General features: G+C 69.9%; 52 protein-coding genes and 2 pseudogenes (2 of these 54 running past the window's edge). 31 read left to right on the top strand and 23 right to left on the bottom strand.

From position 1 onward, the window contains the following. Positions 1–1120 carry the end of a M36 family metallopeptidase gene (locus tag BLR04_RS01410; protein ID WP_245739950.1) on the top strand. The gene continues 1784 nt to the left of window position 1, outside the view, so only the last 1120 of its 2904 coding nucleotides appear in the window; its start codon lies beyond the left edge, outside the window; it ends in the stop codon at positions 1118–1120. 64 nt (positions 1121–1184) lie between these two features. On the opposite strand, the gene BLR04_RS01405 is transcribed toward BLR04_RS01410, so the two are convergent. Beyond that, entirely contained in the window at positions 1185–2459 is a 1275-nt protein-coding gene (locus BLR04_RS01405; RefSeq protein WP_143021921.1) for a serine hydrolase domain-containing protein, read from the bottom strand. A gap of 89 nt (positions 2460–2548) precedes the next feature. Here BLR04_RS01405 and BLR04_RS01400 point away from each other — a divergent pair, with 89 nt between their 5' ends. Next, a complete protein-coding gene (locus BLR04_RS01400; protein WP_176902883.1) occupies positions 2549–3295 on the top strand; it encodes a class I SAM-dependent methyltransferase in 747 nt (248 codons plus the stop codon). Between the two features lie 10 nt (positions 3296–3305). On the opposite strand, the gene BLR04_RS01395 is transcribed toward BLR04_RS01400, so the two are convergent. From BLR04_RS01395 to BLR04_RS01385, 3 genes and pseudogenes are all read right to left on the bottom strand, one after another. Next, complete coding sequence (locus BLR04_RS01395) at positions 3306–3596, bottom strand: hypothetical protein (RefSeq protein WP_143021920.1); 291 nt, start codon at positions 3594–3596, stop codon at positions 3306–3308. 41 nt (positions 3597–3637) lie between these two features. Next, positions 3638–4882 (bottom strand): annotated as a pseudogene (locus BLR04_RS01390) (RNA-guided endonuclease InsQ/TnpB family protein). 262 nt (positions 4883–5144) lie between these two features. Further along, a complete protein-coding gene (locus tag BLR04_RS01385) occupies positions 5145–5465 on the bottom strand; it encodes an RNHCP domain-containing protein (protein ID WP_090758691.1) in 321 nt (106 codons plus the stop codon). Between the two features lie 576 nt (positions 5466–6041). Here BLR04_RS01385 and BLR04_RS01380 point away from each other — a divergent pair. Together BLR04_RS01380 and BLR04_RS01375 are read left to right on the top strand one after the other, a co-directional pair. Next, a complete protein-coding gene (locus BLR04_RS01380; protein WP_143021919.1) occupies positions 6042–6230 on the top strand; it encodes a hypothetical protein in 189 nt (62 codons plus the stop codon). Between the two features lie 230 nt (positions 6231–6460). Further along, positions 6461–8773: a glycoside hydrolase family 3 N-terminal domain-containing protein gene (locus tag BLR04_RS01375; RefSeq protein WP_090758687.1), complete on the top strand. Its 2313-nt coding sequence runs from the start codon at positions 6461–6463 to the stop codon at positions 8771–8773. Between the two features lies 1 nt (position 8774). Here BLR04_RS01375 and BLR04_RS01370 read toward each other — a convergent pair whose 3' ends face one another. Beyond that, positions 8775–9389 carry a Uma2 family endonuclease gene (locus BLR04_RS01370; RefSeq protein WP_143021918.1) on the bottom strand — a complete coding sequence of 205 codons (615 nt, stop codon included), beginning with the start codon at positions 9387–9389 and terminating at the stop codon, positions 8775–8777. A 243-nt stretch (positions 9390–9632) separates the two neighbouring features. On the opposite strand from BLR04_RS01370, the gene BLR04_RS01365 reads away from it, so the two are divergent. Then, complete coding sequence (locus BLR04_RS01365; RefSeq protein ID WP_090758684.1) at positions 9633–10715, top strand: C45 family autoproteolytic acyltransferase/hydrolase; 1083 nt, start codon at positions 9633–9635, stop codon at positions 10713–10715. Between the two features lie 38 nt (positions 10716–10753). On the opposite strand, the gene BLR04_RS01360 is transcribed toward BLR04_RS01365, so the two are convergent. Genes BLR04_RS01360 through BLR04_RS01350 form a run of 3 tightly spaced genes read right to left on the bottom strand, consistent with a single transcriptional unit; the run spans position 10754 to position 13376 of the window. Beyond that, positions 10754–11542, bottom strand: coding sequence for an alpha/beta hydrolase (locus BLR04_RS01360; protein ID WP_218128681.1), 789 nt, complete (start codon positions 11540–11542; stop codon positions 10754–10756). A 42-nt stretch (positions 11543–11584) separates the two neighbouring features. Beyond that, complete coding sequence (locus BLR04_RS01355; RefSeq protein WP_090758682.1) at positions 11585–12790, bottom strand: metal-dependent hydrolase family protein; 1206 nt, start codon at positions 12788–12790, stop codon at positions 11585–11587. A gap of 37 nt (positions 12791–12827) precedes the next feature. Continuing rightward, positions 12828–13376: a hypothetical protein gene (locus BLR04_RS01350; protein ID WP_245739948.1), complete on the bottom strand. Its 549-nt coding sequence runs from the start codon at positions 13374–13376 to the stop codon at positions 12828–12830. A 184-nt stretch (positions 13377–13560) separates the two neighbouring features. Here BLR04_RS01350 and BLR04_RS01345 point away from each other — a divergent pair, with 184 nt between their 5' ends. The 5 genes from BLR04_RS01345 (at position 13561) to BLR04_RS01325 (ending at position 20411) form a co-directional block, all read left to right on the top strand. Continuing rightward, a complete protein-coding gene (locus tag BLR04_RS01345) occupies positions 13561–14394 on the top strand; it encodes an amidohydrolase family protein (protein ID WP_176902881.1) in 834 nt (277 codons plus the stop codon). Between the two features lie 417 nt (positions 14395–14811). Then, positions 14812–15795 carry an ABC transporter permease gene (locus BLR04_RS01340; RefSeq protein ID WP_090758678.1) on the top strand — a complete coding sequence of 328 codons (984 nt, stop codon included), beginning with the start codon at positions 14812–14814 and terminating at the stop codon, positions 15793–15795. A gap of 1 nt (position 15796) precedes the next feature. Further along, positions 15797–16636, top strand: coding sequence for an ABC transporter permease (locus tag BLR04_RS01335; RefSeq protein ID WP_090758676.1), 840 nt, complete (start codon positions 15797–15799; stop codon positions 16634–16636). Continuing rightward, positions 16633–18702 (top strand): ABC transporter ATP-binding protein, encoded by a 2070-nt coding sequence (locus tag BLR04_RS01330; protein WP_090758674.1) that lies wholly within the window; start codon positions 16633–16635, stop codon positions 18700–18702. The genes BLR04_RS01335 and BLR04_RS01330 overlap by 4 nt, the downstream gene beginning before the upstream one ends. Next, positions 18699–20411, top strand: coding sequence for an ABC transporter family substrate-binding protein (locus BLR04_RS01325; protein ID WP_090758671.1), 1713 nt, complete (start codon positions 18699–18701; stop codon positions 20409–20411). Before BLR04_RS01330 ends, BLR04_RS01325 begins: the two co-directional genes overlap by 4 nt. A 62-nt stretch (positions 20412–20473) precedes the next feature. Here BLR04_RS01325 and BLR04_RS01320 read toward each other — a convergent pair whose 3' ends face one another. Continuing rightward, complete coding sequence (locus tag BLR04_RS01320) at positions 20474–21244, bottom strand: GNAT family N-acetyltransferase (RefSeq protein WP_090758669.1); 771 nt, start codon at positions 21242–21244, stop codon at positions 20474–20476. 163 nt (positions 21245–21407) lie between these two features. After that, positions 21408–23207, bottom strand: coding sequence for an ABC transporter ATP-binding protein/permease (locus BLR04_RS01315; RefSeq protein WP_090758667.1), 1800 nt, complete (start codon positions 23205–23207; stop codon positions 21408–21410). A 453-nt stretch (positions 23208–23660) separates the two neighbouring features. On the opposite strand from BLR04_RS01315, the gene BLR04_RS01310 reads away from it, so the two are divergent. Further along, a complete protein-coding gene (locus BLR04_RS01310) occupies positions 23661–25523 on the top strand; it encodes an ABC transporter ATP-binding protein (RefSeq protein WP_090758665.1) in 1863 nt (620 codons plus the stop codon). Here the strand turns inward: BLR04_RS01310 and BLR04_RS01305 are convergent. After that, the gene (locus BLR04_RS01305) at positions 25514–26050 is read right to left on the bottom strand and encodes an alpha/beta hydrolase (protein WP_176902880.1); all 537 of its coding nucleotides are present in this window, start codon (positions 26048–26050) and stop codon (positions 25514–25516) included. The two genes, BLR04_RS01310 and BLR04_RS01305, sit on opposite strands and share 10 nt — an antisense overlap. Between BLR04_RS01305 and BLR04_RS01300 the strand changes: the two genes are divergently transcribed. The 9 genes and pseudogenes from BLR04_RS01300 to BLR04_RS01265 all read left to right on the top strand — a co-directional run bounded on the left by BLR04_RS01300 (position 26049) and on the right by BLR04_RS01265 (position 32836). Then, positions 26049–26375 carry a cupin domain-containing protein gene (locus tag BLR04_RS01300; protein WP_143021916.1) on the top strand — a complete coding sequence of 109 codons (327 nt, stop codon included), beginning with the start codon at positions 26049–26051 and terminating at the stop codon, positions 26373–26375. The two genes, BLR04_RS01305 and BLR04_RS01300, sit on opposite strands and share 2 nt — an antisense overlap. Positions 26376–26815: 440 nt before the next feature. Then, positions 26816–27009: pseudogene (locus tag BLR04_RS42690) on the top strand (IS5/IS1182 family transposase); the annotation flags it as partial. Next, the gene (locus BLR04_RS42685; RefSeq protein ID WP_090758663.1) at positions 26961–27194 is read left to right on the top strand and encodes a hypothetical protein; all 234 of its coding nucleotides are present in this window, start codon (positions 26961–26963) and stop codon (positions 27192–27194) included. The pseudogene BLR04_RS42690 and the gene BLR04_RS42685, both read left to right, overlap by 49 nt. A 24-nt stretch (positions 27195–27218) precedes the next feature. After that, positions 27219–27437 (top strand): hypothetical protein, encoded by a 219-nt coding sequence (locus tag BLR04_RS42680; protein ID WP_425413419.1) that lies wholly within the window; start codon positions 27219–27221, stop codon positions 27435–27437. A gap of 221 nt (positions 27438–27658) precedes the next feature. Then, positions 27659–28813 carry an EfeM/EfeO family lipoprotein gene (locus tag BLR04_RS01285; RefSeq protein ID WP_176902879.1) on the top strand — a complete coding sequence of 385 codons (1155 nt, stop codon included), beginning with the start codon at positions 27659–27661 and terminating at the stop codon, positions 28811–28813. Then, positions 28810–30090 (top strand): iron uptake transporter deferrochelatase/peroxidase subunit, encoded by a 1281-nt coding sequence (efeB, locus tag BLR04_RS01280; protein ID WP_218128680.1) that lies wholly within the window; start codon positions 28810–28812, stop codon positions 30088–30090. Before BLR04_RS01285 ends, efeB begins: the two co-directional genes overlap by 4 nt. 49 nt (positions 30091–30139) lie before the next feature. Next, positions 30140–31783, top strand: coding sequence for a phospholipase C (locus BLR04_RS01275; protein WP_090758659.1), 1644 nt, complete (start codon positions 30140–30142; stop codon positions 31781–31783). 326 nt (positions 31784–32109) lie between these two features. Further along, complete coding sequence (locus tag BLR04_RS01270) at positions 32110–32409, top strand: hypothetical protein (RefSeq protein WP_090758657.1); 300 nt, start codon at positions 32110–32112, stop codon at positions 32407–32409. Positions 32410–32524: 115 nt separating this feature from the next. After that, positions 32525–32836, top strand: coding sequence for an EthD family reductase (locus tag BLR04_RS01265; protein ID WP_090758655.1), 312 nt, complete (start codon positions 32525–32527; stop codon positions 32834–32836). Positions 32837–32882: 46 nt separating this feature from the next. Here the strand turns inward: BLR04_RS01265 and BLR04_RS01260 are convergent, their stop codons facing one another. The 3 genes from BLR04_RS01260 to BLR04_RS01250 are packed head-to-tail and all read right to left on the bottom strand — an operon-like array spanning position 32883 to position 38208. Further along, on the bottom strand, positions 32883–34259 hold the full coding sequence (locus BLR04_RS01260) for an SLC13 family permease (protein ID WP_090758653.1): 1377 nt from the start codon (positions 34257–34259) through the stop codon (positions 32883–32885). 26 nt (positions 34260–34285) lie between these two features. Next, the gene (locus BLR04_RS01255; RefSeq protein ID WP_090758651.1) at positions 34286–37072 is read right to left on the bottom strand and encodes an FAD-binding and (Fe-S)-binding domain-containing protein; all 2787 of its coding nucleotides are present in this window, start codon (positions 37070–37072) and stop codon (positions 34286–34288) included. Then, on the bottom strand, positions 37069–38208 hold the full coding sequence (locus tag BLR04_RS01250) for a pyridoxal-phosphate-dependent aminotransferase family protein (RefSeq protein WP_090758649.1): 1140 nt from the start codon (positions 38206–38208) through the stop codon (positions 37069–37071). The genes BLR04_RS01255 and BLR04_RS01250 overlap by 4 nt, the downstream gene beginning before the upstream one ends. A gap of 88 nt (positions 38209–38296) precedes the next feature. Between BLR04_RS01250 and BLR04_RS01245 the strand changes: the two genes are divergently transcribed. Beyond that, on the top strand, positions 38297–39010 hold the full coding sequence (locus BLR04_RS01245) for an IclR family transcriptional regulator (protein ID WP_090758647.1): 714 nt from the start codon (positions 38297–38299) through the stop codon (positions 39008–39010). 7 nt (positions 39011–39017) lie between these two features. Here BLR04_RS01245 and BLR04_RS01240 read toward each other — a convergent pair whose 3' ends face one another. After that, positions 39018–39626, bottom strand: coding sequence for a copper chaperone PCu(A)C (locus tag BLR04_RS01240; RefSeq protein ID WP_090758645.1), 609 nt, complete (start codon positions 39624–39626; stop codon positions 39018–39020). A gap of 171 nt (positions 39627–39797) precedes the next feature. Between BLR04_RS01240 and BLR04_RS01235 the strand changes: the two genes are divergently transcribed. Then, entirely contained in the window at positions 39798–41129 is a 1332-nt protein-coding gene (locus tag BLR04_RS01235; protein WP_090758643.1) for an MFS transporter, read from the top strand. A gap of 49 nt (positions 41130–41178) precedes the next feature. Next, positions 41179–41916, top strand: coding sequence for a class I SAM-dependent methyltransferase (locus tag BLR04_RS01230; RefSeq protein WP_090759478.1), 738 nt, complete (start codon positions 41179–41181; stop codon positions 41914–41916). 48 nt (positions 41917–41964) lie between these two features. Here the strand turns inward: BLR04_RS01230 and BLR04_RS01225 are convergent, their stop codons facing one another. Next, a complete protein-coding gene (locus BLR04_RS01225; RefSeq protein WP_218128679.1) occupies positions 41965–42534 on the bottom strand; it encodes a hypothetical protein in 570 nt (189 codons plus the stop codon). A 224-nt stretch (positions 42535–42758) separates the two neighbouring features. Continuing rightward, positions 42759–43337 carry a CHRD domain-containing protein gene (locus BLR04_RS40395; protein ID WP_090758641.1) on the bottom strand — a complete coding sequence of 193 codons (579 nt, stop codon included), beginning with the start codon at positions 43335–43337 and terminating at the stop codon, positions 42759–42761. Positions 43338–43652: 315 nt separating this feature from the next. Between BLR04_RS40395 and BLR04_RS01215 the strand changes: the two genes are divergently transcribed. Further along, positions 43653–44219: a TetR/AcrR family transcriptional regulator gene (locus BLR04_RS01215; protein ID WP_090758639.1), complete on the top strand. Its 567-nt coding sequence runs from the start codon at positions 43653–43655 to the stop codon at positions 44217–44219. A 55-nt stretch (positions 44220–44274) separates the two neighbouring features. On the opposite strand, the gene BLR04_RS01210 is transcribed toward BLR04_RS01215, so the two are convergent. Next, entirely contained in the window at positions 44275–45048 is a 774-nt protein-coding gene (locus tag BLR04_RS01210; RefSeq protein ID WP_090759474.1) for a fumarylacetoacetate hydrolase family protein, read from the bottom strand. Between the two features lie 323 nt (positions 45049–45371). Between BLR04_RS01210 and BLR04_RS01205 the strand changes: the two genes are divergently transcribed. The 4 genes from BLR04_RS01205 to BLR04_RS01190 all read left to right on the top strand — a co-directional run bounded on the left by BLR04_RS01205 (position 45372) and on the right by BLR04_RS01190 (position 49815). After that, the gene (locus tag BLR04_RS01205; RefSeq protein WP_090758637.1) at positions 45372–46397 is read left to right on the top strand and encodes an ABC transporter permease; all 1026 of its coding nucleotides are present in this window, start codon (positions 45372–45374) and stop codon (positions 46395–46397) included. Then, positions 46394–47269: a carbohydrate ABC transporter permease gene (locus BLR04_RS01200; protein WP_245739946.1), complete on the top strand. Its 876-nt coding sequence runs from the start codon at positions 46394–46396 to the stop codon at positions 47267–47269. Before BLR04_RS01205 ends, BLR04_RS01200 begins: the two co-directional genes overlap by 4 nt. Before the next feature lie 45 nt (positions 47270–47314). Next, the gene (locus BLR04_RS01195; protein WP_090758633.1) at positions 47315–48949 is read left to right on the top strand and encodes an ABC transporter substrate-binding protein; all 1635 of its coding nucleotides are present in this window, start codon (positions 47315–47317) and stop codon (positions 48947–48949) included. A gap of 68 nt (positions 48950–49017) precedes the next feature. Beyond that, complete coding sequence (locus tag BLR04_RS01190) at positions 49018–49815, top strand: YesL family protein (RefSeq protein ID WP_090758631.1); 798 nt, start codon at positions 49018–49020, stop codon at positions 49813–49815. 15 nt (positions 49816–49830) lie between these two features. Here BLR04_RS01190 and BLR04_RS01185 read toward each other — a convergent pair whose 3' ends face one another. Further along, a complete protein-coding gene (locus tag BLR04_RS01185) occupies positions 49831–51849 on the bottom strand; it encodes an alpha-glucuronidase (RefSeq protein WP_090758629.1) in 2019 nt (672 codons plus the stop codon). A gap of 34 nt (positions 51850–51883) precedes the next feature. After that, entirely contained in the window at positions 51884–52558 is a 675-nt protein-coding gene (locus BLR04_RS01180; protein WP_090758628.1) for a hypothetical protein, read from the bottom strand. Positions 52559–52888: 330 nt separating this feature from the next. Between BLR04_RS01180 and BLR04_RS01175 the strand changes: the two genes are divergently transcribed. Then, a complete protein-coding gene (locus BLR04_RS01175) occupies positions 52889–53890 on the top strand; it encodes a LacI family DNA-binding transcriptional regulator (protein ID WP_090758626.1) in 1002 nt (333 codons plus the stop codon). 8 nt (positions 53891–53898) lie between these two features. On the opposite strand, the gene BLR04_RS01170 is transcribed toward BLR04_RS01175, so the two are convergent. Genes BLR04_RS01170 through BLR04_RS01160 form a run of 3 tightly spaced genes read right to left on the bottom strand, consistent with a single transcriptional unit; the run spans position 53899 to position 55975 of the window. Then, positions 53899–55170 carry a cytochrome P450 gene (locus BLR04_RS01170; RefSeq protein WP_090758625.1) on the bottom strand — a complete coding sequence of 424 codons (1272 nt, stop codon included), beginning with the start codon at positions 55168–55170 and terminating at the stop codon, positions 53899–53901. Next, complete coding sequence (locus tag BLR04_RS01165) at positions 55167–55361, bottom strand: ferredoxin (protein ID WP_090758624.1); 195 nt, start codon at positions 55359–55361, stop codon at positions 55167–55169. Before BLR04_RS01165 ends, BLR04_RS01170 begins: the two co-directional genes overlap by 4 nt. Further along, on the bottom strand, positions 55358–55975 hold the full coding sequence (locus BLR04_RS01160; protein WP_090758622.1) for a TetR/AcrR family transcriptional regulator: 618 nt from the start codon (positions 55973–55975) through the stop codon (positions 55358–55360). The genes BLR04_RS01165 and BLR04_RS01160 overlap by 4 nt, the downstream gene beginning before the upstream one ends. Positions 55976–56238: 263 nt before the next feature. Here BLR04_RS01160 and BLR04_RS01155 point away from each other — a divergent pair, with 263 nt between their 5' ends. Together BLR04_RS01155 and BLR04_RS01150 are read left to right on the top strand one after the other, a co-directional pair. Further along, positions 56239–56574, top strand: a complete 336-nt coding sequence (locus tag BLR04_RS01155) for a hypothetical protein (protein ID WP_090758620.1) — start codon at positions 56239–56241, stop codon at positions 56572–56574. Positions 56575–56873: 299 nt separating this feature from the next. Further along, positions 56874–57265, top strand: the 5' portion of a protein-coding gene (locus BLR04_RS01150) for a hypothetical protein (RefSeq protein ID WP_090758619.1). The gene runs 205 nt beyond the window's last position; the window shows 392 of its 597 coding nt (coding positions 1–392); the start codon lies at positions 56874–56876; its stop codon lies off the right edge, out of view.

The raw sequence follows: 57265 nt of genomic DNA, 5'->3' as shown, positions 1-57265 counted from the left end.
CTACGGGAAGGGCACCGCCAAGCAGCAGCTGGCCTGCGCCGAGGGCCGGACCCCGGTCGAGAGGTGCCCGGGCAGCCGGCGCTGGGTGCAGCTGTCGTTCGACGCGCTGCTGCTCATGGCGTCGGGCGCGGTCGACTACGTGGACCACCGCGACGCGCTGCTCGCCGCCGACCGGATCCGCTTCGGCGGCGCCAACCAGGACATCATGTGGCGCGCCTTCGCCGAGCACGGCCTGGGCAGGGACGCCGCCAGCAACGGCCCCGCCGACGCCGACGCAACGCCGAGCTTCGTCAACCCGGCGGGCAAGAACGGCTCACTGCAGCTGAAGCCGCTGGGCGAGGCGAAGGGCGCCGCACTGCGGCTGTACGTCGGCGACTACGAGGCCCGCGCGGTCCCGGTCGCGGACACCGACCCGGCGACCCCGCTCGGCGACACCATCGAGATGACCCCCGGCCGGTACGACTTCGTCGTGACGGGCGACGGCTTCGGCCACAAGCGCCTGACGTTCGTGGTGCTGCCCGGCGTGAAGCTGCCGCTCCCGCTGCCGCTGACCCGCAACCTCGCCTCGGCGGCGAACGGGGCGACGGCCACGGGCGACGGCGTCAACCAGGCCAAGCTGATCGACGACACCGAGGCCACGAACTGGGCCTCGCTCACCGGCGCTCCGGCGGGCAGGTCGGTCGTCGTGGACCTGGCGGGCGACCGGCCGGTCAGGGTCAGCAGGGTCCAGGTGAGCGCGATGCTGCGGCCCGCGATCGGTGACCCGGCCGACCCGGCCACGCAGAACCGCTTCTCCAGCCTGCGCTCTTTCGAGGTGCTCGCCTGCAGCTCCGGCTGCGACGACCCGGCGAACTACCGCAAGGCATACACGAGCAAGGCGAACGCGTTCGAGACGAACCTGCCGCGGCCGAGGGGCGCGGACATGCTCGTCAAGTCGTTCGACATCCGGACCGTCAACGCCACCCACCTGATGCTCCGTGCGCTCACCACGCAGTGCACCGGCAACCCGCTGTACGCCGGGGAGCAGGACAACGACCCCAACTCCGCGACGGACTGCGCGACCGCCAGCCCGCAGCGCGACCACCTCCGAGCGGCCGAGTTCCAGGCGTTCTCGCACTGACGCCCGGGCCGTCGGCCACGAGCCCGCGCTCCGCATCGCCTGCCGGAGCGCGGGCTCCCGCCCGTCACCGACGCTTGACCAGCAGCCGGTCCGTGGCGAACGGCGTGACCGGCTGCGCCGCCTTGGCCCGGACCGCGTCCGGTCCGCACACGCCCCGCACCACGTGCTCGTAGACCGCGAAGTCGATCGGGCTCGGCACGAGGACGCCGTTCTCGTCGATCTGCTGGTACTTGGTGAGGTTCATCCCTACCGACAGCTGCCGCTTCCCGTCAGGGGTCGACAGCGACTGCGTGGCCATGCCGAACACGCTGCCGTCGTGCCCCCAGAGCGGGCCGCACCCGAGGTCGATGGTGTAGATGCCGAGGCCGTAATCGATGGGGGCGCCGCCGATCAGCACCGGCACCGTCTTCTGCATCTCGGCGAGTTCGGCGCGGCCGATCAGCTCGCCGCGCAGCAGCGCCCGGTAGAAGCGGTTGAGGTCGTCCATGGTGGACACCACCGCGCCCGCCGTGGTGACCCACGACATGTCGTACACGCTGAAGTCGCGCGGCGGGTCGAAGGAGCCGTACATCGACTCGTACGCGCGCGAGTGCGGGCCGGGGATGTGCGGCGAGCGGGGGAACGAGGTGTGCCGCAGGCCCGCCTTGCGGATCACGTCGCGGGTGATGAGCTTCTCCGCGTCCTCGCCCGTGACCCGCTCAAGGAGCAGTCCGGCCAGGAGGTAGTTGGTGTTGGAGTACACCCCGGGCAGCGCTCCTGCCTCGCCGGTCGGCGGCAGCTCCAGGGCACCCCTGACGAGCTGCGCCGGGTCGAACGTACGGAAGCGGTTGTCCTCCAGGCTGCTCACCGACCCTTCGAGCAGCGAGGGGAACGCCACGGGGACGTGGTCGAAGATGTGGCTGGTGTGGTTGAGCAGCATCCGTACGGTGATCCGCTGCCCGCGCTCGCCGGGCACCAGGTCGGGCAGGTAGCGGCCGACGGGGGCGTCCAGGTCGATGGTGCCGCGGGCGACCTGCTGCAGGACGGCCACCGCGGTGAAGGTCTTGGTGATGCTGCCGACACGGTGCTCCATGTTCGGTTGCACGCGGCGGCCCGTGTCCACATCGGCGACGCCCGCGGCGTCGCGCCAGCTCTCGTTCCCGTCGCGTACGGCCGAGTAGGCGCCGTACATGCCGGCCTCGTGGACGGCGTCAAGGGTGCGGCTCAGCTCTGCCCGGTCGAGCCGGGTGCCGGCCGCGGCCGGTGTCACCACGGTGCCCGCCGTCAGCAGCGCGCCCAGCGCTGCGGCGACCACGGCTCGACGGCTCGGTGCGACGTTTCGTAACCCGCGATTCGTCATGACAGCCATCATGATCCGGTCGGCTCTGTCGATTCAGTCGCCGCTGTCACCGGCTTGTCATGACATGTGTCATGACACATGATCGTCGGATGGGTTTCGAGGAACTGGTCCGTACGGCGTCGGAGACGGCGTTCGAGGGATGGGACTTCGACGTGCTCGGCGATCGCGTCACCTATGACGGCGACCTGCCGTGGCGCTACGAGGAGCTGGTCGGACGGCGGCTGCCCGGGGCGGCGTCGCTGCTCGACCTCGGCACCGGCGGCGGCGAAGCGCTCGCGTCGTTAGCCCCGCTGCCGCCGCACACCGTGGCCACCGAGGGCTATCCGCCGAACGTGCCGGTCGCCCGTCGCCGCCTGGAGCCGCTCGGCGTCACGGTCGTCGAATCCGCGGCGACCGGCCCGCTGCCGTTCCCCGACGGCTCGTTCGACCTCATCGTCGACCGGCACGAGTCGTACCGGCCGGACGAGATCCGCCGCCTGCTGGCGCCCGGTGGCGTGTTCGTCACCCAGCAGGTGGACGGGCGCGACCTCGACGAGATCAACGCAGCGCTGGGCGCGCCACCGCACGCCGCCGCCGGCTGGCGCCTCACCACGGCGGCCGCCGCGCTCGCCGACGCCGGGCTGGACGTCTCGTGGCAGTGCGAGGCGGGCTTCGCCACGACGTTCCACGACGTCGGCGCGCTCGTGCTGTTCCTGCGGGTCGTCCCCTGGCAGGTGCCCGGCTTCGCGGCGGCCGCGTACGCCGATCGGCTGCGCGCCGTCCACGAGGACATGGAATGCGGCCGCCCGCTCCGCGCCACCGCACGCCGCTTCGCTTTGACCGCCGGGCGACGCTGACAGCACCCGGTTACGCGGTACGGCGGACGGCTGGTTGGTCGGTGCGGGCCGGGTCGTCGTCCTGCCATCGCTCCAGCGCGGCGAGCGCGGCCTCGGTGTCGCGGACGAGCGAGTCCATCAGGGAGCGGTAGAGCGCGCCCACCGCGCGTTCGCCGAGCGGGCCGGAGCGGGGGAAGCCGACGGACCTGCACTCCTGGAAGACCTCGCGCGCCTGGGTGAAGGCCGGCAGCAGGTCGTCCCTGATGCTCCGCCGGACCTCGCCGATAGCGTCGGGATCGCTGTAACGGGTATCCGGGTTCACGCTCCCACCATGCAGCATGCGACCCCTGAGCAGCAGGGGGATCATCCAAACATCACTGATCGTTCTCTTGGCATCCTCCACCTCGTCAACGGGGGGATTCTCACGGTCACCCGTGAGGCTTCCTGCTTCACCGCCGGTTGCCCGCCCGAGAGGACTCTCGTTGAGGTCTTACACCAGCTCCACAGGCGTTTCAGCTCTCCGCCGGCCCGGCGGCAAGCACGTTCCTGGCCGCGTTCACGTCCCGGTCATGGACGGCGCCGCAGGCGCATGTCCATTCGCGGATGTTCAACGGCATCCTGTCTTGCAGAGCACCGCACGCCGAGCACAGCTTCGACGACGGGAACCAGCGGTCAACCGCCACCACGGTCCGCCCGTACCACCGCGCCTTGTACTCCAGCATGGAGCGCATCTCTCGCCAGGAGGCGTCAGAGATGGCGCGCGCCAGGCTGTGGTTCTTCACCATGGTGCGGACGGTCAGGTCTTCCACGGCGATCACTTGGTTCTCGTGAACAAGCCGTGTCGTCACCTTGTGCAGGAAGTCTCTTCTCCGGTCGGTGATCCGGGCATACACCTTGGCGACCTTCAGCTTCGCCTTGGCCCGGTTCGCGCTGCCCTTCTCCTTGCGGGCGAGTGCCCGCTGCGCCTTGGCGAGCTTGCGCCGGTCACGATACTCGTGACGAGGGTTGACGATCTTCTCGCCAGTGGACAGCGTGGCCAGCGCCGTGATCCCGGCATCGATCCCCACGTTCGCCGCGACGGGCGGGAGGGGACTGGTCTTCTCCTCGACCAGCATCGACACGAACCAGCGGCCCGCCGCGTCTTTCGACACGGTGACCGTGGACGGCTCCGCACCCTCCGGCATCGGACGGGACCACACGATCGCCAGCGGAGCATCCATCTTCGCCAGGGTCAACCGGCCCTCACGCCAGCGGAACGCCGACCGCGTGTACTCCGCACTCGCCCGCGACTTCTTCTTGCTCTTGAACGTCGGATATTTGGCGCGCTTGGCGAAGAAGTTCGCGAACCCCGCCTGAAGATGGCGAAGCGCCTGCTGGAGCGGAACCGACGACACCTCCGACAGGAAGTCGAACTCGCCGCTGCGTTTCCACTCCGTCAGGCGGGCGGACGACTCCACGTAGGAGACGCGGCGCCCTTCGAGGGTGTAGGCGCGGGTGCGTTCTGTTGTAGACGAGGCGGACGCAGCCGAACGTACGGGCAAGCTCGCCGGCCTGCTCGGGCGTCGGGTGGAAGCGGTATCTGTAGGCCCGCTTCACGATCTGCGCCATGCCTCACCTTCTCCCGTACGACCAGCCAAGGGTCGCATGCTTGTTCCCATTCCGTGCCCTGTTAAGGACGCTGAGCGTCCTGGGCTGTCCCGGCTACGCCGGGTCACCCCTGGCGGGGCTCCGATTTCTCCCGTTCCTGTAGGACCGGGTTTCCTCGGAGGTGTCCGATGACGGAAGCCATCGCGCTCCTGTTCCGTCGCCACCGCCAGAAACCGCGCCCCGAAACCGGGCCGCATGCCGCTCTCCGGCATGCGGCCCGTCCTCACCCGCGACCGGACATCAACGCGGTGATCGCCTCGATGTCGTCACCCTGCCCGGGGTCGTCCGCCAGCCGGTTGGGGCGGACGAACCCGCACACCACGCACCGATGGACGACCACGAGCCCCTTGCGGCCACGGTGGTCGATCCGCTGCGGGCGCATCAGCCCGCGGCACCCGGCCGCTCGGTCTCCCGGTACGTCGTCGACGTGCTTGGACCACAGGCACGCCGGACAGTGGTTGCGGTAACCGCCGTTGGTCAACGGCGCCACCACGGCGCCGCAGTTCTCACATGTGAAGCCCTGGTTCTGGGCGGCCCTGCTGATGGTCTCTGCCTCCGGATCGAAGAAGTGATCTTCAATCGGAGTGCAGGGTTCCGTTCTCTCTCTCCGTCGTGCCGACGGCTCCCAGGCTCGATGCGGGCGAGGGACCGGTTCACCGCCTGTTCCCCCTCGTCAGAGGTCGGCGATTAGTTCCGCTTCCGGCTTCACCGGGGCGTGTCTCATCCCGCGGATCCGTTACCACGACCGGGTTTGCGTGATTGTCCCGGTCACTGTCGGCCGAGCCTCCTCAGCCGCCAGCGGTAGGTGTCGTCCCGCACTCACTGGCGTAGGCGTCGTCCCCTGACCTCAGAGTTCAGCAGAGCGACCCGGACGTTTCCGACGCACCACCCCTCCTCGCGCTCGGGAGCCTCGATGACAGCACGGCCGCCGTCACCGGGCAAGCGGTTTTCGCCGGGGTGGATAAGACAGTCGCCCTCAGGTTGGTTTCGGCGGTGGGGTCTTGGGAGAGCCGGTGGCCGACTTGGCGGGGAAAGTGGAAGGCTGCCGGCAACCGTCCCGTCTGTCCTCGATGGGGGCCGGGGTGGTGACTCCGAACACCGAACGAGAGGAGTGCCGCAGATGACGCGAGACGTCGGCCGCATCGCGGCGAAGCGCATCAACGACCACGTGGAGCTCGTCCACGAGGACTACCCGGACACGGTGCTGTTCGTGCCGCGCCGCGACTGGGAGGCGTTCACCGCGGCCGTCAAGTCGGGCGCGTTCGACCTCGAGACGCTCAACCGGCAGGCCGAGGAGAGCCTGACCTGACCTGACCTGCCCGCACCGACAGGCGCCCGCTGTGCGCGGCGGGCGCCGCCTGCGGTTCATGGCCTGAAATCTTTCTGCCAGGGTGGACCCTGTTCGCGACCGATGGAGGGACGATCTGCGGTCAGCCAATTGTCGAAAATTTCGGGACAACGTCGAAATATTCTTGACGGCGTCGTGGAGGGCACTTAAAGTCCGGGCGTACTGATCGGGATCGCTCGAAGGTTGCAGCCATGACATCTGTCAACGCGCCGGGCGTGGCGCCCTGGCGGGACACCGCCCGCACGGTCGGCGAGCGCGTGGAGAGCCTGCTGGCCGAGCTGACGCTGGAGGAGAAGGTCGCCCAGCTCGGCTCCGTCTGGGTCCAGGACGACGACCCCGGCGGCGTGGCGCCGCTGCAGGACCGGTTCGCGACCTCGGCCCGCCTGGAGGACCGGCTCGCACGCGGCCAGGGCCACCTCACCCGCGTCTACGGCACCGCCCCGATCAGCCCTGAGGAAGGGGCGGAACGGCTGCGGTCCCTGCAACGGCTGGTGACCGCCGCCAACCGCTTCGGCATCCCGGCGATCGCCCACGAGGAGTGCCTGACCGGGTTCGCCACGTACGGCGCCACCGCCTACCCGACACCGCTCGCCTGGGCGGCCACGTTCGATCCCGGCCTGGTCGAGCGCCTGGCGGCGGCCATCGGCGCCGACCTGCGCGCCGCCGGCGTCCACCAGGGGCTGTCGCCCGTGCTCGACGTCGTCCGCGACTACCGGTGGGGGCGGGTCGAGGAGACGCTCGGCGAGGATCCGTACCTGGTGGGGCAGCTCGGCGCCGCGTACGTGCGCGGGCTGGAGGGCGCGGGCGTCATCGCCACCCTCAAGCACTTCGCCGGGTACGCCTCCTCGCGCGCCGCGCGCAACCACGCGCCGGTCAGCGTCGGCCCCAGGGAGCTGGCCGACGTGGTGCTGCCGCCGTTCGAGACGGCCCTGCGCGAGGGCGGGGCCCGCTCGGTGATGAACTCCTACACCGACCTCGACGGCGTCCCCGCGGGAGCGAGCGCCCAACTGCTGCGCGGGTTGCTGCGCGAGGAGTGGGGCTTCGAGGGAACGGTGGTGGCCGACTACTGGGCGATCCCCTTCTTGGCGTCGATGCACGGCGTGGCTGAGGACGACGCCGAGGCGGGGGCCGTCGCCCTGCGCGCCGGCATCGACGTCGAGCTTCCCGAGACCGTCTCGTACGGCGAGCGTCTGGTGGCGGAGGTCCGCGCGGGACGCGTCGCCGAGGCGCTGGTGGACGAGTCCGTACGCCGGGTCCTGCGGCAGAAGGTCGAACTCGGCCTCCTCGACGGCGGCGTCCCTGAGGCCCGGCCCGTGGAGCTGGACGGCCGGCGCAACCGCGCGCTGGCCCGCGCCGTGGCCGAGCGTTCCGTCGTGCTGCTGCACAACCCCGCCGCGACGCTGCCCCTCGACCCCCGCACGACGGCCCGGATCGCGATCGTCGGACCGTGCGCCGACGACCCCCGTACGCTGCTCGGCTGCTACGCCTTCCCCAACCACGTGCTCGACCGGTACCCCGGCCACGGCATGGGCCTGCCCATCGCCTCGATCGCCGACCGCCTGGCGGACGAGTTCCCCGAGGCGCTGCTGGAGCACGAGGTCGGCGCCGACGTGAGCGGCGACGACACCTCGGGGATCGCCGCGGCGGCGGCGCTCGCCGCGCGGTCCGACCTGGTGCTGCTGTTCGTCGGCGACCGGGCGGGGCTGTTCGGCGGCGGCACATCGGGGGAGGGCTGCGACGCCCCCGACCTGCGGCTGCCAGGACCGCAGCCGGAGCTGGTCGAGGCGGTCCTCGCCACCGGGACGCCGGTCGTGCTCGTGGTGGTGTCGGGGCGGCCGTACGCGCTGGGCCAGTACAAGGACCGGGTGGCGGCGGCCGTGCAGGCGTTCCTGCCGGGGGTGGAGGGCGGCGCGGCGCTCGCCGGTGTGCTGAGCGGCCGGGTGAACCCGTCCGGACGGCTGCCGGTCCAGATCCCCGTCTCGCCCGCGATCAACCCCTCCACCTACCTGCAGCCGCCGCTCGGGCGGCGGACCGACGGCATCACGGTGCTCGACCCGACCCCGGCGTTCGCGTTCGGCCACGGACTGTCGTACACGCCGGTCGAGTACGTCTCCCTCGCCGTCGACCGCGCGGAATGCGCCACCGACGGCTCGGTCGGGGTGACGGTGACGGTCCGCAACGCGGGTGACCGGCCCGCCGAGGAGGTCGTCCAGCTGTACGCCTCCGACCCGGTGGCGGAGGTGGCCCGCCCTGTCGCGCAGCTGGTGGGCTTCGCCCGCGTGCCGCTGGAACCGCGCCAGACCCGTACGGTCACCTTCGACGTGCCGACGGACGCGTTCTCCTACACCGGCATCGACCTGCACCGCATCGTCGACCCCGGCGCCATCGTCCTTTCGGCCGGCCCCTCGGCGGAGGCCCCGCTACGCACCACCATCCACCTGAGGGGCGACACGGTGGTCCTCGACCACACCCGCCGCCTCACCACCCGCACCCGGCTGGGCTGACCTATCGGCGGGCGCGTAGGAGGTCGGCGGGGTCGAAGGTGAGGGGGAAGGGGGCGGTCAGGTCGGCGGGTTCACCGGGCTTGAAGACGGCGGGGTCGTCGTAGCGCTTGCCGTTGAGCTGGTGGACGTGGAGGGTGGGGCCCTCCGCGGGGTCGATGCGCCAGTAGGTGGGGATGCCTGCTTTGGCGTACGCCTCCACTTTGAACAGTTCGTCGCGCATCTTGGTGCTCGGGCTGACGACTTCGGCGGCGAGCAGGATGTCGGTGGGCGAGAACATGAGCTCGACGTTCCTGGCGACGTCCTCGCGGACGACGACGAGGTCGGGAATGTAGAAGTCCTTGTCACTCACCCGCACGTTCACCGTGGTCAGGGCCACCAGCGGTGGCGGCATCACGTGTTGCAACATGAGCAGCGCATTGGTGATGATCAGCTGGTGCAGGGGGGTGGGGGCAGGGCTCACCAGAAGGCTCCCGTTGAAGAGCTCGTAGCGGTTCCCGTCGTCGGGGAGTTCGAGCAGGTCGTCGACGGTGAACGCTTGCGCACTCGATGGAAACCCGCGCCTGGTGCTCGGTTCGATCGTCGCCATCGCGGTCACCCACTCAGTATCGGGAGTCACGCCTTCGCCGACATGCTACTTCCCCGAAATCGGCCACTCCGAGTCACGGAGTGATCACGCGAAGGGGAGGTCGGGCGGGTCGCCTCTCCCCGTCCCACCTCATGTGTCCGAGCGATGCGGTGCACAGCAGGCTGCTGGGGGTAGTGGTTTTCCGCCGTTCTTGTTCACGTCGGGCGGTGTGCGCGCGTTCGCGGCGTGTTCCGCCGCCGGGCGCCATGGCTCGCCGAGTTCGATGGGTAAGCCATGACATTTCCTGTTTTCACGTCCAGTCAGTCCGAACCCCTCGCCCGGGGCAAGGAGCTCGGCACCCACCTGCGCGACCAGATCCTGCGCAACCTGTCCGGCTACACCGACCTGTTCACGGTGGCCGGCGCGAGCGGCGCGCGGGTGCGCGCCTGGGGGGAGCGGGCGCTCGACCGCAGCGCCGCCTGGGCGCCCCGGCTGGCCGAGGAGATCGCCGGGATCGCGTGGGGTGCGGGCCTCGAACCCTGGCAGGTCGCGGTGGTCAACGCCCGCACCGAGATCCTGGCCGCCATCGACGCGGGCGGCGCCGCCGACGTCACGGGCGACGGTGAGTGCTCGACCTCGGTCGTGCTGCCCGCCTCGGGCCCGGCGCGCACGGTGCAGACCTGGGACTGGCACGACCACCTGCGCGACGCGCCCGTGCTGTGGGAGTACGAGCCGTTCCCCGGCCACGTGGTGCGGACGTTCACCGAGGCGGGCGCGCTGGCGAAGATCGGCGTCAACACGGCCGGGCTCGGCGTGCACTTCAACATCCTGCGTCATGGCTCCGACAGCGCCGACATGGCCGTGCCCGTCCATCTCATCGCGCGCCGGATCCTGGACGAGGCGGCCACCGTCGCGCAGGCGGCCGACATCGCCCGCTCGGCCGAGGTGTCGGCCTCGACCGTCATCACGGTCGTCACGGAGGGGGACGCGGGGGCCGTCGAGATCTCCCCGGCCGGGGTGTCGGTCATCCCGCCCGGCCCCGACGGGGTGCTGCTGCACTGCAACCACTTCCTCGACGCGGGCCTCGCCGAGGGGGAGCGGCACGCCACCGACCGGCCCTTCACGTACGACAGGCAGCGGCACCTGCGCGACCACGTCGACGGGCTGAGCGACGCCGACCTGACCGTGCGGGCGCTGGCCATGCTCGGCCACGGCCCTGACGACGCGCCCGTCTGCGCCCATCCCGACCCGGAGATGCCGATCAACCAGCGATGGGAGACGATCGCCACGATCGGGCTGGACGTGGCCGCCGGGCGGATGCGGGTGCACCAGGGCGGACCCTGCCGGGTGACCGAGGCGACCTGGCAGGAGTTCTAGGACGAGGACGGTCAGTACGCACGTCCGGCGAGAACAGGTCAGCTCGCGCGGTCGGCGAGGTCCGCCACCGCGGTGATGAGCTCGCGGCCGTTCAGCATGACGAGGTCGTTGTGGCCGGCTCCGGCGATCCGCACCTCCTTCGCGCCGGCCGCCTCGGCGACCGCCCGGCTGAGACGCGGGGGCACGATCGTGTCGCCGGTCCCGTACGCCACGACGACGGGGGCCCGTACCCGGCCGATGTCGGGGACGACGGGGAAGCGGTCGCGCAGCAGCGCGCGCACCGGGAGGAACGGGTAGTTGGCCTGTCCGGCGTCGGCCAGGTCGGTGAAGGGGGAGCGCAGGACCAGCCCGGCGGGCGGGCGCTCCAGCGCGAGCCGGGTCGCCACCGCCGCGCCGAGGCTCTCGCCGAAGTAGACGACGCGCGGGCCGTCGATGAACTGGCGGGCGGCCAGCGCGTCGAGGTGCAGGCCCTCCTCGGTGGGCGTGCCGGGGTTGCCGCCGTAGCCGCGGTAGTCCATCAGCAGCACCGGCAGCCCGTACGCCGACAGCGCGAGGGCCAGTTCCGCCCGGTGCAGCCGGTTGCCCGCGTTGCCGCCCAGCACGAGGACGGTCACGTCGCGGTGGCCGGGCACGTACCAGGCGGCGAGCCGCAGGCCGTCGCTCGTCGTGAACGACACGTCGCGCGCGCCCGGGATCACCGACGCGGCAGGCGGCACCGGCCCGCGGTCGGGCAGGTAGACGAGCCGCCGCTGGAACACCCACAGCAGCGCGAGCAGCAGGACCAGCACCGCCACGACGACGAGTGCGGCCCGTGTCAGCGTCGTCACCCTGTCCACGCTACGCACCGTTCCGCATCCAGGACAGGCAGGTCAGACGACGGCGCCCGCCTGGACGACGTGGCGCAGGTGCTTCCGGTCGGCCAGCACGCCGGCGTCCATCAGCGGGTCGCCGTCGAGGACCAGCAGGTCGGCGTGCGCGCCGGCGTCCAGCGTGCCGATCTCGCCGCTCATCCCGAGCAGCTCGGCCGCCCCGGACGTCGCGGCGCGCAGCACGTCGATCGGCGCCTGCACCTCCGCGCGCAGCCGGAACTCGTGGCTCTGGTGCCGGTGCATGCCGCCGAGCAGGTCGGTCCCGAACGCCAGCCGCGCGCCGCCGCGGGCGGCGCGCTCCAGCGCGGCGAGCCCGGCGTCCAGCACCTCGTCCACCTTGCGCCAGCTGTCCTCCGGCAGCCCGAACGCCCGCCCCTCCTCCTTCAGCGCCCAGTACGTGACCAGCGTCGGCACCAGGTACGCGTCGTGCCGCAGGAACAGCTCGACGCTCGTGTCGTCGATCAGGTTGCCGTGCTCGATGGAGCGCACGCCCGCTTCGAGCGCCCGGTTGACGGCCCGCGCGGTGTAGGCGTGGGCGGCGACGTACCGGTTGGCGGCCTCGGCCTCCTCGACGGCGGCGCGCAGCTCGTCCATGGAGTACTGGGTGGAGTCGATGCGGTCGGTCGGGGAGGCCACGCCGCCGGAGGCCATCACCTTGATGTGGTGGGCGCCCTTGCGCAGCTCGTCGCGGGCGGCCACGCGGACGGCGTCGACGCCGTCGGCGATCCGTCCGACGCCGGCGCAGCACGGGTGGTCGTCGGTGAGGTTCTCGCCGCGGCCACGGAAGTCGGCGTGGCCGCCGGTCTGGCTCAGGCCCTTGCCGCAGAACAGCAGCCGGGGCCCGCGGATCAGTCCCTCGGCCTGCGCGTCGGCCAGCCCGTGGTCGGCGCCTGAGTTGTCCCGGACCGTGGTGAACCCCCGCCCGAGCATGCCCGCCATGATGCGGGCCGCGTGCGCGGTGACGTACGACGGAGCCATGGCGCGCAGCGCGCCGAGGTCGGCGGTCGAGGCGGTGACGTGCACGTGGGCGTCGATCAGTCCAGGTACGACGTGGGCACCCGCGACGTCGAGGACCCGCGTGCCGTCGGGGGCGCGAAGGCCCGTCCCGGTCTCGGCGATGCGCCCGTCGGCGCAGCGCAGGTCGCCCTCGGTGTACTCGCCCGTGGCCACGTCGAGCAGCAGGGCGTTACGCAGGAGCAGGTTCACGTGGCGTCTCCGAGCGGTCTCACCGTGATCAGTACGTTCAGAGCCAGCTCGCGCGGACGCTGTCGGCGGACTCGGCGCCGGCCGGGGGAGCGGGATCGGTGGCGCGGATGCGCTCCAGCAGGCGGGAGACCGTCTCGACGATCTCGGGAGCGCGTTCGCGCAGGCCGCTGACGTCCTCCTGGGTCACCTCCTCGCGTCCGACGCCCGCCTCGTCGAGGACGCCCTCCAGGTCGGCGAGCCGCTCGCCGAGCCAGGCGAGGGGGTCCTTCGACAGTCGCTCGTCGAACGTCCGCCGTCCCGGTTCCCAGCCGCGCATGCCCGGATGGTGGTGGGTGCGGTCGAAGCTGCCCGGTGTGCCCTCGACCGACTCCAACAGGTCGACCCGCCAGAGCGGACGCTCGACGGTGATCGGGCGGGCGGAGTAGATGGAGCCCTTGAGGTCGCCCTGCTCCAGTTTGCGCAGTTCGAGCCGCACTCCTCGTTCGGCGCCCTCCTGGCCGGGCATGGGGGCGGGGTCGACGAAGTAGATGTCGCTCACTGCCACGCCGATCCGCTCGAAACCGAAGAGGTAGAGCACGGGAACCACGTCCTTCGCGAGTGTGCGGGCACGCTTCCCACCCAACGTAACACCGCATATCGGACGATCAAGGCCATGTCTGGTGGGGTCCGGGCGATCAGCGCTGTGTCGTGGCGAGGGGGCCGCTCCGTCGAGGGCGGGGCGTGGCATGATCCCCCCGAAGCTTGACCGAACCGTATGAAACTGGAATCCGATGATGCGCATCGACGCCCACCACCATGTCTGGGACCCCTCCGCACGCCCGCACACGTGGCTGGACCCGGACGAGATGGCGCCCGTGCGCCGCGCGTTCACGCTCGACCAGCTCGCCGGTCCGGCCGCCGCCGCCGGTGTGACGCGGACCGTGCTCGTCCAGGTGCTGCCCGACCTCGCCGAGACGCGGGAGTTCCTCGCGCTGGCCGCCGCGTCCGACCTGGTCGCCGGGGTGGTCGGCTGGGTGGACCTGACCGCGCCGGACGTCGCCGACACGCTGGCCGCGCTCCCGGCGGGGCTCGTGGGGGTGCGCCACGGCGTGCAGGACGAGCCCGATCCGGCCTGGCTCACGCGTCCTGACGTGCGCCGCGGCCTGGCCGCCGTGGCCTCCGCCGGGCTGGCCTACGACCTGCTCACACTGCCGCACCAGCTGCCCGCCGCCATCGAGGCGGCGGCGGCGCTGCCCGAGCTGACGTTCGTGCTCGACCACCTGTCCAAGCCGCCGATCGCCTCCGGCGAGCTGGAGCCGTGGCGCGGCCTGGTCCGTAGGCTCGCCGCGCTGCCCAACGTCCACTGCAAGCTGTCGGGCCTGGTGACCGAGGCGGACTGGGGCTCGTGGCGGGTGGCCGACCTGCGGCCGTACGCCGAGGTCGTGCTGGAGGCGTTCGGCCCTGAGCGGGTGATGTTCGGCTCCGACTGGCCGGTATGCCTGCTCGCCGCCGAGTACGAGCAGGTTGCAGGCGCGGCTGACGAACTGTGTTCCGGGCTGTCAGACGACGAGCGGGCCATGGTCTTCGCGGGGACGGCGCGGCGGGCGTACCGGCTGGAGGGGTGAGCGTGGCGGGGCGGGGCGGTGGCGGCCGGAGGCGCGACACCTCCGACATCTCCGGCCGGCGCGCTGGTCCGGCGCTCGCGGACGCGAAGTGGATCTCTTTGCCAGCTTGGAAACCTTTGTCCAGATTCTGTGACAATGGGTCCCGGCAAGGCGTCTTGTCGGCTACCCTGCCCGCCTGCATTTTCCCAGCTAGCCCCGGCGGAGCCAGGGTATCGGCCCGGCCGCGAAGATCATTTACGAGTGACCTGACCGTTATATACGTCCGTTTCTGACTGTTATATTTTTGCTTATATTCTTGCGCCCTGATCGCCACCCCGTCGTCAGCTGACACCCCAGTCGTCGGACGACGGGTTTACGTTGCGGGGGCGCCTCTCCCGGCCGGTAGTTCGCGCCCCCGGTCAGCGCGAACGGAGAGTAATGGGCAAGTACCTGCTCCGCAGGTTGGCAATAAACGTCATTCTGGTCGTGATCGCGTCCAGCCTGGCGTACATGCTCGCGGCCACCACCATGAACCCGCGGGCGGCGTACCAGGGACGGCAACCTCCGGTCCCCGAGGCTGTCATCGACAAGACCCTCGACGCCTACAACCTGAACGACAAGACGCCGGTTCTGCAGCGCTACGCGACCTGGGCCACGGGTGTGGTCACCGGAGACTTCGGCAAGACCTGGAACGGCGCGTCGGTCAACGATGAGCTGGGCCGGCGGATGTTCGTCAGCCTGCGGCTGCTGATCCTCGGCACGCTCCTCGGCTTCGCGATCGGCGTGGCACTCGGCGCCTACTCCGCGGTGAAACAGTACAAGTTCGGTGACCGGTTAATCGGAGTCGGCTCCTTCGTGCTCATGGCGATACCGGTGTTCGTCCTCGCCACCCTGCTGGCGATCGCGACGTACAACCTGAACCGGGGGCTCGGCTTCACGCTGATCGAGTACACCGGTGAGTACAACCCCAAGCTGTCCGGCTTCGACCAGTTCCTCAACCGGCTGAACCACCTGATCCTGCCGACGATCTCCCTCAGCATCGGCGGGTCGGGCGCGGCCTTCTACAGCCGCATCCAGCGCAACATGATGCTCGACGTGCTCGGCCAGGACTTCGTCCGCACGGCCATGGCCAAGGGCCTGCGCCGCAGGACCGCGCTGATGAAGCACGCGCTGCGCACCGCGCTGATCCCCTCCGCGACGTACTTCGCCTTCTCCGTCGGCACGGTGTTCACCGGCGCCATCTTCACCGAGAAGATCTACAACTGGCACGGCATGGGCGCCTGGCTGGTCGACTCGATCAACGCCAACGACGTCAACTCCGTCGCCGCGGTCACCGCCTTCACCGCCGTGTGCATCCTGTTCGCCTCGCTGCTGTCCGACCTCCTGGTGGCGGCCCTCGACCCCCGGGTGCGGGTGAGCTGACATGCGTTCGAAAGTCGTCCTCAGGCGCCTGTTCCGCAACAACCAGGCCCGCTATGGCTTCGTCGCCCTGGTCGCACTGGTGCTGGTGGCCTACGTCGGCCCGTACATCGGCAAGTACGACTGGACCGAGAAGGACTTCATGGCCTTCCTGTCGGCGCCCAGCGCCGACCACTGGTGGGGAACCACCTCCATCGGCCAGGACCTGTACGCGGTCACCCTGCGCGGCATGCAGAAGTCGATCCTCATCGGCCTCATGGTCGCCCTCATCTCGACCGGCCTGGCCGCGATCGTGGGCGCGTTCGCCGGATATTTCGGCGGATGGGTCGACCGGGTGCTCATGTGGGGCGTGGAACTGCTCCTCGTCCTGCCGAGCTTCCTCCTGATCGCGATCATCTCGCCCCGCCTGAAGTCCGGTAACTGGCTCTGGTTCGTGGTGCTGCTGGCCGCGTTCTCCTGGATGATCACCTCCAGGGTGGTCCGCAGCATGACGATGTCGCTGCGCGAACGCGAGTACGTGCAGGCCGCCCTCTACATGGGCATCCCGCGCTGGAAGATCATCTTCCGGCACATCGTGCCGAACATGTCCTCCCTGCTGATCATCGACGCGACGCTCAACGTCTCCTCGGCGATCATCGGCGAGGCGGCACTGTCCTTCTTCGGCTTCGGCATCCAGCCGCCGGACGTCTCGCTCGGCACGCTGATCGCGACCGGTTCCGACAACGCCACCGGCTATCCGTGGCTGTTCGTCTTCCCCGCGGGCCTGTTGGTGCTGCTCGTGCTCAGCGTCAACCTCATCGGCGACGGCCTGCGTGACGCACTCGACCCGGGGAGCAACTCGTGAGCATTCTGGAGGTCAAGGACCTCACTGTCACCTTCCCCGGCGGCGTCCAGGCCGTGCGCGGGGTCTCGTACGAGGTCGAGCGCGGCGAGGTGCTCGGCATCGTGGGCGAGTCCGGCTCGGGCAAGTCCGTCACCTCTCTGGCGATCATGGGCCTGCTGCAGCAGAACTCCGTGGTCAGCGGCTCGGTGAAGCTGCACGGCCAGGAACTGATCGGCATGAAGGAAGACGAGCTGGTCAAGGTCCGCGGCAAGTCGATCAGCATGATCTTCCAGGACCCGCTGTCGGCCTTCACGCCCGTCTACACCATCGGCGACCAGATCGCCGAGGCCGTGCGCATCCACCAGAAGGTGAACAAGGACAAGGCCGCCAAGCGGGCCGTGGAGTTGCTCGACCTGGTCGGCATCCCGCACCCGGACGTGCGCGCCAAGGCCTTCCCGCACGAGTTCTCCGGCGGCATGCGCCAGCGCGCGATGATCGCCATGGCCATCGCCAACGACCCCGACCTGCTGATCTGCGACGAGCCCACCACCGCGCTCGACGTCACCATCCAGGCGCAGGTGCTGGAGGTTCTGAAGACCGCCCAGCAGGAGACCGGCGCCGGCATCGTGATGATCACGCACGACCTGGGCGTCATCGCCGGCATGGCCGACCGGGTGCTCGTCATGTACGCGGGCAAGCCGGTCGAGCAGGGCTCGGTGGACGACATCTACTACCGGCCGCGCATGCCGTACACGATGGGCCTGCTCGCCTCGATCCCGAGGATCGACGGCGAGGAGGGGGCGCTCGTGCCGATCGAGGGCAACCCGCCCTCGCCCGCGTCGCTGCCCCCCGGCTGCCCGTTCGCGCCGCGCTGTCCGATGAAGGTGGACATGTGCGACGAGCAGGAGCCGCCGCTCGTGCCCTCCGGTGCCGGACGGCACGTCGCCTGCATCCGCGCGCAGGAGATCGAGCACAAGGGCCTCACCGGCGCCGACGTGTTCCCCGTCCCGGTGATCCCGCCGAGCGACGTGGTGCGCGTGCCGCGGGCCGAGCGTCCCACCGTGCTGGAGCTGGACAGCATGATCCGGCACTACCCGCTGATGAAGGGCGCCGTGTTCAAGCGCCGCGTCGGCACGGTGCACGCGGTCGACGGCATCAGCTTCGACATCGCAGAGGGCGAGACGCTGGCCCTGGTCGGCGAGTCCGGCTGCGGCAAGACCACCACGCTGCAGCAGATCATGCAGCTCGCGCCCCCGCAGGGCGGCCGGGTGGTCGTGCTCGGCAAGGACAGCTCCACCATGGACGCGGCGACCCGCAAGGCGCTGCGCAAGGACCTGCAGATCGTCTTCCAGGACCCGATGGCCGCGCTCGACCCGCGCATGCCGGTCGGCGACATCATCGCCGAGCCGCTGCGCGCCCACGGCAGGAAGGACGTCGAGGCACGGGTCGCCGAGCTGCTGGAACTGGTGGGGCTCGCGCCCGAGTACGCCGAGCGCTACCCGCAGCAGTTCTCCGGCGGCCAGCGCCAGCGCATCGGCATCGCCCGCGCCCTCGCGCTGGAGCCGAAGCTGATCGTCCTGGACGAGCCGGTGTCCGCGCTCGACGTCTCCATCCAGGCCGGTGTGATCAACCTCCTGGAGGAGCTGAAGAACACCCTGGGGCTGTCGTACCTGTTCGTCGCCCATGACCTGGCCGTGGTAAGGCACCTGGCCGACCGGGTGGCCGTGATGTACCTGGGCAAGATCGCCGAGATCGGCACGGTCCAGAGCGTCTACGACCACCCCGCCCACCCCTACACGCAGGCGCTGCTGTCGGCGATCCCGCTGCCGGACCCGGAACTGGAACGCAACCGGAAGCGGATCCTGCTCGAAGGCGACCTGCCCAGCCCGGCCGACCCGCCATCGGGTTGCCGGTTCCGCACCCGCTGCCCCAAGTTCGCCCGGCTCAGCGCCGACGAGCAGCGGCGGTGTGTCGACGAAGAGCCCTCGATTGCTCGGCTCGCGAGCGCCGTCGACCACGGCGCCGCCTGCCACTACGCAGAGGAAGTCGAGGTCATCACGGCCTCGGATGATCAGGAGGAAAAGTGAAGGTTCGTTACCGGGCAGCCGCTGGTGTCGCGGTCCTGGCCCTGGCCGTCGCGGCGTGCGGCGGAGGTGGCGGCGAAGGCGGCAACCAGCCGAGCGCGGAGCAGTCGCAGCAGGCCCAGCAGCAGATGGCGGCCGTACCCGGCTTCGCCATCAACCCCGTCGCGTACGACCAGGTCAAGGACGGCGGTACGCTGACGCTGGCGGTCGGCCAGTGGCCCACCCAGTGGAACAGCAACCACGTCGACGGCAACCAGCGCGACACGAGTGACATGCTCGCGCCGGTCATGCCGCAGCTCATGGTGTTCGACGAGGAGGCCAACTACAAGCCGAACCCCGACTTCGCCACCTCCATCACGAACGAGATGAAGGACGGCAAGCAGGTCGTCACCTACACCCTGAACGACAAGGCCACCTGGTCCGACGGCACCCCCATCACGTGGAAGGACCTCGAGGCCAACTGGAAGGCCAACAACGGCTCGAACAAGGACTTCAAGCCGGCCTCCACGGACGGCTGGGACCGCATCGAGTCGATCACCAAGGGTGACACCGACAAGGTCGCCGTCGTCACGTACTCCAAGCCCTACCCCGAGTGGATGGGCCTGTTCTCCGGGTCGCCGTACCTCACGCCGGCCAAGTACGTGGAGACGCCCGAGGCGTACGACAATGAGTACAACCAGAAGATCCCGGTCACCGCTGGTCCCTTCAAGGTCGAGAAGATCGACGAGGGCACCAAGACGCTCACCCTCGTGCGTGACGACAAGTGGTGGGGCCAGAAGGCCAAGCTCGACAAGATCATCTTCCGTGCCATCGAGACGCCCGACGCGCAGGTGAACGCCTTCGCCAACGGCGAGATCGACTCGGTCGAGATCCCCTCGGGCGCCCCGGCCGAGCTCAAGCGGGCCAAGGAGGTGCCGGGCGTCGACATCCGCAAGGCGCTCAGCCCGAACTGGCGGCACTTCACCGTCAACAACCAGAGCGAGATCCTGAAGGACAAGAACGTCCGGCACGCCGTCGCGTACGCGATCAACCGTGACGTGATCACGCAGTCCGACCTGAAGGACATGGACTGGCCGCTGCAGACGCTCGGCAACCACATCTTCATGAACAACCACAAGGCCTACGTCGACAACTCCGGCGACCTCGGCAAGTACAACCTGGAGAAGGCCAAGCAGCTGCTCGACGCGGCCGGCTGGAAGCAGGAGGGCGAGTACCGCAAGAAGGACGGCAAGGAGTTCGACCTGAACTTCGTCATCCCGACGGCGACGCCGGTCTCCCAGACCGAGGGTGAGCTGACCCAGGCCATGCTCAAGGAGGCCGGGATCAAGGTCAACATCAAGGCCGTCCCGCTCGACAAGTTCTTCACCGACTACGTCAACAAGGGCGACTTCGACATCACGCCGTTCTCGTGGATCGGCACGCCGCTGCCCATCGGCAGCCTCGCGCAGATCTACAAGACGGGCTCGGAGAGCAACTACCCGAAGGGCAGCGACCCGGCCCTCGACGCCGCCATCGACGCCGCGGTGAGCGAGCTGGACCCGGCCAAGGCCCAGGAACTGGCCAACGCCGCCGACAAGCTGATCTGGGACATGGTGCACACCATCCCGCTGTACCAGCGTCCTGAGATCCGGGCGACCAAGAAGACGCTCGCGAACTACGGCGCGAAGGGCTACAAGACCTACGACTGGACGAGCATCGGCTTCACCGGCTGATCCGCTGAGATGACGAACCCCCGGCCGCTCGCGGCCGGGGGTTCTTTCATGCCCGCGTACGGTCAGCGGCCCGGCGCGTCCAGCGCGAGCATGACGAAGTCGTCCACCGGGCGGAAGCCGATGCGGGTGTAGAGCCGGTTGCTGACCGGGTTCGTCACGTCGGTGAACAGCAGGACGTCCGGGGTGCCCGAGCCCAGCGCGGCCGCCGAGACGGCGGACGTGACCGCCGCGCCGTACCCATGACCACGCTCGCCTGGCGGGGTGTAGACGGGCGTGATCCGCGCCATGCCCGAGACGCTGCGGGTGATGCCGGCCATCGACACCGGCCGGCCGTCCACCTCCCACAGCGTCCAGCCGGAGTAGGCGAGCCGATCGTCCACGAACGCCGTCGGGTCGGCGGGCATGTCGCCCGCCTCCTGGGTGAACGCCGTGTACCAGTCCGTCAGCAGCGGCCGGTCGGCCTCCTTGGCGAGCCGGGACCGTCCCCGTGGCTCGGGGTTCGGCGGGGTCAGCGCGTCGAGCCGGAACAGGCGGGACGCCAGGCGGGTGTGCGTGCCAAGGCCGGTGTGCTCCGTCCAGGCCGCGGCGAAGGCCCGTCCGCTCCGCTCGTCGGTCATCAGGTTCGCCGCGGTGCGTGAATCAGCGGCCACCAGGCGGGCCAGCTCCTCCTCGGCGCCGTCCGGCAACGACGACAGGGCGAGCAGGAACGGGGGCGTCCACACGAACGCCGCGGTGACCGCGCCGTCGCCGTCCTGCCCCCACCAGCCGAACAACGGGCCGTCACCCTGCGGCGGAGCCGCGTGACGCACGCCGGCGAGGGCCGAGAGCAGCATCGTGTGGCGGTCTGTCCGGGAATGGACGAAATCCCCCGCTACGGACAGAAATTTCGCAACGTGATCGGTGGTGTTCCAGGGCACTGCCGTCTCTCCTCATGACTGTCGGGGCGTCCAGTATCGAGGAGGGGTTCACCGCGGATCCTGGCAGGTGGGAACGTTCCTATGCCGGTGCCATGCCCCAGCGGCCGGCGCCCAGCAGGTTGAGGTGGTGCGTGTGGAAGGCGTTCAGCGTGCTGCGGTGGCCGACGCTGACGACCATGCACATCGGCAGCTGTTCGCGGACGAGCCGGTACAGCGCGTACTCCAGCCCTTCGTCCATGGCCGACGTGGCCTCGTCGAGGAAGACCAGCTGCGGCCGGCTCAGCAGGATCCTGGCGAACCCGAGGCGCTGCTGCTCGCCGGGCGACAGGATGCGCGACCAGTGCGCCTCGTCGTCGATCCGGAGCTCCAGGTGGCCGAGCTGTACGCGGTGCAGCGTCTCGCGCGCGAGCTCGTCGTCGATGTGGGCCGACGCCTCCGGATAGGCCAGGGCGGCGCGCAGGCTGCCCATGGGCAGGTACATCTGCTGCGACAGGAACAGCGTGTGCCCGCCGGTGGGCCTGCGGATGACGCCGTGCGCGTGCGGCCACAGGCTCGCCATGCTGCGCAGCAGGGTCGTCTTGCCGCTGCCCGAGGCGCCCTTGACGAGGAGCGCCTGCCCAGGGCTCATCGTCAGTGACAGCCCCTCGATCAGCGGAACGCGGTCAGGACGCCAGACCCGCAGGCCCTCGATGACGAGCGCGTCCGGACGGTGGGACACGGTCGGCGACGGCAGCCGGCGCGACTCGTGGTTCACGTCCATCAGGGCCGTGAGCCGGTTGAGGGCGGCACGGTAGCCGGCGAAGGTGTCGTAGGAGTTCCTGAAGAAGGACAGCGAGTCGTGCACCTGGCCGAACGCGTCGGCGGTCTGGGTGACGTCGCCGAGCGTGAGCGTCTTCGCGAAGAAGCGCGGCGCCTGGATGATGTACGGGAAGACCTGCGCCACCTGGGTGATCGAGTCGTTGAAGCCCAGCAGTTTCAACCTGCGCAGCGCGATGGCCCACGTGTTGGCGATGACCGCGGCGAACTTGCCGCACAGGGCCGCCCGCTCCACCCGCTCGCCGCCGTAGAAGGCGATGCACTCGGAGTGGTCGCGCAGGCGGATCAGCGCGTAGCGGAACGACGCGGACAGCCCCTCCCGCAGGAACTCCAGGCTGATCAGCGGGCGGCCGACCCTGAAGGCGATCACCGACGCCACCAGCACGTAGACGTACGAGATCACCACCATGGCCCGTGGCACCTCGAAGCCGAACACCGGGATCGGCCCCGACAGCCCCCACAGGATGGCGGTGAACGACACCAGCCGCAGGGCGGCGTCCACCGCGCCGATGGCGAGGTCGCAGGACTCGTCGACGAACTGCTGGACGTCCTCCTGGATGCGCTGGTCGGGGTTGTCGACGGGCTCCTGGACGAACTGGCCCCGGTGGTAGGCGTGCCCCTTCAACCAGTCGGCGATCATGTGGTCGGTCATCCACGTCCGCCAGTCGATGGTGAAGCGCTGGGCGACGAGGTAGCTGGCGAGGGACCCTGCCACGTACAGACCGGCGAGGACCGCGAAGACCACGATGGAGGTCCAGAAGTCGTGCGCGTCCAGCCGTCCGAGTGCCGTGAACATGCCGTTCAGCGCGTAGGAGATCAGCACCGACAGGCGTACGAGCAGGACCGTGAGCGCGAGGATGAGCAGGACCGTGACCAGCGGCACCAGGCTGCGCCGCGGTTCGAAGTAGGGGAACGTGAGCCGCCGGAACTGGCGTCCCCACCCGGTGTAGCGCACGAGCAGCCAGACCACCACGGCGCACGCGACGAGGGTGACGAGCGAGGCCGCGGCCGTCCACGTGAGCGTGGGAAGCCACAGGTGACGCCAGTCAAGGCTTACTGTCATGGTTAATAACTGTAAGTCCGATTAATGCCTCTTTGTAGGGGTAAAAGGTAATTTGTCGTGATCAGCCTGTGATCTGCGTCCATCCCACGCGCCCCTGGCCCAGCGGCCGCCGCAGCCCGACCCCACCACCACACAGCCGACGAACAACACCAGAAGCGCCCACCCCACCGAGCCCCCACCGAAACCGACCGCCCCTCCGAGCCTCTCAGGGCTGCCACCGAAACCGACCGCCCCTCCAAGCCTCTCAGGGCCGCCACCGGAAGCGACCGCCCCTCCGAACCTTTCGGGCCGCCACCGAAAGCGCTCGACCCTCTCAACCCCTTTCAGGACCGCCACCCGAAATGGCCGCTGCGTCCGTTGCGGGCCGCACGGGAGGACGGCCGGGCGGTAGGAGTCCGGCAGGGTGTGCTCGCGGGAACAGAAACTGTCGGTGCCCGCGTACACACTCTCAGCATGCAGAATGAGTCCCTCGAACTCGGCGAGATCTCCTTCCCCAGCTGGAGCGTCCACACCGATCAGATGGCGCAGGTCGGCTTCCTGACCATCGCCAGAAGGCTCCCCTCGCTCGTCTCCCAGGCGCTGCGCATGGCCTGCCAGGCGAGCAGGCGCGACACGCTGGCCGTCGTCGCGCTCAACCTGCTCGGCGGCGCGTTCACCGCGTTCGGCCTGCTGGCCACCACCGGCGTCCTCGGCGCGCTGTTCGCCGATGGCCCTACCCCCGACCGCGTCGTCGCCGCGCTGCCCAGCCTCGCGCTGGTCGCCGTCGCGGCCGCGCTGCGCGCCACCGTGCAGGCGGGCGCGGGCTGGGCGGAGTCCCGCCTCGCCCCGCAGATCGTCCGCCTCACCGAGGAGCGTCTGTACGGCCTGACCAGCCAGGTGGAGCTGGTCGCCTACGACGACCCCGACTTCCACGACTCCTTGGAACGCGCCAACGCCCGCGGCGTCTACACCGCCGAATACGTGGTGTCGGCGGCCGCCGACGTGGTCACCGCGCTGGTCGGCATCACGGCCGTGGGCGGCGTGCTGGGCATTCTCCACCCGGTGCTGCTCCCGCTGCTCCTGCTCGCGGTGCTGCCCGACGCCTGGGCGGCGGTGCGCAGCGCCCGCATGCGCTACGCGACGATGTACTCCCTCATCCCCGCCCACCGCCGCAAGTGGATCATCGGGCGCCTGCTGGCCGAACGTGAGTCCGCGGCCGAGGTGCGCGCGTTCACGATGCGCGGCTTCCTCATGCGCCTGTACGACGCGGTGGCCAAGGCCGAACAAGACATCATGCTGACCCTGGCCCGGCGCCAGACGTCCGCCCGGCTCGTCGGCGAGGCGCTCGGCGGCCTCGGCACCGCCCTCGTCTACGTGGTGCTCGGCATCCTGCTGGCGGTGGCGGCGATCCCGCTGGCCGTGGCCGGCACCGCGGTCCTCGCCATCCGCACGGGTCAGACGTCGCTGGCCAACCTCATGTACGCCACCAACCGCCTCTACGAGCAGGGCCTCTACTTCACCGACTTCCTCGAGTTCTGCGGCGAGGCCGAGCGGCGGCTGACCCGCCCCCGCTCGCTCGCCGCCCCCACGCGCTTCTCCGCCGTCACGGCGCGCGACGTCGTGTTCACCTATCCGGGCACCGAGACGCCCGCCCTGGCCGGCGTCTCGGTGGAGATCAAACAGGGTGAGGTCATCGCGCTCGTCGGCGAGAACGGCTCCGGCAAGAGCACCCTCGCCAAGATCCTCGCGGGGCTGTACGAACCCGACTCGGGCACCGTCCACTGGGACGACACCGACCTGCGCGAGGTCGACCCCGACGAGCTGCGACTGCGCACCGCCGTGATCGCGCAGGACCACACCCGCTGGCCCCTGACCGCCCGGTACAACATCACGATGGGCACCGACAAGGGCGAGCCGGCGCTGCACGCGGCCGCGGCCGTGGCAGGGGCCGACGAGGTGGTCGCCGGCCTGCCCAACGGCTACCGCACCCTGCTCGACCGCCGTTTCAAGGACGGCCACGAGCTCTCGGGCGGTCAGTGGCAGCGCATCGCCGTGGCGCGAGGCTTCCATCGCGACGCCGTCCTGCTGATCTGCGACGAGCCCACGGCCGCCCTCGACGCCCGGGCCGAACACGCGCTCTTCGAACGCATCCGCGCCCATTCCGACGGCCGCACCGTCCTGCTCATCACCCACCGCCTGGCCAGTGTCCGCTACGCCGACCGCATCTACGTCCTGGCCCACGGAAAGGTCACCGAGGAGGGTGACCACGAGACGCTCATGTCCCTGAACGGTCTCTACGCCGACCTCTACACCCTCCAGGCCAGCGCCTACCGCTGAGTGGATCGCGCTGTTCCGTCGATGAGGGCGGCCAGGTCACCCGGCTGTGACAGGAACGGAGAATGACCGCTGACGAGGCGGCGCGTCTCGGTGGCCTGGGCCGCCATTTGCTCCTGCAGCGCGGGCGGGATGGCCCTGTCGTGCTCGGTGAGGATGTAGGTGGACGGGATGTCCTGCCAGGCAGCAGCGTCGACCTTCTCCGCGAACGAGCGGATCGTCTGGTTGACCAGCATGCTGAGGGCCTGCTCGGCCTTGGCGTCGGGCAGATCGCCATAGAGCGAGGTGCGTGGTTCGTCGATCAGGGGAAACAGGCCGGTGGTGTCCTCGGGGTCGGGAAGGCCATGGATCGCGTACATCGACTGCCCCTTGGCCGGCATGTACGCGGCCAGGTAGATCAGCCGCTCGACGTTACCGGCCCCCGCGGCGGCCTCGGTGATCGGGATGCCCCCGTAGGAGTGACCCAGCACTACGACCGGCCCGTCGGTCGACGCCAGCACCTCGCTCAGCAGGGCCGCATCGTCGTGCATGCCCGCAGTGGGATGTTTTCCAGCGCTCAGCAACGAAGGCGCCAGAGAGTTCGAGTTCATCAACGGACATGAGAAGATCACAGCCGGTACGAGCGACTTCCTCTACATCCCCAAGGGCACCCGCCACGCGTTCAAGAACATCAGCCAGAACACGGCCAGGCTCCTCGTCTTCTACACGCCCGCCGGGCCCGAGTCCTTCTTCCTGACCCACGGCGAGACGGACCGGGCTCCGGAACCCTGGCCGGAGGAGAAGTTCAACGAACTGGTGGACATCCTGGGGGCCCACAACATGGTGCTGCTCCCGAGCGACCACGACTGGGACTGAACCTGGGCCAGCGGGCCTGTGAGGGCTGCGGGCCCGGCCTGGCACCGGATGGCCAGGGGTATGTTGCGCGCCGGCAGTGGTGTCGCGATCCGATGGAAGGCCGGCCATGAAGGGGCACGATTCATGGCCGGCGTCTCCGGCACGCTCGACGCTTCCCATGCGGATCCGCAGCCGCTCCACGCGGGTTCTTCCGGATGTCCGGTGGTCGAAGAAGCTCGGGTGGTCACCGGACGATGTCGAGTACCGGTTGGTGGACTGCGCGCTTGACGGCATGAAGGAGGGCGGTTGAACGACAGCTATGACGCCCGTAAGAACGCGGATCCGTGAGGGTTATCAACCTGAAGCCGCAGGTCGAGGGCATGCCATGCGGGTAGGCATGATCGAGGCTCTGGCAGAAGGATTGTCGACCAAGATCAACTTTTACAACCAGAGGCTCCGAGTTGCTGTTCTATCGTGCCGCCGTCGATTTGTTGCCTCAGACCCTGAACTACGTCGCCGGGCTGATCCGCCGGCACCGCAAGGCGATCGGCTGGCCTTGGCGGCGGCTGAACCCGGTCAGCAGGCGCTGCTCGTGCTGGTCTACCTGTGCAAGGGCGAGTCATTCACCGAGGTCGTGCCGGTTTCGACCATCTGGGGACCTCGGGTGCGCTGCCCGGCAAGGCCCACGACCTGAGCGCCGCCCGCATCTGGGGCATCCTGCGCGCCCTCGAACGGGCCGGGAAGGTCCTCCGCAAGCTGCGCTGCAGCCCCTCCAAGGTCGGCCACCTGTGCAAGGCCGTCGCCGTCCTTCACAACCACCGCGTCGCGCAGGCCGCCTGAGGATGAAAAACGTTCAGTGGTGAAATGATCACCATCTACGTCGACAGCTACGGAAGGTCCGGACCAAGCCAGCCCGATAGGGTCATGATCTATGGCTACGCCGGATCGACTATCACGACGATCCTCCAGCCCCGAAGCCCAACATCCTCGTCCCCCTCGGTCAACGTCGTGGTCACCAAAGATGCCGGCGACATTCTCATGATCCGGCGCAGCGACAACGACAGGGCTGAGCAGCCGGGATAACGCCCGAATGAACATTTCTTGACACTCTGGGCGGTGTCGCTGAACTGAGCATGAAGCTCGCGGGAAGACTCGTGCGTCAAACGACTGTGCTGCTAAGTGTGGCCTTAAGTTCAGTTTGTTACCAGATGTCTACCTTGCGAGTCCTTGCTGTGCGTTCTTCCGTTTTTGTCGTACCAGGCGGGCGGCGGCTGTCGGTTGTTGCGGCCGTGATCGTTACGGTCGTGATCGTTGCAGTGAGTGCGGTGTTCGTGTCGCGGACCTTCGGTGCAAGTCGGGAGCCGTCTACGCCTTCGGCGGGCGCGATAGCGGTTGTGAACGGCTTCGATGCATGTGGTGACGGCTGGTCGGGTCCGGCCACCGGCGGCGCGTTCGATTTCGCGGTGTCGAATTCCACCATCGCCGGTGAAGCGGTCTACCTCGAAGGGGCCGATGACCGGAAGGTGTATGCCGAGGCTGAGGGTCTGGGCCCGAGCACGGTCTACCACCTGCGGGTCACTCTCGCCGACGGCCGGTACCGGTTCGTGTGTATGCCGGCTGGTAACGATCCGATCGCCGGGCCGGTGGTGACGGTGCGCGATTCCCCGGCTGGGCTTGTCCCGACTCCTGGCATCGAGGTGGTGACCCGAGCGGATTTGCTTCCCGCCGCTCACACCTACAACGAGTGGGTCGACTCCCGTATCAAGGGACTGGCGAGCGACGCGCAACGACTCGCCACAGCGATTGTGAGTGGCGACCGTGCTGTCTCACAGGCGGCTTGGCTGACGGCCCAGCAGGACTACTCGCGCCTCGGTGCGGCCTACGGGGCGTTCGGGGATCTGGCCGACGCTGTTGATGGTGATCCAGCCGCCGGTAGCTCGGCGCTGGAGGACTCCGATCTGCACGGGCTGCGCAAGATCGAGGCGCTGTTGTGGAGCGATCGACCGATCGCCGACGCCGCGCCGGTTGCCTCGCGGCTCATCACCGATATCGGATCGTTGACGGCGACGCTGGCCAAGACCCCGGTGAACGCCATCGATCTCGGTCTGCGTTCGCATGAGATCTTGGAAGACGCGATCCAGTTCACCCTCACTGGCGCCGACGACGCCGGTTCGCACACCGGGTTGGCGGTGATCGCTGCCGATATCGAGGCGACCCGCGCGGTGCTCGAGCCGATCCGCCCCCTCGTGACACCCCGCTACGCCGGGCTGAGCGACGCGGACGCATGGCTGGCCCGCACCGCGACCTTGGTTGCCTCCTACCAGACCGGCGGTACCTGGCGGGCGCTGGATTCGCTGGACCGCGCCCAGCGCGAAGCGCTCGACGCCGACCTGGAGCGCACCGTGGAGTTGCTCGCCCCGATCGCCGCGATCACCGACCCGAGGGTGGCCGACCAGTGACCCGGAACCGGAACGCCGGCACGGGCGGAACCGGCCCCACGCGGATGGTGGGCCGGCGTGGGTTCCTGGGCGCGGTCGGCGCGAGCCTCGGCACCGCCGCCCTCGGCGCGGGGATCGGTGCGGCGGCCGTTCGCGCCGACGCAGCGCCATCGGCTGCGGATTCGTCGGCCGCGCCCAGGCGGTTCGCCTTCCACGGCGAGCACCAGCAGGGCGTGCTCACTCCGCCCCAAGCCGCAGCGGCATTCCTGGCGCTCGATGTCACCGCAGCCGATCGTGCCGAGCTGTCCGAGCTGTTCCAGGCGGTCACTGGCCGGGCACGGTTTCTGGTTGCTGGTGGTGCGCCGCCGTCGGTCGGCATCTCGGCGCCGCCGTCGGACTCCGGCGTCGTGGGGCCCGACATCAGCCCGGATGGTCTGACCGTGACGCTGTCGGTGGGCGCGAGCTTGTTCGATGACCGTTACGGGCTGGCGGATCGGAAACCGGCCCGGCTGGTGACGATGCCGGACTTCCCGAACGACGCGCTGCGCCGCGACATGTGTGACGGGGACCTCCTGCTGCAGTTGCGCGCCGACCATGCCGACACCGTGATCCACGCCATGCGCGACATCACCCGCGCCACCCGCGGAGGCATGGCTGTCCGGTGGCGGACCGACGGGTTCATCTCCCCGCCTCGCCCGACCGGAACACCCCGCAACCTGATGGGGTTCAAGGACGGCACCGCGAACCCGAACATCGACGACCCGGCCGAGATGGCACGGCTGGTCTGGGCCGCGACCGACGGTAGCGAACCCGCCTGGACCGCGGGCGGCAGCTACCACGTCGTCCGGCTCATCCGCATGCTGGTCGAGTTCTGGGACCGGGTTTCGCTGCGCGAGCAGGAGAACATGATCGGCCGCTCACGCGACGTCGGCGCGCCCCTGACCGGAGTCAACGAGACGGACACTCCGGACTACCTCAACGACCCGAACGGTGACGCGATCCCCACCGGCGCCCACATCCGGCTCGCCAACCCGCGTACGCCCGCGACCGACTCTTCGCGGCTGCTGCGTCGCGGCTACAACTACAACGCCGGCACCGACACCAACGGCCAGCTCGACATGGGCCTCATCTTCACGACCTTCAACCAAGACATCAAGCGGCAGTTCGCCGCCGTGCAGCAGCGGCTGGCCGATGAAGCCCTGACCGACTACATATCGCCGTTCGGCGGCGGCTACTACTTCGCGCTGCCCGGTGTCCGCGACTCCAACGACTGGCTCGGCCGGACCCTGATGAACTGACCGGCCCGCCGAAGCACCAACCAAAAAGAAACCCGAAAGGCACCATGCAATGAGCTCCATCGGTCATAAACGCGCCGCCATCGCGGCCGCGTCGGTTGCCGCCCTGGCCGCGACCGTGTTCGGCGTCGCTAACCTCGGCACGTCAGCCAACGCCGCACCGAAGGCCGGCAATTCCGCCAAGACTGCGACCCCGATCAAGCACGTCGTGGTGATCTACGATGAGAACAACTCCTTCGACCACTACTTCGGCACCTACCCGCATGCGGCCAACACCGACGGCACCACGTTCACCGCCAAGGCGGGAACGCCGATCCCGAACAACTACATCTCCCACCCGGACCTGCTCACCAACAACCCGAACGCGTTCAACCCGCAGCGTCTCGACGCGGCGCACGCGCTCACTTGCGACCAGTCCCACTCCTACGGCAGTGAACAGAAGGCCTTCAACGGCGGTCTGATGGACCGCTTCGTCGAGGAGACCGAGACCAGCAGCTGCAGCCCGTCCACCCTCTACGGCACCGACGGACTCGTCATGGACTACTACGACGGCAACACGGTGACCGCGCTGTGGACCCTGGCCCAGAACTACGCCATGAGCGACAACAGCTTCAGCACCGGCTTCGGCCCGTCCACGCCGGGCGCTCTCAACCTGGTCTCGGGCAACACCTCCGGCGCGCTCAGTGTGAACTCCGTCACCGGGGTCCCGACCTCGACCACCACGACGACCGTGACGAGCGACCCTGACCCGTTCTACGACGACTGCGCCGACAGCAACCACACCAAGACCGGCAACCTCACCAAGATGACCGGCAAGAACATCGGCGACCTGCTCAACGCCCGCGGCGTCAGCTGGGGATGGTTCGAGGACGGGTTCACGCCGACCACGACCGCGGCCGACAGCCCGACCGGCTACGCCGTCTGTGGCGCCCAGGTGCCGATCACCGCGCAGAACGCGAACTTCCCGCTCGGCGCCTATGTGCCGCACCACGCGCCGTTCGCCTACTACGAGTCGACCTCCAACCCGCACCACCTCCTGCCCGCCTCGCTCGACGAGGTCGGCCACGACGGCCAGGCAAACCACAACTACGACGTCAGCTACTTCTACCAGGCGCTGGCCGCCGACAAGCTCCCCGCGGTCTCCTTCGTGAAGGCCGCGGCCGCCCAGGACGGACACCCCGGCAGCTCCAACCCGGTCGACGAGCAGATATCCCTCGTCAAGGAAATCAACGCCATCGAGGCCTCGCCCGCCTGGGCCGACACCGCGATCGTGATCGCCTACGACGACTCCGACGGCTGGTACGACCACGTCGCCGCCCCCATCACCAACGGCAGCGCCGCCAGCGGCAACTCCGCAATCTGCACCGACGCCGCCACCCTCGACATCGGCGGCCAGATCAACCGCTGCGGCCCCGGCACCCGCCAGCCGCTCCTGGTGATCTCGCCCTACGCGAAGAAGAACTTCATCGACCACACCCTGACCACCCAGTCCTCCATCCTCAAGTTCATCGAGGACAACTGGAAGACCGGAAGGATCGGCGGTGTCTCCGCCGATGCCACCTCCGGAGACCTGGACAACATGTTCGACTTCAAGGCGCCCCCGGGACAGGCGATGCGCCTCACCCTCGCCGCCAACGGCACCGTCGCATCCGAGACAAGGGTCCACGGTAACGGAAACGGCAACCGCAAGAACTAGCAGAACTCCTACGAACCACTGAATGGAACACCTCAAAGTGGGCGGGGTCAGCTTCTGCTGACCCCGCCCACTGAGCTGTTCGGCGCACCTCCACAAGCCATCGGCCGGATCGTCGCAGCCGCCCTCGTACTGCTGCACAACCACCACGACCGGACCACCTGACTACACCAAGTGATCAATTCGTTGCGCGGAAAGACTCGACCTCTTGGAGGTGCTCGACGACGGTAAGTCGGACAAACTCATCCTGCCGGTGCTGGCGCTGCTCGCCTTCGTGTGGATCAGGGACCGCAATCGGCAGGCCCGGGTGGGCGACACTCGGCACCCGGATGGACGTCTGCTCCACGATCCTCGCCGCCTGCTGGTTCCGGCAGCACAACTCCCATCTTCCTTGGAACTTCGAGCTGGAGAACAGCCTGGAGCGATCGCGGGTGCTGGAGCTCGGCAAGGCCCCTTTGCTCAGCTCCCCGCCGACGGTCGTGGAGACGAGGCAGCTGTTCGCGGCGCTGGGCATCCCGCTGACGGACCACTTCAAGGACTCCGACGTGGTGAGCATCGTGCGTGCGGCCCTCAGCAGGATCGACCCGTACGAGGGACGGGTGCCGGCCACCGCCACCTCCGTCGGCTGACCACCCCAGGCGGTTCAGGACATGGTGTTCGCGAGGGGTTCGTCGGTGGTGCCTCTATCGCGTGCGGTCGGGGAGGAGTTTGATCGAAGGACGACCCGACCCGAGGAGACGGACCGTGGCTTACCAACTCGTCGTGCTCTACCACCACCCGGAGAACGCCGAAGCCTTCGACAAGCACTACGACGAGACGCACGCGCCGCTCGCGGCCCGGCTGCCCGGGTTGCGCGCGTACTCGGTCATGCGGCCCGCGGCCGGGCGCGGTGAGCGGCCCGCGTACCACCTCGTCGCGGTGCTGACCTTCGACGACCAGGACGCCTTCAACGCGGCGATGTCCGGGGAGGAGGGCCGCGCCGCGGTCGCCGACCTGGCCAACTTCGCCGGCGCGGGCACCACGATGCTGACCGGCCCAGCCGGCACGATCCTGTGACGTGCGCCGGTCGTGCCGTCCTTTCGGGCGGCACGACCGGTTGGTGTCAGCCGAGCCAGCCCGGGACGACGAGGACGGCCCAGGCGGCGAGGGGGCCTGCCACGACGACTCCGGCGCCGTACGTGAGGAGCTTGCGGTAGAAGAGGTCGCGTTCCATGCCGCGGACGTTCGCCACGAGGAGCGCGCCCGTGGTGGAGAACGGGCTGACGTCCACGATGGCCGACGAGACCGACAGCGCGGCGATCATCGCGATCGGGCCGAGGGTTCCCTGCGACAGCAGCGGCACCGCCAGTGGCACCAGCGCGCCGAGGATGCCGACCGTCGAGGCGAACGCCGACACGACGCCGCCCACGTAACAGATGAGCAGCGCCACGAGCAGCGGGATGCCGAGGGCGGCCACCGACGCGCCGACGTAGTCGACGGTGCCGATCTCCTGCAGGACGCCCACGTACGTGACGACGCCGCAGATGAGCAGCACGGTCGGCCAGGCCACCCGCTCGACGGCGCCCTTGTTCGCCTTGGGGGAGGTGAGGGAGAGGACCACCGCGACGGTGACGGCGGTCAGGCCCACGTCGAGCTGGAAGGCCAGCACGGCCACGCAGAGCGCGAGGATGCCGACCAGGGTGAGCGCCTGGTGAACGGTGAGCCGTAACCCACCACCCGCCACGGTGCTCGCGTCATGGGTGGTTGCAGGGCCGGTTGCGGGGGCGACCACGGCGGCCGCTCCGCCCTCATCCGCCGCAGAGCCCGACCCGGACACGGGGCTGGAGGCCGGGACGGGGGTGCTGGGAGCGAGGTCGGGGGGTGGGTCGGTGCGGTGGAGCAGGTGGTGGCCGCCGAAGAGGAAGAAGACGATCACAGCCGCCGCGGCGTTGAAGGCGAAGCTCGACAGGAACAGCACGAGGTTGTCGTACGGCAGGCCCGAGTCGTCGGTGACGCCGTTCACGATCCCGCCCAGCACGCTGATCGGCGAGAACGCGCCCGCCTGGGTGCCGTGCGCCACCATGAGCCCGATCAGCATCGGATGGATGCGGTAGTCGGCGGCGAACCCGAACGCGATCGGCGCGAGGATCGCCGCCACCGCCGGTGCGGGCGCGCCCACCGCGGTCAGCAGCGCCGAGATGGCGAAGACGACGAGCGGGATGGCGGCCAGCCGTCCCCGTACGAGGTGCACGGCGGCCCGTACGAGCCAGTCGACCGTGCCGTTGTTGGTGGCGATCGCGAACAGCAGCGTCACCCCGACGAGGATCACGAACAGGCTGCCGGGGAACGCGCCGAGGATGTCGTCGGGGCTCATGCCGGCGGCCAGCGTGCCGACGAGGAAGGCGCCGACGAGGGCCAGCGCCCCCAGGTTGACGGGGAAGACGGTGGCCACGACGAACATCACGATGAGGGCGAGAATGGACAGGAGTTCTGCGGACAAGTGCGTACTCCGTTCTCCCCCGAGCGTCAGTGCAGTCCGGCCGCCTGGTGGATCAGTTCGACCGGGTGGCGGGCGGCGCGTCCCGTCCCGTGGGCGATCTGCTGGCGGCAGGAGACGCCCGTGGCCGCGAGCAGGGTGCCGGGTGCGGACTCGGTGATCGCGGGGAAGAGCCGCAGGCCGCCGATCTTCATGGACAGGTCGTAGTGCTCGGCCTCGAAGCCGAACGATCCGGCCATGCCGCAGCAGCCGGAGTCGATCTCGGTCACCTCCGCCCCGGGGATCTTGGACAGCAGGCCGCGGGTGGCGGCCGTGCCGGTGACGGCCTTCTCGTGGCAGTGGCCGTGCAGGAGGATGCTCCGCCCGCTCAGCGCGTCGCCGAGCACGAGTGAGCCGTCGTCGATGGCCTCGGCCAGCAGTTCGGGGACGAGCCGGGCGCGCGCCGCGACCGCCGCCACGCGCGGGTCGCCGGGGAGCAGGGCGGCGTACTCGTCCTTCAAGGTCAGCAGGCAGGACGGCTCGACGCCGACGATCGGCGCGTCGGAGGCCGACAGCCGGGTGACCATCGCCTCCGCCTTGGTGCGCGCGTCGTCGAGCAGGCCCTTGGAGATGCTGGACCGGCCGCAGCAGCCCTCGGCCTCCAGCCGTACCGTGTAGCCGGCGTGTTCCAGCAGCTCGACGGCGGCGCGCCCGATCGCGGGCTCGCTGAAGGCGGTGAAGGAGTCGGCGAGCAGGACGACCTCGCGGCCGCCTGTACGGGGGGCGGGTCTGCGGGCGTACCAGCGGAGCAGGTTGTCGCGGTGGAAGCGGGGGAGCGGACGTCGGCGGCTCAGCCCGAGCGGGCCGCGGACGGCGCCGGCCAGCCAGTTCGAGACCGGCGCGGTGGCCGAGCCGAGCCGGTTGAGCGTCCTGATCGCGCCGAACACGCGCGAGCGCAGCGGCACGCCGTGGACGTCGTGGTACTGGTGGAGGAACTCGCTCTTCAGCGCCGCCATGTCGACCCCGAGCGGGCACTCCGACTGGCACGCCTTGCACTCGAGGCACAGGTCGAGGATGCCGTGCAGCCGCTCGTCGCCGAGCGCCCGCCGCGGGTCGGGCGACGACAGCGCCTTGACCAGGGCGTTGGCCCGGCCCCGGGTGGAGTGCTCCTCCTCGCGGGTGGCCATGTACGACGGGCACATGACGCCCGTGTCGTCCTTGCGGCACACGCCGATGTTCATGCACCGGTCGGCCGCGGCGTGCATGCCGCCGGCGAAGCTCAGCGTCGTGGCCAGGGGACGCGGCTCGGGCCTGGCCGGGTCACGCAGGTGCTCGGTCATCGGCGGCGCGTCCACGATCTTGCCGGGGTTGAGCCGGTTGTCAGGGTCGAAGACGTGCTTGACCTGCCGCATCGCCTCGTAGATCCGGTCGCCGAAGAGCCGCCGGTTGAACTCGGAACGGGCCAGGCCGTCGCCGTGCTCGCTGGAGTTGACGCCGCCGTGCCGGGCGGTCAGCTCGGCGATCTCCTCGGCGACCGCGCGCATCGTGTCGATCTGGCCGGGCGCGCGCAGGTCGACGAAGGGCCGGATGTGCAGGCAGCCCACCGAGCAGTGGCCGTAGAAGCCGGCCCGCAGGCCGTGCCGGTCGAGGACCTGCGCGAACTCCTCGACGTACGGCAGCAGCCGCTCGGGTGGCACCGCCGTGTCCTCCACGAACGCCAGCGGTCTGCGGCTGCCGACGCTGGAGGCCATGAGCAGGCCGAGCCCGGCCTTGCGCACCTTGAGCACGGCCGTCTGCTGCTCGTCGGTGACCGCCTTGAGGGTGTGGTAGCCGTGGCCGTTCGCCTTCCAGGTGGCGGCCAGCCGGTCGACCAGGTCGGCGACCTCGCCGGGGGCGTCGCCGAAGAACTCGACGAACAGCAGCGCCCCTGGTTCGCCCTCCAGGATGCCGGCGAGCCCGGCGTAGTCGACGCGCTGTTTCGACAGGTCGAGGATGGCCTTGTCGAGCAGTTCGACCGAGGCGGCGTCGAAGGAGAGGGCGTCGGCGGTGGCGGCGACGGCGGTGGCCGTCGAGGTGAAGTGGCCGACGGCGATGGCCTTGGCGCGCGGCCGGTCGACCAGCCGCACGGTGGCCTCGGTGACCACGGCCAGGGTGCCTTCGGAACCGACGAGGAGCCTGGTGAGGTCGGGGTTGCCCGTGGCCAGGCCGCGGGCGGCGGCGTCGAGGCGGTAGCCGCCGGAGTGCCGCCAAAAACGCGGGAAGCCCTCCAGGTCGAGGCCGCGCAGCACCTCGGCGACCGCGGCGTTCAGCCGGGTGTCGGTGGCGAGGTCGGGGGTGGTGGCGTCGGCGAGGACGACGCGCAGCGCCTCGACGTGGTCGATCGTGGAGCCGTAGCGGACGGAGTGACTGCCGGCGGAGTTGTTGCCGATCATCCCGCCGATCGTGGCGCGGTTGCTGGTCGAGGTGTCGGGCCCGAACATCAGCCCGTGCCTGCGGGCCGCCCGGTTGAGTTGGTCCTGCACCACGCCGGGCTGCACGCGGGCGCTGCGGCCGTCGAGCTCCAGGATGCGGTTCATGTGGCGGGAGAAGTCGACGATCACGGCCGCGCCCACCGTCTGCCCGGCCAGGCTGGTGCCCGCGCCGCGCGGCAGCACCGGCACGCCCAGCTCGCCGCAGGCCGCCACCAGCGCCTGGACGTCGTCGGCGTGCCGGGGGAAGGCGACGGCGAGCGGCTCGATGGCGTACATGCTGGCGTCGGAGGAGTACAGGTGCCGGGTGTAGGGGTCGTCGCGGACGTCGCCCGCGATCAGCGGGGACAGCGTGCGCGCGAGACTCATCGGCCGTTCTCCAGGTAGGCGAGCGCCGCCCGGGTGCCGCCTTCCTTGATCGGTACGCCGGCCGCGGCGAGGCCCATCTCGACGCCGCTCAGCGTGCCCGCGAGCATGAGGTCGTTGAAGTGGCCGAGGTGCCCGATCCGGAACACGCGACCGGCCAGGCGGCCGAGGCCGGTGCCGAGCGAGAGGTCGTAGCGCTCGAGGATCAGCCGTCTGAGCGCGTCGGCGTCGTGCCCGTCGGGCATGAGCACGGCGGTGAGCGAGCTGGAGTGTTCGCGCTCGTCGGCGCAGAGCACGTCGAGCCCCCACGACCGGACGGCCCGCCGGGTGGCCTCGGCGTGCCGGTCGTGCCGGGCGAAGACCGCCTCCAGGCCTTCCTCCTCCAGCATGACGAGCGCCTCGCGCAGGCCGTACAGGAGGTTGGTGGGCGGCGTGTACGGGAAGAAGCCCTGCCGGTTGGCGGCGATGACGGGCTCCCAGTCCCAGTACGACCGCGGCAGGCCGCCCCGATGGGCGAGCGCCTTGTCGCTGACCGCGTTGAACCCGATGCCTGGCGGCAACATGAGGCCCTTCTGCGAGCAGCCGACGGTGACGTCGACGCTCCACTCGTCGTGGCGGTAGTCCATCGAGGCGAGCGACGAGATGGTGTCGACCAGCAGCAGCGCCGGGTGGCCTGCCCGGTCGAGGGCCGCTCTGATCTCGGGGACGCGGCTGCGCACGCCGGTCGAGGTCTCGTTGTGCACCACCATGACGGCGGCGACGTCGGGGGTCAGGCGTTCGGCGAGCGCGTCGGGGTCGGCGCCGTGCCGCCAGTCGCCCGGCACGACGTCGACGACCAGCCCCAGCCGGGCGGCCATGGCGCACCACAGGCCGGAGAAGTGACCGGTTTCGAACGCCACGACCTTGTCGCCCGGCGACAGCGTGTTGACCAGCGCCGCCTCCCACGCGCCGGTGCCCGACGACGGGTAGACGACCACGGGGCCGCTCGTACGGAAGACGCCTTTCAGCCGCTCTTGCAGGTCGAGGGCGAGCCGGGCGAACTCGGGCCCCCGGTGGTCGATCGTGGGCTGGGCGATCGCGCGCAGCACCCGGTCGGGAACGTTGGTCGGCCCGGGGATCTGCAGAAAGTGCCGGCCCACTGTCTCGTCCTTCCGTGCCGTGACGCGGCACGGCGTGCCGCTGTGCGGTTCACTTAACCTTAGGTTCGGCCCATGGAGGAGTCAACGCATGCAGAACGTGGTCACCGCGCTGCGGGTGCTCGAAGAGGTCTCCGCCCGCCAGCCCGTCGGCGTGGGGGAGCTGGCCCGCGAACTCGGGCTGCCCAAGAGCACGGTGCAGCGCTCGCTGCGGACGTTGCACGACGCCGGCTGGATCCGGCCGGCCGGGGGCGAGGTCACCCGCTGGCAGGTCACCAGCAAGCTCCTGCAGGTCGCCCGCCGTACCGAGCTCGGCCTGCGCGACGCGGCCGTGCCGGTCATGGAGGAGCTGCGCCAGCAGACCGGCGAGACCGTCCACCTGATGGTCCCGGAGGGCGAGGCGGTCGTGCTGATCGAACGGCTGGAGACCGACAAGCCGCTGCGCATCGTGCTGCCGCTCGGCATCCGGCTGCCGCTGCACGCCTCGGCCAACGGCAAGGCCGTGCTCGCCCACCTCGACCGGCCGCTCGACGAGCTGCCCGCGTACACCGGCACGACGATCGTCGACGGCGAGGCGCTGCGCGCGGAGCTGGCGGCCGTGCGCGCCAGGGGCTACGCCGACAACCGCGGCGAGTGGCGATCCGACATCGCCGCCGTCGCCTCCGCGATCCTCGGCGCGGACGGCTCCCCGGTCGCCAGCATCAGCATCTCGACGCCGGCCAGCCGCATGCCCGATGACCTGCGCGCCGCGTACGGCGCGCTGGTCACCCGGGCGGCCAGGACGCTGACCGGGTCGCTCGGCTGAGCGCACGTCAGCCCGCGGGCGACGGGGTCGGAGACTCCGCCTCCGGCCACTCGGTGCGGCCAGGAGCGCCCGTGGAGCGCGGCGATTCGGTGAGGAACGGCGAGACGCCCGGGCTCGGCGGCGCGGTGGCCGGGGTGGTCGGCGTCGGGGCCTGCGCGGGCACGGTGGGCAGCTGGGCGTACTCTGCCGCGCGTGGCATGACGGGCACCACCATCCGCGCCGACTCGCCGCCGGAGAAGGTGAACGTCATCGGCACCAGCCAGCCGCGCGTCCCGGTGACCGTGCCGATCGGCCGGCTGTTGGTGCCGACCGGCTGGTTCGGCGGCAGCGTGATCGGCCCGGCGAGCTGCACGGACCCGCCTCCGTCCACGGTGACCTGCTCCAGGCGCGCGGGCTGACCGCCCTGGTTGATCAGTACGGCGAACAGGGCCTGCTGAGGGGTGGGTGAGGCCGCGTCGGTGCCGCTCAGCAGGAAGGCGTTGCGGACCAGCATCGTCTCTCCCGCCTCGGCGTTGGCCCCGTCGTTCGGCGGCGGCCACTGGTTGTCCAGACCCGCCTTGGCACATCCGGTGGCGACCAGCGCCATGACAGTCATGGCGGTGACGATGGGGCGCATCGCTCAAGCCCTCCTCTTGTCGGCTACTGGGAACGTTCCCTCGAACCGTCCATCGCTCGGCAGGCCCCGATAAAGCGGGATTCACGGCTTTTTTAGGCCCGTGACCGTCGATCAACTCTGATGTACCGTCAACGCGGTACGCGTGACCTACCTCGTCCGGAGGTTTGGTAGATGGCTGAGCAGCACGGACTCGACGCGACAGGTAACGACAAGAAACGGCAGCTCGTCCGGGCGGTGGTCGCCTCCGCGGTGGGCACCTCGATCGAGTGGTACGACTTCTTCCTCTACGGATTCGCCGCCAGCACCATCTTCGCTGAGCTGTTCTTCCCCAACAGCGACGCGACGACGGGCCTCCTCCTCGCCCTCGGCACCTACTTCGGCGGATTCGCCGCCCGCCCGATCGGCGCGGCGATCTTCGGTCATTACGGCGACCGGATCGGCCGCAAGGCCACCCTGATCATCACCCTCATGACCATGGGCGTCGCGACCGCGCTCGTGGGCCTCGTGCCGACGTACGAGCAGATCGGCATCTGGGGCGGGATCCTGCTCACCCTGCTCCGCCTGCTCCAGGGCATCAGCGTCGGCGGCGAATGGGGCGGATCGGTGCTGCTCGCCACCGAGTGGGGCGACACCAAGGGCGCCAGGCGCGGCTTCCTCGGCAGCTGGCCGCAGTTCGGCGTGCCGGTGGGACTCGTGCTCGGCTACGGCGCCCTTCAGGTGTTCCAGCCGCTCGACCCGTACTGGGGCTGGCGCATCCCGTTCCTGCTCAGCATCGTCATGGCGGGCGTCGGCCTGTACATCAGGCTCGGCATCCTCGAGACGCCGGTCTTCGCCAAGGTGCTGGCGGAGAAGAAGGTCGAGCGCGTGCCCGTGCGCGAGGTGGTGAAGAGGAACTGGCGCGAGATCGTGCTGAGCGCGCTGCTGCGCACCGGCCAGCAGGCGCCGTTCTACATCTTCACCGTCTTCATCCTCACCTACGCCACGCGGACCCTCGGCTTCGAGGCCTCCGACGTCTACCTGTACGTCATGGTGGCGGGCCTCGTCTCGCTGGTGACCGTGCCGTTCTGGGGCTACATCTCCGACATCACGAACCGCAGGAAGCTGTACATCATCGGCTCCGTGCTCATGGTGGTCTGGTCGTTCGTCTACTGGCCGCTGCTCGACACGCAAGTGCCCGCGCTGGTCTTCCTCGCCATCGTGCTGGCCGCGCCGATCCACGACATCCAGTACGGGCCGCAGGCCACGTTCATCGCCGAGAGCTTCACCGGCCGGTTACGCTACAGCGGCTCCTCCCTCGGCTACCAGCTCGCCTCGATCACCGCGGGCGGCCCCGCGCCGCTGATCGCGGTCTGGCTGTACGAGACGTACCAGAGCTCGTTCGCCATCGCCGTCTACATGGCGGTCTGCGCCCTGATCAGCGTGGTGGCGGCGTACGCGCTGAAGGACCGCTCGCGGCAGGACTACGCGATCGAGTACGACGAACCGCAGGCCACAGGGCGCTGAGAATTTATTCGGTGGACACCGCGTGCCGCCCGCGACCATCGTGGGCGGCATGCGACAGGACGAGATCTGGGACACCGAGACCGCCGAACGCTACGACACCCCCGGCACCGGCATGTTCGCGCCCGAGGTGCTCGGGCCGACCGTCGACCGGCTGGCCGAGCTGGCCGACGGCGGGCGGGCCCTGGAGTTCGCCATCGGCACCGGCCGCGTCGCCGTGCCGCTCGCCGAGCGCGGCGTGCCCGTCACGGGCATCGAGCTGTCGCGCCCGATGATCGCGCAGCTGCGCACGAAGGCGGACGAGGCGCGCATTCCCGTGGTGGTCGGCGACATGGCCGAGGCCACCGCGCCGGGCACGTACACGCTGGTCTACCTGGTCTTCAACACGATCTCCAACCTGCTCACCCAGCAGGAGCAGGTCGCGTGCTTCCGCAACGCCGCCCGTCACCTCGAACCCGGCGGCCGGTTCGTGATCGAGCTGGGGGTGCCCGAGCTGCGCGTGATCCCTCCAGGGCAACAGGGCATGATCTTCCATCACGAGCCCGGCTACCTCGGCATCGACACCTACGACGTCCTGACCCAGCACCTGGTCTCCCACCACGTCCGCTTCGGCGAGGGCCGGGAAGCGCGGATCTCGCGCTGCCCCCAACGCTACGTCTGGCCGGCCGAGCTCGACCTCATGGCGCAGCTGGCCGGGTTCGAGTTCGAGAGCCGGCACGCCGACTGGTCGAAGGCCGAGTTCACGGCCGAGTCGCGCTCCCACGTCTCCGTCTACCGCCTGCCCGCCTGACGTCCCCGGGAGCCGTGCGGAGCGCCCGGGGTGGACCACCCGGAGCGGCTAGAAACGGCGGCACTGGCCTTCCTTGTCGCCGCGCACCGCGTTGCCGCCGCCCGTCACCCGCGAGCGGTTGCCCTCGCACTCCAGGTCGCCCTTCACCGAGTTCCGCGACACCCGCAGGCCCCTACGGTTGTCCTCCAGCTGGACGTTGCCGTCCACGCGGTTGCGCTCGACGCGGACGCTGCCCCGGTTGTCCTTCAGCTGGATGTCGCCGTCGACGCCCGTGGAAAGGACGGTGACCGTGCCGCCGTCCTCGACCTGGATGTTGCCCTCGACGCGCGAGCCGCTGGTCACCGATACGGAGCGGGCGTTCTCGGCCTGGATGTCGCCGTCCACGCGCACGCCGCGAGCGACCAGCGTCGCGTTGCCGCCGACCTTCACGTTGCCGTCGACCCTGGTGCCGAGGAGGGTGCACCGTGCGCCCTTCGGGACGCGGACGTCGTCGACGGACACGGCCCGGATCGTACCCGTGCAGGTGCGCGTGTCGGCGTGCGCCGGCGCGGTCAGGGCGAGGCCGCCGAACACGGTGCCGAGGACGGCGCCGGCCACGGTCAGCTTGATCTTCCTCATGTCGTCTCCTTCAGTCAGCTCCGGCCGGGCTCTCCTCCCGGCCACCAGAAGGATCTCGACCGGCCATTGCCGCAACGTGAGACGGACATGAGGGTCTTCTCATGAGAAAGCCGGGCGTGCCGGGCCCCGGAGGAAGGGGAGAGGCCCGGCACGTCATCGGCTCGACGTCCGGCTGACGTCGGCGCGGGTGCGTCCGCGCCGCCGCCGTCGCCGGCGCGGCCGGTCTACCAGCGGCCGCCCTTGGTGAGCTGGCCGCGCACCGCGCCGTCGGGGAACTCGGCGCTGTGGAAGTTGGCGTACCAGTTCTTCGGGTTCGCCTTGATGCGCTTGAGCAGGCTGCTCTTGACCCGGACGGACCCGGCGGCGGTGTTGCCGCGGATGGTGCCGCTGCCCAGCAGGTCGATGACGACGGGACCGTTCTTGCCCGCCTTGCCCTGGTGGATGTGGAAGGCAGTGGGCTTGCCGGTCCTGCGCCACTGGACGAGGAAGAACAAGCGGTCGCCCTGGATGCGGAACTTGGCCACGGCCACGCCGTCCCGGTCGTTGACCTTCTTGCCCGGCTCGCGTACCTCGTTCCTGCCCAGCAGACCGGCGGCGAAGTAGTACTTCGTGGCCGCGGAGGTGTGGCTGTGGTCGTGCGCGGGGGCGGCCGCCACCGCCGTGGCGGGCTTCGCTGCGGCGAGGGCGAGGGCGGGGGTGGCGGTGGTGACGGCCAGCGCCGCGACCGCTGCCGCCGCCGCACCGCCGGCCACGCGCCGCCACGACATCCGCTCGGCGCTCATCCGCTCAGAGGTGTTCGTCATGAGTGTTCCTTCGCAAGAGGGGCTGGGTGTCCGCGGACCCGCTTCGCGCGAGGCCCTGTGAGGACGCCGCAGGACGGCGCCGGGCCGGTCCGCGGCAGGCGATCACTGCTCGTCCACGGGCTCACTTACTGCCCTGCAAGAAAGAACGATCGTTCTCGCAGGCTCACCGTAGACCACGGCCTCCTGTCGGGCAAATCATCAGAACATTCGCTTGTCGCCCGTGAACACCGCGTGACAAGAGAAAGAACGTTCGGTATAGGCATGAGGTGAACGACTTCCAGAAGAACGATCGGTCGGCGTGGATAGGATGCCGTGATGGCGACTGCACAGCGACCGGCGCCGCGCGACCACCTCCTCGCGACGGCGAGCCGGCTGTTCTACACCGAGGGCATCAACGGCGTCGGCGTGGATCGCATCGTGCGGGAGGCCGGGGTCACGCGTGCCACGCTCTACCGGCACTTCCCCGGCAAGGAGGCGCTCGTGGTCGCGTACCTCGAACGCGAGGACGAGCTGTTCCGGGCGCTGTGGAAGGACGAGCTGAGCCGGGCGGTGTCTCCCGACCACGCGCTGGAGCTGGCCATCGGCGGGATCGCCGAGGACGCCTACAGCGAGCACACGCGCGGGTGCCCGTTCACCAAGGCGGCCGGCGAGTCCCCCGACCCGGGGAGCGCGATCCGCCAGGTGGTCAGCCGGCACCGCGTCTGGTTCCAGGCCGAGATGCGGGCCCTGCTCACCGCGGCCGGTCGTGAGGACGTCGCCGCCAAGGCCGAGACGATCGCCATGCTGCGCGACGCCCTCCTGATCGGCTGCTTCCTCGACGACCCCGACGTCGCCCGCCGTACGTTCGTCCGGACCGCCCGGTCGGTGGCGGGCCTGCGCTGATGCCAGGCGCGAAAGAGGCCGTCCGGCCGTGAGCCGGACCGGACGGCGTCGGACCTCAGGCGCTCTCCGCCACCACCGGGTTGCTCAGCTCGCCGAGCCCCTCGACGGCCACCGTCATGGTGTCGCCGGGCTTGACCGGACGCACGCCCGGCGGCGTGCCCGTCATGATGATGTCGCCAGGCACCAGCGTGGTGAACGCCGAGATGTACGCGATCAGCTCGGGGATGCCGAAGATGAAGTCGCGGGTGCGGCCGTCCTGGCGCAGCTCGCCGTTGACCGCGCAGGTGACGCGGACGTCCGACGGGTCGAAGTCGGTGTCCACCCACGGGCCCAGCGGGCAGAAGGTGTCGAAGCCCTTGCCGCGCGTCCACTGCGGGTCGCTCTTCTGGATGTCGCGGGCCGTGACGTCGTTGCCGAGCGTGTAGCCGAAGACGAGGTCCATCGCGTCCTCAGGGGCCACCCGCCGGCCTCGGCGGCCGATCACGACGACCAGCTCGGCCTCGGGGTCGAGCCGGCCCGACAGGGCGGGGTGGACGACCTCGTCGCCGGGGCCGGCGATCGAGGACGGCGGCTTCAGGAAGATCAGCGGCTCCTTCGGCACCGGATTGCCGAACTCGGCCGCGTGGTCGGCGTAGTTGCGGCCCACGCACAGGATCGTGCTCGGTGTGACGGGGGCGAGCAGGCGTACCGAGCCTGAGTCGCCGACGGCCGCGCCGGGGGTCAGCCCGCCGTCGTACGGGTCGCCTTCGGCGGCGCGCACGGTGCCGTCGGGGTCGAGCACTCCCCATCGCGCGCCACCCTGGGGGGTCTCGTACCTGATGATGCGCATCATGCTCCTTGTCGGGTCCTTGAGGATCTTCAGCCCGAGCATGGCATGCGCTGGGAGGGGCCTCATCCCGCGGGTTGACGACCACCGGGTGTCGCCTTTTCCGTCGGACTGAATCAGAAACTTTCTAGAAAGTAAATGTCCCCTCCGTCCCTACGTCCTGCCGGGAAAACTCCCTTCAGTCCAGTGGCGATCCCCGAAGGGGGAGGTTTGCTGGGCTCTTGACACGTTTCAACATGCCCCCTATGTTTCCGCAAAATAAAACAGATTTTCTCGAAAGTTTCGGTGTCACTTCCGGTTCTCATGAGGCGGGGTGAAGGGACGGCATGAGCGGCCAGTTACCCATCGACAGGAGATCGACCTACGGCGAGACCGAACCGTGGCGAGACCCGCTGCAGCCCCCCGGCGACGTGATCGAGCCCGAGCCCACCCGCCCGACGAGTCGTCCCCGCGGCGCCTGGCGGCGCGCGCTGCGCCGCGACTGGCAGCTGTACTCGCTGGCGATCCTGCCGCTGCTGTTCTTCCTCGTCTTCCGGTACGCCCCGATGATCGGGAACGTCATCGCGTTCCGGAAGTTCGAGCCGGGCGGCAACCTCTTCGGCGAGGAATGGGTGGGGCTGCGCTATGTGCGCATGTTCCTCGACGACCCGAAATTCTGGGACGTCTTCACCAACACGCTGATCCTCGGCGGGCTGATCCTGCTGTTCTGCTTCCCGCTGCCCATTGTGCTGGCGCTGCTGTTCAACGAGGTCAGGAGCCGGAGGATGAAACGGTTCCTGCAGTCGGTGTCGTACCTGCCGCACTTCCTGTCGATCGTGGTCGTGGCCGGCATCGTCATGCAGTTCCTGTCCCTCGACGGGCCGGTCAACCAGATCCTGCGGATGGCGGGCGGCGAGCCCGTCGCCTTCATGCAGAGACCCGACTGGTTCCGCACGATCTACGTCTCCTCCGAGATCTGGCAGACGATCGGCTGGGGCACGATCCTCTACCTCGCCGCCCTGACCACCATCGACGAGCAGCTGTACGAGGCCGCCAGGATCGACGGCGCCGGCCGCTGGCGGCAGATCTGGCACGTGACCCTGCCCGGCATCCGGCCGACGGCGGTCACCCTGCTGATCCTCAACATCGGGACGTTCATGGCGGTGGGCTTCGAGAAGGTCCTGCTGCTGTACAACCCGCTCACCTATCCGACCGGCGACGTGATCTCCACCTACCTGTACCGGACGGGCGTCGAGTCGAGCAGCATGAGCTACGCCGCGGCCATCGGCCTGTTCGAGGCGCTGATCGGGCTCACCCTGATCCTCTCGGCGAACCTCATCTCCAAGCGCACAGTTGGGACGAGCCTGTGGTGACCCACCAGACGACCCGGGGCTACCGGGTGTTCCGGGTTCTCAACGCCGTCATCCTGACCGGCGTCGTCGTCGCGACGCTGTACCCGTTCCTCAACATCGTCGCCCAGTCGTTCAGCCACGAGCGCTACATCCTCGCGGGCGAGGTGAACCTCGTCCCGCGCGGGTTCAACCTGACGACGTACAAGATCATCGCCTCCGACCCGATGTTCTGGACGAACTACCGCAACACGGTGGTCTACACGGTCGTCGCCACGCTCGTCGCGATGGTGCTGACCACCTGTTACGCGTACGTGCTGTCGAAGCGGCATCTCAAGGGGCGCACGTTCCTCATCTGGGTCGCCGTCTTCACCATGTTCTTCAACGGCGGCCTGATCCCCAACTACGTGCTGGTCACCAGCATCGGGCTGAAGAACACCCTGTGGGCCATCGTCCTGCCCAACGCGATCAGCGTCTTCAACCTGCTGGTCATGAAGGCGTTCTTCGAGAACCTGCCCGACGAACTGGAGGAGGCCGCCGCCATCGACGGCCTGAACACCTACGGCATCCTGTGGCGGATCGTGCTGCCGCTGTCGAAGGCGGTGATCGCCACGATGGTGCTGTTCTACGCCGTCTCCTTCTGGAACTCGTGGTTCACGGCGTTCCTCTACATGAGCGATGCCGAGCTGTTCCCGGTGACCGTCTACCTGCGCAACCTCATCGCGGGAGCCACGGGGGCCGAGGGCGCCGGCGCCGCGCTCGGTGACGTCACGCAGGCGGCCTCCAACATCAAGTCGGTGACCATCGTGCTCACCGTCCTGCCGATCCTCGCCGTCTACCCGTTCGTCCAGCGGTACTTCGTCTCCGGCGTCATGCTCGGCGCGGTCAAGGGTTAGCGCTCCGACGCCTCCACCAGCGCAATCACCGGAAAGGAACCCCCCATGCGAGAGATCACGCGGCGCCAGGCCATCGGCCTCGGAGCGTTCACGCTCGTGCTCGCGGGCTGCGGCTCGGACGACACCCCGGCGCCCGGCCAGGCCGGCACCGCCAACCGGGCCGGGGCCATGGCGAACTACGCCGTCGGACAGCAGTTCAAGGCCACGGAGCCGGTGAACTTCTCCATCCTCTACAACAACCACTCGTTCTACCCGATCAAGAACGACTGGCTGTTCTGGCAGGAGCTCACCAAGCGCACCAACGTGACGCTCAACCCCACGGTCGTGCCGCTCAGCGACTACGAGAACAAGCGCGGCCTGCTCATCGGAGCCGGCGACGCCCCGCTCATCATCCCGAAGACGTACCACCCGCAGGAGGAGGCGTTCGTCGCCTCCGGCGCGATCCTGCCGGTCAGCGACTACCTCGACCTGTTGCCGAACTTCAAGGACAAGGCCGCCAAGTGGCGGCTCGAACCCGAGCTGAACACCCTGCGGCAGGCGGACGGGCGCTTCTACCTGTTGCCCGGCATCCACGAGAAGAGCTGGTCCGACTACACCTACGCGGTGCGCACCGACATCCTGGAGGAGCTCGGCCTCGAGGTGCCGAAGACGTACGACGACTTCTACGCGATGCTCAAGGCGATGAAGGAGAAGTACCCCGACCGCTACCCGATGACCGACCGGTGGGGCGTGCCGACGCCGGGTGGCAACCTGTTCAAGCTCGTCGCCCGCGCGTACGGCACCAAGGGCGGCTGGGACTACCAGCACGCGACCTGGGACGCCGCGGCAGGGAAATTCGTCTACACCGGGGCCATGCCGCAGTACCGGCAGATGATCGAGTACCTGCGCAAGCTGGTCGCGGAGAAGCTGCTCGACCCGGAGAGCTTCACCCAGCAGGACGACCCGGCCAAGCAGAAGTTCGTCAGCGGCAGGTCGTTCGTGATCAGCGGCAACGCCCAGGAACTGATCAACTCGTACCGGGGGCCGCTGACCGAGAACATCCCCGACGCCAAGGTCGCCAAGATCCCGGTGCCCACCGGCCCGATCGGTGAGTACAAGCACGACAGCCGCCTGGAGAACGGCATCATGATCTCCAAGGCGGCGCTGGAGAACAAGAACTTCGTCGCCATGATGCAGTTCATCGACTGGCTCTGGTACTCCGACGCCGGCCAGGAGTTCGCCAAGTGGGGCGTCGAGGGCACCACATTCACCAAGGACGCGAGCGGCGCGTACAAGCTGGCCGACGACGTCGACTACGTGGGGCTCAACGCCGGCGCGCCCAAGCACCTGCAGAAGGACTTCGGGTTCGGCAACGGCGTCTTCGCCTACGGCGGTCCCACCAAGCTGCTGCAGTCGACCTTCTCCGAGGAGGAGGTGGCCTACCAGGACGTCATGAACGCCAGGCAGGACTATCCGGTCGAGCCGCCGCACCCGTTCACCGAGGAGGAGCGGGAGCAGTCCACCCTCTGGGAGACGGCGCTGAAGGACCACGTCACCCAGAACACGCTGCGGTTCGTGCTCGGCGAGCGCGACATCAACGAGTGGGACGCCTACGTCAAGGAGCTCGAGGCCAAGAACAGCACGTCGTACATCACCCTCGTGAACACCGCCTACGAGCGGTTCAAGAAGGAGCACGGCTGACCGCATCCTCCGCCGGGCCGTCCGCGACGCGGACGCCCGGCGCCCCCACAGACCAGGAGGGACGCACCATGCACGACACGGCACGCGGCGGCGGACCGGGCGGGGTTCCGGGACGGTCATCAGGTGCGGCGCCGGGCGCAGGGCCGGGCGGGACGCCGGGGCGTGGCGGCGGGCCCGCGGAGGGCGCGGTGGTGGGGGAGCGGCGGTTCGGGACCGGGACGTTGTCGCGGGCCGCGGCGCTCGTCTACAGCCTGCTGGTCGTCGAGCTGCTGCTCCTGCTCACCACCGTCCCGGGCCTGGTGGGGCTCGTCCTGCTGAACCGTGACCCGTCCAACGTGCCGCTCGCCGCCGTCTGCCTGCTGCCCCTCGGTCCCGCGCTGTCGGCCGCCACGTACGCCCTGCACCGCAGGCAGCGCGAGCTCGCCGGGCTCAGCCCGGCGCGGCTGTTCTGGCGCGGTTACAGGACCAACGCGGCGGGCGTCATGAAGCTCTGGGCCCCGTGGCTGCTCGGGATGACCGTCATCGGCGTCAACCTGGGCAACTTCTCCGCCGCCGGGGTGCCGGGCTGGTGGGCGGCGCTGCTCGTCGTGATCGCGGTGGCCGCCACGCTGTGGGTGGTCAACGCCGTCGTGATCGCCTCGCTGTTCACGTTCCGCACCGTGGACGTGGCCCGGCTGGCGGCGTACGGCCTCGGCCGTTTCCCCGGGGCCACTCTGGCGAACCTCTGCCTGCTCGTCGTCGCGGGCGGCGTCGTCCTGACCGTCTCCGAGGCGGTGCTCGCCCTGCTGGCCTCGGTGTTCGCCGCGGCGTTCCGCTGGAACGCCCGCCCCATGATCGCCGAGGTCACGGAGAAGTTCACCGCCTGAGCCGGCCGGCGCCGCTCAGTGGAGGGGACGGCCATGGGCGTCGGGCACGCCCGACTTGCGGAAGAAGTAGGCGTTGACCTGGTCGCGCCACTCCCGCGCGCTGCGCACCTGCTCGTCGAGCAACTCCCGCACACGAGCGTGCAGCCCCACCGGCACGCCAGGCTCGCCCGTGATGTCGGCGGCGGCCGCCTTCTCCCACGTCGCGCGCATCGCCGCCGCCTCCTCCGCGCCCGAGAAGTGGGTGTCGTAGATGTGCTGGATCACCGTCGTCCCGTCGCTCAGCACGTGGCCGTACGGGACGTGGTGGAAGAACAGCAGCAGCTCGTCAGGGCACGTGTCGAGCGACTCGTACACCTCCGACCACGGCAGCGGGTACTGGCCGGTGAACCCGGTGCCGGTCGCGCGGGTGCGGTCGACGCCCACGCCGTCGCGGTCGGCGAAGTGGTACGTCCCCCACGGCGTGTACTCGTAGCCGTCCACGTCCGGGCCGTAGTGGTGGCCGGGACGGACCATGAAACCGACGCCGAGCGGCGCCGTGTACCGCTCGTAGGTACGCCAGGACCCGTCCATGATGTCGTGCAGCGCGCGCCGCAGCGGCCCGCCCGCGGCGGACGGGAAGGTGAGGCCGATCCACTCGTCGAGGACGGCGGCCGGGTCCAGCTCAGGCGCCCAGGCGAGCCGGCCGAACGCGTACAGGTTGGCCTGCGCCAGCGGGTGGCCCGTCCAGTAGGGGTCGTCGCCCACGTTCGACACCGCGACCAGGCCGCCGCCGGTGGCGACGTCGGCCACCGAACGCCCCTCCGGACCCCAGAGGCGGAACCCGAGCACCTCCCGCCACATCGGGGCCAGGTAGCAGACGTGCTTCTGCTGACCGGTGTACTCCTGCGTCACCTGCAGCTCCACCGCCAGCCGGGTCCGCGGCACGGCCGCGATGACCGGCGACACGGGCTCGCGCGGCTGGAAGTCGATCGGGCCGTACTTCACCTGCACGATCGCGTTGTCGCGGAACCGTCCGTCGAGCGGGGCGAAGTGGTCGTGCGCCGCCCTGGCGCGGTCGGTGGACCGGTCGCGCCAGTCCTGGCGGTGGTCGTAGACGAAGGCCCGCCAGTGCACGACCCCGCCGAACGGCGCGAGCGCGTCGGCGAGCACGTTGGCGCCGTCGGCGTGGTCACGCCCGTACGCGAACGGCCCCGGCCTGCCCTCCGAGTCGGCCTTGACGACGTAGCCGCCGAAGTCGGGAACCGTCGCGTAGACGCGCTCGGTCGTCCGCGCCCACCACGCCCGCACGCCGTCGTCCAGCGGGTCGGCGGTGCCCAGCCCGCCGAGCGTGACGGGGGAGGCGAAGCTGACCGACAGGTGCACGCGGACACCGTACGGACGCAGCTCGGCGGCGATCGCGGCCACCTCGCCGAGCCGGTCGGTCAGCAGGCGCTCCTCGGTGGCGTGCACGTTCACGTTGTTGACGGCGACGGCGTTGATCCCGCAGGCGGCCAGCAGCCGCCCGTACGTGCGCACCCGGGACAGGTCGGCGCGCGGCTCCCCGTCGCGCCAGAAGATCGACCCGCCCGCGTACCCGCGTTCGACCTGGCCCATCACGGGGTGCACGTCGACGTTGTCCCAGTGGTCGAGCATGCGCCGGGGCAGCGCGGGCCGGTGCGTCCCGGCGGGGAGGTCGGCCCCGAACGCCGCCTCGCCCCGCCGGACCACCTCGAACAGCCCGTACAGCAGCCCGGCCGGGCCGCCCGCCGTCACCGACGTGACGCCGTCGGCGCGGGCGAGCACGAACCCTTCCTCGCCGGCGTGCGGCGCCCCGCCCACGGTGAGGGCGAGGTCGTGGGGTTTTTCTGGGTCGGTGAGCAGGACGCCGCCGTGCAGCGCGCAGGCGTAGGCGACCTCCGCCCGCACGGTGTCGGCCAGGACGCCGTCGCCCCGCACGAGCGTGCGGCGCGAGCCGATCGCGCGGAACGCCTCCTGGGGCAGCCACGCCGGGTGGACGCCGTCCAGCTCGGGACCGGCCGGATGGGGAGTGCTCACGGGGCTCCTGCCAGGGTGGGTCGCCGTCCCGCGGTCATCCGGCGGTCGTGTCGGACCTCGCGGGCTGCCCCGGCACCTGATACGGCCACAACGTGCTCCGGGGCACGGCGGGCCGCGGGGTGACCTCCGTCATGGGCCGCCGGGTGCGCCCGGACCACGGATGCACCGCGCTGGGCGGCACGTACGCGCGGGGGACCGTCCGGCTCCTGGAGGGCGCGGCCGGGGCGACCGAGTCGGGGGGCAGGAAGGCGCCCTTCCGGTTCGGCAGCGCGCCCTGTCCGCGTACGGCGCCCGGGGTCGTCGGCGAGGCGGAGGGCGACGGGACGGCCGAGGTGCCGGCGGACGGCTCGTCCGGCACGTCCGGCGTCGGCAGGTCCGGCGCGGACGTGACCGGGGAGGAGGTCGGGCGCGCGTGCAGCGCGGCCTGCGGCCGCCGGACGGGGTCGGCGGCGGGGTCGTCCTCCGGGCCGGGCACCAGGGTGAGGGTGGGGGAGCCGCCCGGCAGCCCGATGAGGATGGCGGCGACGGCGAGCTGCATCACACCGGCCAGCACGGTGGCGATCCGCAACCCGCGCCCCCGGCGTCCGGCACCGTCGTCACCGGACGCGGGGGGCCCGGCGGGGCCGGTGTCGTTGAGGCCCCTGTGGTCGGGGCCCGTGGGGGTGGGGTCTGTGGGGGTGGGGCCCGTGGGGGTGGGGTTGGTCAGCACGGCCTACGCATCCCTGCCGATGCCATGCGCGCGGTCCTCCGGGGGTGGTCTCGGGGATGAACTTATCGATCTAGGCATGGATGACGACGATGGTCAAGTCCACGAACCCCGCAGTTCACGTACGCCGGGCCGTTCACGGGACCCGTGACCACCGGTGGCGAACCCTCAGGAAGCGGTTCATATCCCTACGCTATGATCCCCATTCGACACGCCGTGACCTGGAACGTTCCGTCACCTTGCGCGCCCGATCACCGCGCCGGTCACCCGCGCTGTCACCCACGCCTGCCACCCGCGCCGGCCCCCAGCGTCACGCACCGGACACGAGGAACGATGTCGAGCATCAAAGAGGTAGCCCAGCTCGCCGGAGTGTCCGTCGGCACCGTGAGCAACGTGCTCAACCGGCCCGAGGTGGTGGCACCCGAGACCCGCCGGCGGGTCCAGGAGGCGATCGCGCAGCTGGGATACGTCCGCAACGGCTCGGCCCGCCAGCTGCGCGCCGGCCGCAGCCGGACCATCGGCGTGGTCGCGCTCGACCTGGCCAACCCGTTCTTCATCGACGTCCTGCGCGGCGTCGAGGCCGCCGCCCTGGACGCCGACGTCACCGTCATGGTGGTCAACAGCAACAAGGACGCCGCCCGCGAGGCCGCGCTGCTGGAGACGTTCGAGGAGCAGCGTCCCCTCGGCGCCCTCATCACGCCGGTCAACGACAGCGCGGAGGAGGAGCGGCTCCGCAGGCTCGTCGCCCGCGGCATCCCGGTGGTGCTCTTCGACAGCTCAGCCCCGTACGCCCACGGCTGCTCGGTCGCCGTGGACGACGTGCTCGGCGGCCGGCTCGCCGGACAGCACCTGCGCGAGCGCGGCCACCGCCACATCGCCTTCGCCGGAGGGCCGTCCGGCGTGCGGCAGGTGCGCCAGCGGCACGAGGGACTCGCCTCCGTGCTGGAGCCCGGCGACACGCTGACCGTCATCACGCTGCCCGACCTGACCGTCGCCACCGGCCGCACCGCCGGCAAGGAGATCGCCGAACTGCCGCCGGGCGAACGTCCCACCGCGGTGTTCTGCGCGAACGACCTGGTCGCACTCGGGGTGCTGCAGGAGATGGCGCAGCGCGGCCTGCGCGTCCCTGACGACCTCGCGATCCTCGGCTACGACGACATCGGCTTCGCCGCGGCGGCCGCCGTACCGTTGTCGTCGGTACGGCAGCCCCGAGAACAGCTCGGGCACACGGCGGCGAAGCTCCTGCTCGACGAGGCCAACAACCCCGGCGAGCACGAGCACCGCCAGGTCATCTTCCAGCCCGACCTGGTCGAACGCGCCTCGACCCGCGCCTGAGGTCCGTCTCAGCCGATCCTGACCGGCAGGGAGCGCGGGCCGCGCACCTGCCCGGTGGACCACGTCACCGTCGCCGGGTCGACCAGGGAGAACCGGGGGATCCGCTCCATCCAGACCTCCAGCGCGACGCGCAGCTCCATGCGCGCCAGGTGCGAGCCGACGCAGCGGTGGATGCCCAGGCCGAAGGCGACGTGCCGGTTCACCTCGCGGTCGATGACGACCTCGTCCGGCCGCTCGAACTGCGACGGGTCACGGTTCGCCGCCGGGAACGACAGCAGCACCCAGTCGTCGGCGTTCATCTGCACGCCGTTCCACTGCATGTCCTCCTTGACCAGCCGCGCCATCGTGACCGGCGCGTACGCCCGCAGGAACTCCTCCATCGCGGTCGGCAGCAGCTGCGGCTCGGCGACCAGGCGCTCACGGTCGGCGGGCGTCTTCGCGAGGTGCCACAGCGACGCCCCGATGGCGCTCCACGTCGTGTCGATGCCCGCGATGAGCAGCAGCGCCATCGTGCCCGCGACGTGCGACGGCTCCAGCTTCTGGCCGAAGATCTCGGCCTCGATCAGGTACGTCGTCAGGTCGTCGCGCGGGTTGGCGACGTGGTCGTTGATCTGCACGAGCAGGTAGTCGAACAGCTCGTTCATGCCCGCCATGCGCTCCTCGGGCATCCGGTTGACGCCTTCGAGCGCGTTCTCGATGAACCGGCGGAACCGCGGCCCGTCCTCCGGCGGGAAGCCCAGCATGTCGGAGATGACCCGTACCGGGATGTGCTGGGCGTAGTCGCGGGCGATGTCGACCTCCTCACGCCCCTCCAGCGCGTCGATGAGCGCGTGGCAGTACGCCCGCGTCGCCTCCTCCCGCCTGGCCACCGCCGTCTTGGTGAACGCCGGCAGCAGCAGCTTGCGCGCGTGGTGGTGGAACGGCGGGTCGGAGGAGATGGGCGGCGAACCTCCGATCGGCGCGATGTCGCGCGGCGGGCGGAAGTTGCTCATGATGATCGCCCGCGAGGAGAACCGCTCGGTGTCGTACGCGACCGAGGCGACGTCGTCGTAGCGGGTGGGCAGCCACCCGCCGCCGAACCGGTCGGTGTGCGCGACCGGGCAGCGCCCCCGCAGGTCCTCGATGATCGGGTAGGGGTCGTTGGTCCACTCCGGTTCCATGTGCGAGAAGTCGGTCGCCCAGTCGGAGACCGGCCCGGTGACGATCTCGTTGCGGACGCCGGTCGGCTCCTCGTCCCCGGCGTCGCGTAATCCTCGGGTGAACCGGTCGTCGACAGTCATGCCAGCTCCTCGATCGCCTTCTCCGGACAGTTGACCATCGCCAGGTGCGCCGCCCGCTCCTGCTCCGGCGCCACGTGCCCGTCGCCGAGCACCACGCCGTACCCCTCGTCGTCCTCGCCGAACAGCTCGGGCGCCAGGGTGTAGCAGCGGCCGTGCCCGTGACAGCGTTCGGTGTTGATCTGAATCTTCAATCGACTGGCTCCCTAGGTGCGGTGGTGTCGGAGGGGGCGAGGGCGGCGGCGAACCTGGCCAGCAGCGCGGCCCACTCGTCCTCGTCCACCTCGTGCAGGCTCGGCGGCACGAGCGCGCTGCCCATCGCGAGCAGCAGGCAGAAGTGCGCGAGCGCCCGCGGTGACAGATCGGTGTCGAGCTCCCGGTCGTCCTGCCCGACGCGGACGAGGTCGGCGATCCAGTCGGCGTGCTCGCCCACGTAGTCGCGCATGGGCCGGGCCACGTCCTCGTCGCGGCGGGCCGCGACCAGCGCCTCCACGATGAGGTAGCCGCGGCTCTCGCGGGCGCGCGACAGCTGCCGCCCGGTGGCGAGGAGCACCTCGGTGGCCGAACGGTCGGGGTGGGCGGCGAGCATGTCGGCCAGCAGCCGTTGCCCGTGCGTGCGCAGCGCCGCCACCAGCAGCTCGGCCTTGGAACCGAAGTGCGCGTAGAGGGCGCCGTTGCTCACGCCCGCGGCGGCGGCGATGTCCGCCACCCGCGTGCCGTCGTACCCGCGCGCGGCGAAGGCGTCGGCGGCCGCGAGCAGCAACCGCTCACGCGTCTCGGCGGCGGTGACGCCGGCGATACGTCCCATGACTGAATTAAAAATTCGTTCATTTGCCCCGTCAAGCCCCGATTTCTCGCGGATTCGGTTGTCTGGCGGTCTTGAAGACGACAGTCCGTCACGGCAACTGGAACCCCTGCCAGCCGGTCGGAAGCGAGCGGTTGCTGCGCATCCAGCAGGACCTCCTGGGCCGACTACGCCGCCCACGCGATGGACCCATCGAACCCATCAAGGCGTTCTGAGACCTCTATGAACTGCTGTTCCGCCTGGCGATCTATCTCGGCACCCCGGAGATGCTCCCCGCCGACACCGACATCCACCTGTGGTGGACCTTCCACGAGTTCTGTCACCTGCGCGACCAACTCGCCCTCACCGCCGGACCCACCGCCCGCGAACGCTGCGGCGACCTGCTCTCCTACCAGCCCGGCCCGCTGCTCAGCGCTGCGGCGATGCTCATCATCGACGAACTCGGCTTCACCGGCAGCCTGCTGGAGGCGCTGCGCTACTTCATGGACCAGCGCCGCTACGACCCCTGGGCCGGCACCCTCTGGCACGAATACTGCGCCCACGACCACCCCACCGCAGTCACCAACCGGATCCTCAACCACCTCAAATTCAACAGCCTCTAGCGCGACCAGCTCAAACCGCTCCCTCTCTGGGAACCCGGTCAGCCTCACCACCTGCACCCCGCCGAGACCGTCGACGATCTGGACCTGCCCGAAGCCGCGCTGCTCCTGGCAGGCGAAGGCATGCACCCCTGGCAAACCCCCACAGCCGTCCGGGCATCCTTGAAGCGAGTACGGACATAATGATTGATCTTCAGCTCCGCGCGCCACCACCGCGCGGTGTCAAGATCCAGTAGGTCCCTTGAGCCTTCTCACCTGTTGGTCTTGGGGAACGCTCCTTTGCATAGAAAGGCCATCTAGTCGTGTTGGATGAGGCTGTTGCTCGTTACACCGACATGCGCGATCAGTTCGGTGAGGACATGGCCTACACGGTGACGATTCCCGACTCCGGCGTCCTCACCATCGACGACGCTGTGCGTCGCATGGGATACACCACTACCGACCTGCAGGACCCCGACGACCTGCCACACCCCAGCGGAAGCATCTCACTTCACCAGGTCGGTGCTGGTATCGTCACCCTGGATTGGGCCTTCCCCGTGCCCGAGCGCCGACAGGTGACTGACCAGCTGGGCGGCGAAGATTTCCGGCACTGGTACGTGGCCTTCGACATCAACGGTTACACCAGCATGCACCTCCGTTACGGACAAGCCGAAGGTGACCTTGAAGGTCCCGAGCCGGCCTCCGGACCTTTCAC

Source organism: Nonomuraea maritima (assembly GCF_900100395.1).
Taxonomy (GTDB): domain Bacteria; phylum Actinomycetota; class Actinomycetes; order Streptosporangiales; family Streptosporangiaceae; genus Nonomuraea; species Nonomuraea maritima.
Note: the sequence above shows the minus strand (reverse complement) of the source record. Positions and strands in the feature narration are given on the sequence as shown.

What these genes read in the sequence shown, in the direction of transcription:
- BLR04_RS01405 (WP_143021921.1), bottom strand. Translation starts at nt 2,459, where the DNA reads ATGACGAATCGCGGGTTACGAAACGTCGCACCGAGCCGTCGAGCCGTG.
- BLR04_RS01400 (WP_176902883.1), top strand. Translation starts at nt 2,549, where the DNA reads ATGGGTTTCGAGGAACTGGTCCGTACGGCGTCGGAGACGGCGTTCGAG.
- BLR04_RS01380 (WP_143021919.1), top strand. Translation starts at nt 6,042, where the DNA reads ATGACGCGAGACGTCGGCCGCATCGCGGCGAAGCGCATCAACGACCAC.
- BLR04_RS01375 (WP_090758687.1), top strand. Translation starts at nt 6,461, where the DNA reads ATGACATCTGTCAACGCGCCGGGCGTGGCGCCCTGGCGGGACACCGCC.
- BLR04_RS01365 (WP_090758684.1), top strand. Translation starts at nt 9,633, where the DNA reads ATGACATTTCCTGTTTTCACGTCCAGTCAGTCCGAACCCCTCGCCCGG.
- BLR04_RS01345 (WP_176902881.1), top strand. Translation starts at nt 13,561, where the DNA reads ATGATGCGCATCGACGCCCACCACCATGTCTGGGACCCCTCCGCACGC.
- BLR04_RS01340 (WP_090758678.1), top strand. Translation starts at nt 14,812, where the DNA reads ATGGGCAAGTACCTGCTCCGCAGGTTGGCAATAAACGTCATTCTGGTC.
- BLR04_RS01335 (WP_090758676.1), top strand. Translation starts at nt 15,797, where the DNA reads ATGCGTTCGAAAGTCGTCCTCAGGCGCCTGTTCCGCAACAACCAGGCC.
- BLR04_RS01320 (WP_090758669.1), bottom strand. Translation starts at nt 21,244, where the DNA reads ATGCTGCTCTCGGCCCTCGCCGGCGTGCGTCACGCGGCTCCGCCGCAG.
- BLR04_RS01315 (WP_090758667.1), bottom strand. Translation starts at nt 23,207, where the DNA reads ATGACAGTAAGCCTTGACTGGCGTCACCTGTGGCTTCCCACGCTCACG.
- BLR04_RS01310 (WP_090758665.1), top strand. Translation starts at nt 23,661, where the DNA reads ATGCAGAATGAGTCCCTCGAACTCGGCGAGATCTCCTTCCCCAGCTGG.
- BLR04_RS01300 (WP_143021916.1), top strand. Translation starts at nt 26,049, where the DNA reads ATGCCCGCAGTGGGATGTTTTCCAGCGCTCAGCAACGAAGGCGCCAGA.
- BLR04_RS01305 (WP_176902880.1), bottom strand. Translation starts at nt 26,050, where the DNA reads ATGCACGACGATGCGGCCCTGCTGAGCGAGGTGCTGGCGTCGACCGAC.
- BLR04_RS42680 (WP_425413419.1), top strand. Translation starts at nt 27,219, where the DNA reads ATGATCACCATCTACGTCGACAGCTACGGAAGGTCCGGACCAAGCCAG.
- BLR04_RS01275 (WP_090758659.1), top strand. Translation starts at nt 30,140, where the DNA reads ATGAGCTCCATCGGTCATAAACGCGCCGCCATCGCGGCCGCGTCGGTT.
- BLR04_RS01270 (WP_090758657.1), top strand. Translation starts at nt 32,110, where the DNA reads ATGGACGTCTGCTCCACGATCCTCGCCGCCTGCTGGTTCCGGCAGCAC.
- BLR04_RS01255 (WP_090758651.1), bottom strand. Translation starts at nt 37,072, where the DNA reads ATGAGTCTCGCGCGCACGCTGTCCCCGCTGATCGCGGGCGACGTCCGC.
- BLR04_RS01245 (WP_090758647.1), top strand. Translation starts at nt 38,297, where the DNA reads ATGCAGAACGTGGTCACCGCGCTGCGGGTGCTCGAAGAGGTCTCCGCC.
- BLR04_RS01240 (WP_090758645.1), bottom strand. Translation starts at nt 39,626, where the DNA reads ATGCGCCCCATCGTCACCGCCATGACTGTCATGGCGCTGGTCGCCACC.
- BLR04_RS01235 (WP_090758643.1), top strand. Translation starts at nt 39,798, where the DNA reads ATGGCTGAGCAGCACGGACTCGACGCGACAGGTAACGACAAGAAACGG.
- BLR04_RS01230 (WP_090759478.1), top strand. Translation starts at nt 41,179, where the DNA reads ATGCGACAGGACGAGATCTGGGACACCGAGACCGCCGAACGCTACGAC.
- BLR04_RS01225 (WP_218128679.1), bottom strand. Translation starts at nt 42,534, where the DNA reads ATGAGGAAGATCAAGCTGACCGTGGCCGGCGCCGTCCTCGGCACCGTG.
- BLR04_RS40395 (WP_090758641.1), bottom strand. Translation starts at nt 43,337, where the DNA reads ATGACGAACACCTCTGAGCGGATGAGCGCCGAGCGGATGTCGTGGCGG.
- BLR04_RS01215 (WP_090758639.1), top strand. Translation starts at nt 43,653, where the DNA reads ATGGCGACTGCACAGCGACCGGCGCCGCGCGACCACCTCCTCGCGACG.
- BLR04_RS01210 (WP_090759474.1), bottom strand. Translation starts at nt 45,048, where the DNA reads ATGCGCATCATCAGGTACGAGACCCCCCAGGGTGGCGCGCGATGGGGA.
- BLR04_RS01205 (WP_090758637.1), top strand. Translation starts at nt 45,372, where the DNA reads ATGAGCGGCCAGTTACCCATCGACAGGAGATCGACCTACGGCGAGACC.
- BLR04_RS01195 (WP_090758633.1), top strand. Translation starts at nt 47,315, where the DNA reads ATGCGAGAGATCACGCGGCGCCAGGCCATCGGCCTCGGAGCGTTCACG.
- BLR04_RS01190 (WP_090758631.1), top strand. Translation starts at nt 49,018, where the DNA reads ATGCACGACACGGCACGCGGCGGCGGACCGGGCGGGGTTCCGGGACGG.
- BLR04_RS01175 (WP_090758626.1), top strand. Translation starts at nt 52,889, where the DNA reads ATGTCGAGCATCAAAGAGGTAGCCCAGCTCGCCGGAGTGTCCGTCGGC.
- BLR04_RS01170 (WP_090758625.1), bottom strand. Translation starts at nt 55,170, where the DNA reads ATGACTGTCGACGACCGGTTCACCCGAGGATTACGCGACGCCGGGGAC.
- BLR04_RS01160 (WP_090758622.1), bottom strand. Translation starts at nt 55,975, where the DNA reads ATGGGACGTATCGCCGGCGTCACCGCCGCCGAGACGCGTGAGCGGTTG.
- BLR04_RS01155 (WP_090758620.1), top strand. Translation starts at nt 56,239, where the DNA reads ATGCTCCCCGCCGACACCGACATCCACCTGTGGTGGACCTTCCACGAG.